At 49.7% G+C, this 56423-nt stretch carries 61 protein-coding genes, 1 rRNA gene and 1 riboswitch (1 of these 63 running past the window's edge); of the genes, 51 read left to right on the top strand and 11 right to left on the bottom strand.

Going from position 1 to position 56423, the window contains the following annotated elements; translation table 11 throughout:
• Positions 1–572, top strand: partial view of a YcdB/YcdC domain-containing protein gene (locus tag ACOZB4_RS22725; RefSeq protein WP_379406692.1) — the 3' portion only. 1780 nt of this gene lie to the left of the window's left edge; 572 of the gene's 2352 nt are visible here — the last part of the coding sequence; the start codon falls outside the window, past its left edge; its stop codon occupies positions 570–572.
• 107 nt (positions 573–679) lie between these two features.
• Positions 680–1822: a transglutaminase domain-containing protein gene (locus ACOZB4_RS22720; RefSeq protein ID WP_379406693.1), complete on the top strand. Its 1143-nt coding sequence runs from the start codon at positions 680–682 to the stop codon at positions 1820–1822.
• A gap of 75 nt (positions 1823–1897) precedes the next feature.
• Here the strand turns inward: ACOZB4_RS22720 and ACOZB4_RS22715 are convergent, their stop codons facing one another.
• Together ACOZB4_RS22715 and ACOZB4_RS22710 are read right to left on the bottom strand one after the other, a co-directional pair.
• Positions 1898–3289: an amino acid permease gene (locus tag ACOZB4_RS22715; protein ID WP_256720774.1), complete on the bottom strand. Its 1392-nt coding sequence runs from the start codon at positions 3287–3289 to the stop codon at positions 1898–1900.
• A 171-nt stretch (positions 3290–3460) separates the two neighbouring features.
• Positions 3461–3640, bottom strand: a riboswitch (Lysine riboswitch).
• 118 nt (positions 3641–3758) lie between these two features.
• On the bottom strand, positions 3759–4889 hold the full coding sequence (locus ACOZB4_RS22710; RefSeq protein ID WP_379406694.1) for a virulence factor: 1131 nt from the start codon (positions 4887–4889) through the stop codon (positions 3759–3761).
• Between the two features lie 360 nt (positions 4890–5249).
• Here ACOZB4_RS22710 and ACOZB4_RS22705 point away from each other — a divergent pair, with 360 nt between their 5' ends.
• The 5 genes from ACOZB4_RS22705 to ACOZB4_RS22685 all read left to right on the top strand — a co-directional run bounded on the left by ACOZB4_RS22705 (position 5250) and on the right by ACOZB4_RS22685 (position 10831).
• Entirely contained in the window at positions 5250–6602 is a 1353-nt protein-coding gene (locus ACOZB4_RS22705; protein ID WP_379406695.1) for a cytochrome ubiquinol oxidase subunit I, read from the top strand.
• Entirely contained in the window at positions 6599–7630 is a 1032-nt protein-coding gene (locus ACOZB4_RS22700) for a cytochrome d ubiquinol oxidase subunit II (RefSeq protein WP_076325412.1), read from the top strand. The genes ACOZB4_RS22705 and ACOZB4_RS22700 overlap by 4 nt, the downstream gene beginning before the upstream one ends.
• Before the next feature lie 5 nt (positions 7631–7635).
• Positions 7636–7737 carry a cytochrome bd oxidase small subunit CydS gene (gene cydS, locus ACOZB4_RS22695; protein WP_422759654.1) on the top strand — a complete coding sequence of 34 codons (102 nt, stop codon included), beginning with the start codon at positions 7636–7638 and terminating at the stop codon, positions 7735–7737.
• Positions 7738–7863: 126 nt separating this feature from the next.
• Positions 7864–8895 carry an MBL fold metallo-hydrolase gene (locus ACOZB4_RS22690; RefSeq protein WP_339268097.1) on the top strand — a complete coding sequence of 344 codons (1032 nt, stop codon included), beginning with the start codon at positions 7864–7866 and terminating at the stop codon, positions 8893–8895.
• A 310-nt stretch (positions 8896–9205) separates the two neighbouring features.
• Entirely contained in the window at positions 9206–10831 is a 1626-nt protein-coding gene (locus ACOZB4_RS22685) for an ABC-F family ATP-binding cassette domain-containing protein (protein WP_379406696.1), read from the top strand.
• Positions 10832–10955: 124 nt separating this feature from the next.
• Here ACOZB4_RS22685 and ACOZB4_RS22680 read toward each other — a convergent pair whose 3' ends face one another.
• Positions 10956–11147 (bottom strand): hypothetical protein, encoded by a 192-nt coding sequence (locus ACOZB4_RS22680; RefSeq protein WP_076325415.1) that lies wholly within the window; start codon positions 11145–11147, stop codon positions 10956–10958.
• Between the two features lie 226 nt (positions 11148–11373).
• On the opposite strand from ACOZB4_RS22680, the gene ACOZB4_RS22675 reads away from it, so the two are divergent.
• The gene (locus ACOZB4_RS22675) at positions 11374–12249 is read left to right on the top strand and encodes a cation diffusion facilitator family transporter (protein ID WP_379406697.1); all 876 of its coding nucleotides are present in this window, start codon (positions 11374–11376) and stop codon (positions 12247–12249) included.
• A 108-nt stretch (positions 12250–12357) separates the two neighbouring features.
• Here the strand turns inward: ACOZB4_RS22675 and ACOZB4_RS22670 are convergent, their stop codons facing one another.
• Entirely contained in the window at positions 12358–12723 is a 366-nt protein-coding gene (locus ACOZB4_RS22670) for a hypothetical protein (protein ID WP_076325417.1), read from the bottom strand.
• A gap of 202 nt (positions 12724–12925) precedes the next feature.
• On the opposite strand from ACOZB4_RS22670, the gene ACOZB4_RS22665 reads away from it, so the two are divergent.
• The 3 genes from ACOZB4_RS22665 (at position 12926) to ACOZB4_RS22655 (ending at position 15764) form a co-directional block, all read left to right on the top strand.
• Complete coding sequence (locus tag ACOZB4_RS22665; protein ID WP_076325418.1) at positions 12926–13504, top strand: hypothetical protein; 579 nt, start codon at positions 12926–12928, stop codon at positions 13502–13504.
• 252 nt (positions 13505–13756) lie between these two features.
• A complete protein-coding gene (locus ACOZB4_RS22660) occupies positions 13757–14206 on the top strand; it encodes a MarR family transcriptional regulator (protein WP_379406698.1) in 450 nt (149 codons plus the stop codon).
• Positions 14207–14258: 52 nt separating this feature from the next.
• Positions 14259–15764 carry a DHA2 family efflux MFS transporter permease subunit gene (locus ACOZB4_RS22655; RefSeq protein ID WP_379406699.1) on the top strand — a complete coding sequence of 502 codons (1506 nt, stop codon included), beginning with the start codon at positions 14259–14261 and terminating at the stop codon, positions 15762–15764.
• Positions 15765–15892: 128 nt separating this feature from the next.
• Here ACOZB4_RS22655 and ACOZB4_RS22650 read toward each other — a convergent pair whose 3' ends face one another.
• Entirely contained in the window at positions 15893–16057 is a 165-nt protein-coding gene (locus tag ACOZB4_RS22650; RefSeq protein ID WP_006212708.1) for a DUF1328 domain-containing protein, read from the bottom strand.
• 275 nt (positions 16058–16332) lie between these two features.
• Here ACOZB4_RS22650 and ACOZB4_RS22645 point away from each other — a divergent pair, with 275 nt between their 5' ends.
• From ACOZB4_RS22645 to ACOZB4_RS22595, 11 genes are all read left to right on the top strand, one after another.
• On the top strand, positions 16333–16854 hold the full coding sequence (locus ACOZB4_RS22645; protein ID WP_379406700.1) for a DUF948 domain-containing protein: 522 nt from the start codon (positions 16333–16335) through the stop codon (positions 16852–16854).
• Between the two features lie 57 nt (positions 16855–16911).
• Positions 16912–17445: a hypothetical protein gene (locus ACOZB4_RS22640; protein WP_339268085.1), complete on the top strand. Its 534-nt coding sequence runs from the start codon at positions 16912–16914 to the stop codon at positions 17443–17445.
• 85 nt (positions 17446–17530) lie between these two features.
• Positions 17531–17872, top strand: coding sequence for a general stress protein (locus ACOZB4_RS22635; RefSeq protein WP_194544592.1), 342 nt, complete (start codon positions 17531–17533; stop codon positions 17870–17872).
• Positions 17873–18103: 231 nt separating this feature from the next.
• Positions 18104–19279 (top strand): PP2C family protein-serine/threonine phosphatase, encoded by a 1176-nt coding sequence (locus ACOZB4_RS22630; RefSeq protein ID WP_076325424.1) that lies wholly within the window; start codon positions 18104–18106, stop codon positions 19277–19279.
• Entirely contained in the window at positions 19276–22935 is a 3660-nt protein-coding gene (locus tag ACOZB4_RS22625; RefSeq protein WP_379406701.1) for a response regulator, read from the top strand. Before ACOZB4_RS22630 ends, ACOZB4_RS22625 begins: the two co-directional genes overlap by 4 nt.
• A gap of 78 nt (positions 22936–23013) precedes the next feature.
• Positions 23014–23868 carry a CheR family methyltransferase gene (locus tag ACOZB4_RS22620; RefSeq protein WP_379406702.1) on the top strand — a complete coding sequence of 285 codons (855 nt, stop codon included), beginning with the start codon at positions 23014–23016 and terminating at the stop codon, positions 23866–23868.
• 20 nt (positions 23869–23888) lie between these two features.
• Positions 23889–25568, top strand: coding sequence for a response regulator (locus ACOZB4_RS22615; protein ID WP_379406703.1), 1680 nt, complete (start codon positions 23889–23891; stop codon positions 25566–25568).
• Positions 25569–25679: 111 nt separating this feature from the next.
• Positions 25680–26003, top strand: a complete 324-nt coding sequence (locus tag ACOZB4_RS22610; protein WP_009594079.1) for an STAS domain-containing protein — start codon at positions 25680–25682, stop codon at positions 26001–26003.
• 32 nt (positions 26004–26035) lie between these two features.
• Positions 26036–26485, top strand: a complete 450-nt coding sequence (gene rsbW / locus ACOZB4_RS22605; protein ID WP_076325428.1) for an anti-sigma B factor RsbW — start codon at positions 26036–26038, stop codon at positions 26483–26485.
• Positions 26482–27252, top strand: coding sequence for a sigma-70 family RNA polymerase sigma factor (locus tag ACOZB4_RS22600; protein ID WP_213647760.1), 771 nt, complete (start codon positions 26482–26484; stop codon positions 27250–27252). Before rsbW ends, ACOZB4_RS22600 begins: the two co-directional genes overlap by 4 nt.
• A 120-nt stretch (positions 27253–27372) precedes the next feature.
• On the top strand, positions 27373–28350 hold the full coding sequence (locus tag ACOZB4_RS22595) for a magnesium transporter CorA family protein (protein WP_379406704.1): 978 nt from the start codon (positions 27373–27375) through the stop codon (positions 28348–28350).
• Between the two features lie 87 nt (positions 28351–28437).
• Here the strand turns inward: ACOZB4_RS22595 and ACOZB4_RS22590 are convergent, their stop codons facing one another.
• The 3 genes from ACOZB4_RS22590 to ACOZB4_RS22580 form a co-directional block, all read right to left on the bottom strand.
• Positions 28438–28869, bottom strand: coding sequence for a DUF5665 domain-containing protein (locus ACOZB4_RS22590; RefSeq protein WP_379406705.1), 432 nt, complete (start codon positions 28867–28869; stop codon positions 28438–28440).
• Positions 28870–29003: 134 nt separating this feature from the next.
• Complete coding sequence (locus tag ACOZB4_RS22585) at positions 29004–29414, bottom strand: YtxH domain-containing protein (protein ID WP_076325431.1); 411 nt, start codon at positions 29412–29414, stop codon at positions 29004–29006.
• Positions 29415–29461: 47 nt separating this feature from the next.
• Positions 29462–29719, bottom strand: a complete 258-nt coding sequence (locus tag ACOZB4_RS22580) for a GlsB/YeaQ/YmgE family stress response membrane protein (RefSeq protein WP_006212694.1) — start codon at positions 29717–29719, stop codon at positions 29462–29464.
• Between the two features lie 282 nt (positions 29720–30001).
• Between ACOZB4_RS22580 and ACOZB4_RS22575 the strand changes: the two genes are divergently transcribed.
• Together ACOZB4_RS22575 and ACOZB4_RS22570 are read left to right on the top strand one after the other, a co-directional pair.
• The gene (locus tag ACOZB4_RS22575) at positions 30002–31006 is read left to right on the top strand and encodes an asparaginase (RefSeq protein WP_379406706.1); all 1005 of its coding nucleotides are present in this window, start codon (positions 30002–30004) and stop codon (positions 31004–31006) included.
• 65 nt (positions 31007–31071) lie between these two features.
• Positions 31072–31791 carry a pirin family protein gene (locus tag ACOZB4_RS22570; RefSeq protein WP_339268072.1) on the top strand — a complete coding sequence of 240 codons (720 nt, stop codon included), beginning with the start codon at positions 31072–31074 and terminating at the stop codon, positions 31789–31791.
• Between the two features lie 112 nt (positions 31792–31903).
• On the opposite strand, the gene ACOZB4_RS22565 is transcribed toward ACOZB4_RS22570, so the two are convergent.
• The gene (locus ACOZB4_RS22565) at positions 31904–32131 is read right to left on the bottom strand and encodes a DUF1128 domain-containing protein (protein WP_339268070.1); all 228 of its coding nucleotides are present in this window, start codon (positions 32129–32131) and stop codon (positions 31904–31906) included.
• Positions 32132–32313: 182 nt separating this feature from the next.
• Between ACOZB4_RS22565 and yyaC the strand changes: the two genes are divergently transcribed.
• The 5 genes from yyaC (at position 32314) to ACOZB4_RS22540 (ending at position 38494) form a co-directional block, all read left to right on the top strand.
• Positions 32314–32853, top strand: a complete 540-nt coding sequence (yyaC, locus tag ACOZB4_RS22560; protein WP_339268069.1) for a spore protease YyaC — start codon at positions 32314–32316, stop codon at positions 32851–32853.
• A 108-nt stretch (positions 32854–32961) separates the two neighbouring features.
• Positions 32962–33753: an alpha/beta fold hydrolase gene (locus tag ACOZB4_RS22555; protein WP_379406707.1), complete on the top strand. Its 792-nt coding sequence runs from the start codon at positions 32962–32964 to the stop codon at positions 33751–33753.
• Positions 33754–34008: 255 nt separating this feature from the next.
• Entirely contained in the window at positions 34009–34692 is a 684-nt protein-coding gene (locus ACOZB4_RS22550) for a DUF6483 family protein (protein WP_379406708.1), read from the top strand.
• 36 nt (positions 34693–34728) lie between these two features.
• Positions 34729–35904 (top strand): class I SAM-dependent methyltransferase, encoded by a 1176-nt coding sequence (locus ACOZB4_RS22545; RefSeq protein WP_379406709.1) that lies wholly within the window; start codon positions 34729–34731, stop codon positions 35902–35904.
• Positions 35905–36304: 400 nt separating this feature from the next.
• Positions 36305–38494 (top strand): O-antigen ligase family protein, encoded by a 2190-nt coding sequence (locus ACOZB4_RS22540; protein WP_422759652.1) that lies wholly within the window; start codon positions 36305–36307, stop codon positions 38492–38494.
• Positions 38495–38552: 58 nt separating this feature from the next.
• Here the strand turns inward: ACOZB4_RS22540 and ACOZB4_RS22535 are convergent, their stop codons facing one another.
• Positions 38553–38867, bottom strand: a complete 315-nt coding sequence (locus tag ACOZB4_RS22535) for a hypothetical protein (RefSeq protein WP_379416780.1) — start codon at positions 38865–38867, stop codon at positions 38553–38555.
• Positions 38868–39018: 151 nt separating this feature from the next.
• Between ACOZB4_RS22535 and ACOZB4_RS22530 the strand changes: the two genes are divergently transcribed.
• From ACOZB4_RS22530 to ACOZB4_RS22435, 20 genes are all read left to right on the top strand, one after another.
• Positions 39019–39630, top strand: a complete 612-nt coding sequence (locus ACOZB4_RS22530) for a DedA family protein (protein WP_379416778.1) — start codon at positions 39019–39021, stop codon at positions 39628–39630.
• A 3-nt stretch (positions 39631–39633) separates the two neighbouring features.
• Positions 39634–40200, top strand: coding sequence for a thioredoxin family protein (locus ACOZB4_RS22525; protein WP_379416776.1), 567 nt, complete (start codon positions 39634–39636; stop codon positions 40198–40200).
• Between the two features lie 2 nt (positions 40201–40202).
• On the top strand, positions 40203–40841 hold the full coding sequence (locus tag ACOZB4_RS22520; protein WP_379416774.1) for an MBL fold metallo-hydrolase: 639 nt from the start codon (positions 40203–40205) through the stop codon (positions 40839–40841).
• 178 nt (positions 40842–41019) lie between these two features.
• Positions 41020–41211: a hypothetical protein gene (locus ACOZB4_RS22515; RefSeq protein WP_076325442.1), complete on the top strand. Its 192-nt coding sequence runs from the start codon at positions 41020–41022 to the stop codon at positions 41209–41211.
• Positions 41212–41458: 247 nt separating this feature from the next.
• The gene (gene sigY, locus ACOZB4_RS22510; RefSeq protein ID WP_076325443.1) at positions 41459–42004 is read left to right on the top strand and encodes an RNA polymerase sigma factor SigY; all 546 of its coding nucleotides are present in this window, start codon (positions 41459–41461) and stop codon (positions 42002–42004) included.
• Positions 41985–42323, top strand: coding sequence for a YxlC family protein (locus tag ACOZB4_RS22505; RefSeq protein ID WP_379416769.1), 339 nt, complete (start codon positions 41985–41987; stop codon positions 42321–42323). Before sigY ends, ACOZB4_RS22505 begins: the two co-directional genes overlap by 20 nt.
• Positions 42323–42532 carry a hypothetical protein gene (locus tag ACOZB4_RS22500; RefSeq protein ID WP_076325445.1) on the top strand — a complete coding sequence of 70 codons (210 nt, stop codon included), beginning with the start codon at positions 42323–42325 and terminating at the stop codon, positions 42530–42532. The genes ACOZB4_RS22505 and ACOZB4_RS22500 overlap by 1 nt, the downstream gene beginning before the upstream one ends.
• 45 nt (positions 42533–42577) lie before the next feature.
• On the top strand, positions 42578–42772 hold the full coding sequence (locus ACOZB4_RS22495; RefSeq protein WP_076325446.1) for a PLDc N-terminal domain-containing protein: 195 nt from the start codon (positions 42578–42580) through the stop codon (positions 42770–42772).
• A complete protein-coding gene (locus ACOZB4_RS22490; RefSeq protein WP_379416765.1) occupies positions 42769–43692 on the top strand; it encodes an ATP-binding cassette domain-containing protein in 924 nt (307 codons plus the stop codon). Before ACOZB4_RS22495 ends, ACOZB4_RS22490 begins: the two co-directional genes overlap by 4 nt.
• Positions 43689–44465: an ABC transporter permease gene (locus ACOZB4_RS22485; RefSeq protein ID WP_379416762.1), complete on the top strand. Its 777-nt coding sequence runs from the start codon at positions 43689–43691 to the stop codon at positions 44463–44465. The genes ACOZB4_RS22490 and ACOZB4_RS22485 overlap by 4 nt, the downstream gene beginning before the upstream one ends.
• A gap of 214 nt (positions 44466–44679) precedes the next feature.
• The gene (locus ACOZB4_RS22480) at positions 44680–45060 is read left to right on the top strand and encodes an ATPase (protein ID WP_071219588.1); all 381 of its coding nucleotides are present in this window, start codon (positions 44680–44682) and stop codon (positions 45058–45060) included.
• 173 nt (positions 45061–45233) lie between these two features.
• The gene (gatC, locus tag ACOZB4_RS22475) at positions 45234–45521 is read left to right on the top strand and encodes an Asp-tRNA(Asn)/Glu-tRNA(Gln) amidotransferase subunit GatC (RefSeq protein WP_071219587.1); all 288 of its coding nucleotides are present in this window, start codon (positions 45234–45236) and stop codon (positions 45519–45521) included.
• Between the two features lie 20 nt (positions 45522–45541).
• Entirely contained in the window at positions 45542–46999 is a 1458-nt protein-coding gene (gene gatA, locus ACOZB4_RS22470; RefSeq protein WP_076325449.1) for an Asp-tRNA(Asn)/Glu-tRNA(Gln) amidotransferase subunit GatA, read from the top strand.
• Between the two features lie 30 nt (positions 47000–47029).
• Positions 47030–48469: an Asp-tRNA(Asn)/Glu-tRNA(Gln) amidotransferase subunit GatB gene (gene gatB, locus ACOZB4_RS22465; protein WP_379416759.1), complete on the top strand. Its 1440-nt coding sequence runs from the start codon at positions 47030–47032 to the stop codon at positions 48467–48469.
• A 116-nt stretch (positions 48470–48585) separates the two neighbouring features.
• Complete coding sequence (locus tag ACOZB4_RS22460; protein WP_379416757.1) at positions 48586–49044, top strand: GNAT family N-acetyltransferase; 459 nt, start codon at positions 48586–48588, stop codon at positions 49042–49044.
• Positions 49045–49093: 49 nt separating this feature from the next.
• Entirely contained in the window at positions 49094–49807 is a 714-nt protein-coding gene (locus tag ACOZB4_RS22455) for an MgtC/SapB family protein (RefSeq protein ID WP_379416755.1), read from the top strand.
• A 195-nt stretch (positions 49808–50002) separates the two neighbouring features.
• Positions 50003–50611, top strand: a complete 609-nt coding sequence (locus ACOZB4_RS22450) for a hypothetical protein (RefSeq protein ID WP_076325453.1) — start codon at positions 50003–50005, stop codon at positions 50609–50611.
• A 49-nt stretch (positions 50612–50660) separates the two neighbouring features.
• Positions 50661–51980 carry a DUF4097 family beta strand repeat-containing protein gene (locus ACOZB4_RS22445; RefSeq protein ID WP_379416751.1) on the top strand — a complete coding sequence of 440 codons (1320 nt, stop codon included), beginning with the start codon at positions 50661–50663 and terminating at the stop codon, positions 51978–51980.
• A gap of 87 nt (positions 51981–52067) precedes the next feature.
• Positions 52068–52487: a peroxide-responsive transcriptional repressor PerR gene (gene perR / locus ACOZB4_RS22440; RefSeq protein WP_071219580.1), complete on the top strand. Its 420-nt coding sequence runs from the start codon at positions 52068–52070 to the stop codon at positions 52485–52487.
• A 116-nt stretch (positions 52488–52603) separates the two neighbouring features.
• On the top strand, positions 52604–54319 hold the full coding sequence (locus ACOZB4_RS22435; RefSeq protein ID WP_379416748.1) for a glycosyl hydrolase family 18 protein: 1716 nt from the start codon (positions 52604–52606) through the stop codon (positions 54317–54319).
• 127 nt (positions 54320–54446) lie between these two features.
• Here ACOZB4_RS22435 and ACOZB4_RS22430 read toward each other — a convergent pair whose 3' ends face one another.
• Positions 54447–54812, bottom strand: a complete 366-nt coding sequence (locus ACOZB4_RS22430; protein ID WP_076325456.1) for a YgzB family protein — start codon at positions 54810–54812, stop codon at positions 54447–54449.
• Positions 54813–54999: 187 nt separating this feature from the next.
• On the opposite strand from ACOZB4_RS22430, the gene ACOZB4_RS22425 reads away from it, so the two are divergent.
• Together ACOZB4_RS22425 and ACOZB4_RS22420 are read left to right on the top strand one after the other, a co-directional pair.
• Positions 55000–55878, top strand: coding sequence for a nucleotidyltransferase-like protein (locus ACOZB4_RS22425; RefSeq protein WP_339268039.1), 879 nt, complete (start codon positions 55000–55002; stop codon positions 55876–55878).
• Positions 55879–56347: 469 nt separating this feature from the next.
• A 16S ribosomal RNA gene (locus ACOZB4_RS22420) occupies positions 56348–56423 on the top strand; the annotation flags it as partial.

Here is a 56423-nt window from a genome sequence, read left to right as displayed (position 1 = left end):
CGGGGCATTATGCGGAAGCGGCTCTTAAGGAGCTGGTGAAATATCGGGTGCTGGTTCCGGACAAGGACGGAAAGGTATACCCGGATCGCCAGATTTCCCTTGGCGAATGGTATCAGCTGGTGGCGGCTTCGGTAAGCCCGTCCTATGAGCAGCTGTATGGAAGACCTACAATGGATCCATACGCAGGCTTACAGCCGGACCATCCGTATTACCAGGCCATTCAGGTGCTGATCGGGCAGAACTGGATCCCTTATGATCCGGACAGCCCGCTGCAGCTGGACCACAAACTGACAAGGGATGAACTGGCAAGCTCGCTGACCCGCATCCTGAATTATGAGAAGCTGTCCAAAGCCTTTATCCTTCCAACTGACGTCCAAGGGATATCGGATGCCGACGCCATCACTAACAAAGGAGCAGCCCTGATTGCTCTCAAGCTGGGTCTTCTGCCTGCAGTTGATGGCAAGTTCTTGCCGGAGCGTGAGGTGACGCGTGCAGAGGCTGCAGAGGTTCTGGTTCGCATGTCGAAGCTCGCGGGACGTAGCGATTCCTTCCTGTCCTCATTTTATTGGTAGTATTTGAGATTCGTGCCCGGTCGACAAAACTAGAACCCTTAAGCCCTGATGTTATGTGTTACAATAATGGTGCATACGGATGAGGAAGATGAAGGGCGGGTGTACCGATGAAACGAAGCCGAGGAACAATCGTTAAATTACTGTTCATAGGGTCTTTGGCGGTAACCGTTGCAGCAGTACCTGAACCAGCTAATCTCAGTGATGTCTATGCCACCTCCAACAAAGCGGTCGTGAAGTCGGTCAATGGGATTCAGCAGAAACTGCTGACAGCGATGAGCGACAGGCAATCGACGGTGCGATTTGTTTACCAGGGGGAGACCCAATCGCTGAAATCGCAGCTTAAAGATGCACTTGATCAGGCAATGGCCAGTGATCCCTATATTCATTACACTATTGCTAGTTATAGCTACGACTATCGTGGGACATCCAGTTCCGCCAATGTCACGGTTCGGTTGAGTTATCGCGAGACTGCGGAGCAGACGAACTATGTGAACCAGAATGCCGACAGCATTTTGAAGCAGATCATCAAGCCGGGCATGAATGATCATGAGAAGGTGAAAGCCATCCACGATTGGGTTGTCCGGAACTTGAAATACGATACCTCGCTTACGAAATATACGGCCTATGACGGGCTCTATACCGGAAGCACAGTATGCCAGGGCTATTCCCTGTTAACGCATAAACTGCTCAAGGAAGCCGGAATCCAGAACAAAATTGTGGAGGGCACGGCTTATGCCTCCGATAATCCGAAGGGCCAGCTCCATGCCTGGAATCTGGTCCTTCTGGACGGCAAATGGTACCATCTGGACACGACGTGGAACGATCCCGTGCCGGATCGCGACAACGAGGTATCCTATACGTACTACCTCCGGACGGATGAACAGATGGGCCGTGACCATACCTGGGTCAAATCCTATCCGAAGGCGAGCACCCTTTACCGCAACACGCTGTCAGGGCTTGCCGTAAAGGATCGTTCGAGAGCAGGAGTATACGAACAATTGAAACGGGATCTGGAATATCAGCTCTATGATGCCCGTTCCATCGTCAGCTCCTATACACAGCTCCAACCATTGGTTAAAGCTGCAAAGGCTGAAGGCAGCCAGAAGCTGGTGTTCCGGTTTGACGGCAGCGAGCGAGAGCTTGTGAATGTGCTCCAGCAATTGCAGATGAAGAGCAATCTCGGCTCCATCAAATACTATCACCATGCGTTTGAGAACACCGATGATCTGAGAGTGCAGATTATTTGGTAATATGTCCGCATCAAAAAAAACAGCTTCCGTTCCCAAGTATGGGAGGGAAGCTGCTTTTGGTATGTCTGATCTATATTATTTGACGTTCGTGCTTAAATCGCACTCGTCCAATGGCACGACGCGGCTCTTCTTAATCAAGCGGTAGCCGAACCAGATGGAGAGGAACAACGGAATGCTGACATAAGTGGCAATGATCGTTAACCAATCGATCTCCCCGCTGAAATTGCCTTGACCGATAATGGCTACAAGACAGAGCAGGAAGGCGAAGATGGGACCGAAGGGGAACCAGCGTGCACGGAACGGCAGCTCCTTCAGGTCTTTACCTTGGGCGACATAGGCTTTGCGGAAGCGGTAATGACTTACGGCGATGGCCAGCCAGTTAATGAATCCGCACATCCCGGAGGCATTCAGGAGCCACACGTACACCACGCCATCGCCGAAGAAGGAGGCCAGGAAGGCCAGCATACCTACGGCAGAGGTTACGATTAGAGCCGCAACCGGTACGCCGCGGCTGTTCAGGCGGCTCAGCCATCTTGGAGCCATTCCTTGTTTCGCCATGGCATACAGGACACGGGTTGAAGCATACATTCCCGAGTTGCCTGCCGACAGCACGGAACTTAGAATAACGGCATTCATGACGGATGCGGCAAAGGCAAGCCCGGCCTTCTCAAACACCAGCGTGAAAGGGCTGACTCCGATATTATCGACCCCGGATTGAAGCAAGCTCGGGTGGGTGTAAGGGATCAGCATGCCGATGACAAAAATAGCGAAAATATAGAAGATCAGGATGCGCCAGAACACCTGACGGATGGCTTTAGGGACATGTTTTCTCGGATTTTCGCTCTCGCCGGCTGCGACCCCGATCAGCTCGGTTCCCTGGAAGGAGAAGCCGGCAGCCATGAACACGCCGACCAGCGCGAAGAACCCGCCGTGTACCGGCCCATCGCCTAGGTTAAAGGTGCTGAATCCAACGGCTTCACCGCCAAGAATACCGAATATCATCATGACACCGATGATGAGGAAGATAATGACGGTTGCCACCTTAATGATAGCAAACCAATATTCCGATTCGCCGTATCCTTTGGCGGATAGAACGTTTAAGCCGAACATAATCGCCAGAAATAGAAGACTCCACAGAAATGACGGGCTGTCCGGGAACCAAAATTTAATAATAACCGTGGCCGCCGCGAGCTCGGCCGCGATGGTAACAGCCCAGTTGTACCAGAAGTTCCAGCCGACGGCAAATCCGAAGGCAGGGCTGACAAACCGGGAGGCGTAGGTGCTGAACGAGCCGGAATCCGGAAGATACGTAGCGAGCTCGCCCAGGCTGGTCATCAGAAAGTAAACCATGAGGCCAACCGCGGCGTAGGCGATAAGCGCTCCGCCTGGGCCGGCAGAGGCGATGGCCGTTCCGCTCGCCAGAAACAGGCCGGTACCGATCGATCCGCCAAGGGCGATCATTGTCATATGACGGGCTTTAAAGCTCTGCTTCAGCGAAGCAGCTGGTGCTTTTTTGCGATTCAAGATCGAACACTCCTTCTATACATTAAGAAATGATATTTAAAATATACCCTGTTGAAACAAAAAGACCGCAGGTATTATACCTGCGGTCTTTATCCGTATCCGCACCATACCCTCCATGAAGATAGCTCAACACGGGGAAATCCCCGTGACAGTTCCGTCTCTTTCGACAACGGCCCCAGCACAGAATACAAGAGTATACCCTGCACTTCGGCATTCATGCCTTTCACTATGCTTCACCGGCTTCTCTTCGCCTCGGCACAACTACTGATCATGTCTGCAACCTCTACCTCATCTTGGAATGATGAGGCTATCTATTTATTCAATTCTAACAAGAGAGTCCTAGTATAAATCACATTCCATGTTAGAGGCAATGGTTAAATTTTACGGTATGAAGGTGGTCCTGTTGATACGATTACGATTGATTCCGTTTGGCCATTTGCTGCCAGACGGTTCCGGCAGCTTCTTCGCCGGATTCGATGCGTTCCAGTGCCATTCGTGCCTGCAGACTAACCTCGAATTCCGGATCGTTGGCGGCTTCCTCCAGGGCGGAGCGGGCTTCCTCGGTACCCACTTCATACAGGAAACGGGCCGCACGCCAGCGTACGATTTTGCTGCTGTCTTTGAGCGACTCGATCATGACCGGGGTAGCGGCAGCATCGCCGATATCGGACAGCGTATCGCCTGCGGTACGGCGAACAGCCGGTGTTTCGTCGCGCATGGCTTCATATAGGAGCTCCATCGCTTCAGGGGTGCGAAGATCGCCCAAGTAGACGACGACCAGCCGACGGATCTGCATCTTTGGATCCCGAAGCGCTTGGCGGAGAAGCGGAATATGCTTCTCAGATGGCTCCAGTGCATCCAGTGCGGCATAACGGACGCGCCAGTCCTCATTCTGCAGAGCGGCTTCGGTTTCCTCGTCAGTCAGCTTCCGGCGCTGCTCGACGAATTCCTCGTCGCTGGCACCGTGGGCAATCGCCTGGGCAACGACCTTATCGAGGCGCTCCTGCGGGAAGGCAGCTTCAAGCTCCTGCTCTACGTCACGTGCGATGCCTTCCAGTTGGCCGTAGCGAACGCCGTACTCCTTGAGCTTGCGTTCTTTGATGAGCGTCGTGGTTCCCACCGCGGCTACCGCTTTGGCGAAGCGCTCCGACAGACCGATGCGTTCTTCCTGATTCCCGCTTTTGACACGAATTTGCATTGGAATATTCCGGAAGTACTGCACGAATACTTGAGCCTCTCCAAAAGCGATACCATCCGCACCTTCTTGGAGTCCGGCCGCAAGGCCCTCCTGACCGAATATTTCCTGAACGGCGCCCAGAATGGAAGGCCAATCGGCATTACCTTTACGGTCGAGCGCGATGAAATCAAGGGTATGAAAGACGCTCTTTACGCCTGGGATGTGGAGCAGCTGCCTAATCCAGGGGGGAGCCGACCGTTCGTTGTCCAGTGTATATGTTCTGCGAATCCCGGACTCTAGTGTTTCGTCAAGGTGAAGCATCATGGAGTTCGGGCTCGGGGTTGGTTCAATAAATGTAATTTTCATGGTATGATCTCGCCTCCTTATCCTCTTATTGTACCTCTTTTCCATGCAGGAAAAAACATCATGGCAAGGATTCAAACAAAATAAGCAGACTTTGGATAAAAAGAGGGAAGGTTTGTAAAACTGATAATGATTGGATATATGCCATTTGTGTGTTTCAAGAGAATGACGCGTGGAAGGGCCGCGCCCTTGCAGAAGGGCTGGAATACTTAAAGGAGGCTAGGCTGACGGATGCACAGGAAGCAGGAGCGAAAGCTTGCGATTCTATGCTTTATTGTTGCGGCCATAATGCTATACGGCGCCGTGAAAGGGTATCTGCGCTATATGAAATATTTTGGATAAAGAAACTGAGGAGTGAACCTGATGTCTTCACTGGACCCCGTACTGATGAGCCGGATCCTGACCGGTTTGACCCTGTTTGTACATATTGTTCTGGCAACCATCGGCGTTGGGATTCCGATTATGCTGGCCCTGGCGGAATGGAGGGGGATTCGGACAGGGGACAACCATTATACGTTGCTCGCCAGGCGCTGGGCGCGGGGATTCGTGATTACGGTGGCCGTCGGCGTTGTGACAGGTACTGCCATCGGCTTGCAGCTTAGCTTGTTATGGCCCACCTTTATGCGTGTAGCCGGTAAAGCCATTGCGCTGCCGCTGTTTATGGAAACCTTTGCTTTTTTTGTGGAGGCGATTTTTCTTGGCATTTATCTCTATACATGGGATCGATTCAAAAATAAATGGACCCATTTGCTGCTGCTTATTCCCGTGGCGATCGGCTCCTCCGCGTCAGCATTCTTTATCACGAGCATGAATGCTTTTATGAATCAGCCCCAGGGCTTCGAACTGGTAGATGGGGTATTTACGAATGTGAATCCGTTTGTGGCTATGTTCAATCCGGCAACGCCGACCAAGGTGAGCCATGTGCTGGCATCAGCGTATACGACCAGTGCGGCTGCGCTGGCCAGCATAGCCGCTTTCAGTTTATTGCGGGGAAGCAGGCACATCTACTTTAAGAAAGCGCTGAAGCTTACTGTCGTGTCCACCTTTGTTTTTGCAGTGGCTACCGTGATGATCGGAGATTTCTCTGGCAAATTTCTGGCTAAATACCAGCCCGAGAAGCTGGCGGCGGCCGAGTGGCATTTTGAGACGATGACACAAGCCCCGCTCATTTACGGCGGCTTTCTGGATCAGAATAACGAGATTAAGTATGCATTGAAGATTCCCTATGCGTTAAGCATATTAGCGGGAAACAGCCCCAGCACGGAAGTCGTTGGCCTGAATGAATTTCCGGAGAATGAGAGACCGCCGATGTCAGTGCATTATTTTTTCGATTTGAAGGTGACCAGCGGCGCCGTGATCGTTCTGATTCCGCTTCTGTATATGTTCCGCAAGAAACTTCCTGGCAAAAGGCCTTATCCAAAATGGCTGCTGCTCAGTATATTGGCTTTGGGGCCTCTTTCGATGTCAGCCATATGGCTGGGCTGGTTCCTTGCCGAGATCGGAAGGCAGCCGTGGATTGTGCGGGGATACATGAAGGTATCGGATGCGGCAACCACTTCATCAAGCGTCGGCTGGATGCTGGTGCTGTTTATTATCCTGTATCTGGTGCTATCCGTATCCGCGATCCGCGTGCTGAGCCAATTGTTCCGGAATAAAAGCGCCGAAGAGGAAATCCGGCTGCTGGGACTCGAAATCGAAGGGGGAGACCGCAAATGAGCTATGCAATGGTAGCAATAACCGTGCTGTGGACATTTCTGTTTGGCTATTTGCTGGTGGCCTCGATTGATTTCGGTGCCGGATTTTTCAGCTATTACAGCGTGCTCACTGGACACGAGAACAAGATTCATAACATCATCCAGCGGTATTTATCTCCCGTCTGGGAAGTTACCAACGTATTCCTGATCTTTTTTGTGGTCGGGCTTGTCGGATTCTTTCCGGATGCTGCGTATTATTATGGCACCGCTCTGCTTGTGCCGGGCAGCTTGGCCCTTGTGCTGCTGGCGATCCGCGGCGCTTACTACGCCTATCACACGTATGGCAGCCAGACTGGGAACAATATCGTGTATATGGGGCTCTACGGGGCAACGGGGCTTCTCATCCCGGCCGCATTGTCAACGATATTGGCCATCTCGGAAGGTGGCATTATCTATATGGACAACGGGAAGGTGGAGCTTCATTGGTATACGTTTTTCACGAACCCGTACACGTGGTCGGTCATCCTGCTTGCACTTGTGAGCGTTCTGTACATCTCGGCGATGTTCCTGTCTTATTACGCGCAGCGTGCGGGGGATGAGGTAGCGTTCGGCGTGGTCCGGGGCTATGCACTGGGGTGGAGCGGACCGACGATCCTGGCTTCGGTTTTCGCGTTTTTCCAGATCAACCATCAGAACCCGGTGCATTTTGGGCAGATGCTGGATATCGCATGGATGTTTATCGCCTCGTTTATCTGCTTTGTCATTGCGGTGTATCTTGTATGGAAACGAATCCGGCTCGGCATCGCTTTTATCATGGTTATGCTCCAATTTGCCTTTGCCTGGTATGGGTATGGACGCTCGCATCTGCCATATGTTCTCTATGATTACATCCATATTCATGAGAGTATTACCAACGATACGATGGCGATCGCTTTGATTACCGCATTTATCCTGGGTTTCTGCGTATTGGTTCCTTCCCTGATCCTGCTGATGCGATTGTTTCTGTTCGATGCGAACTACATTCGTGGAAAATCCGCGAAGAAGGGGTGAGGCAAGTGGAGGACTTCGCCATTTTCATAGCACCGCTGCTCACCGTACTGGCTGCTGTAGCCTTTATGGCGATCTATGTCGTCAAGTATAAAGATCCATCGGATTGATTCTGACAAAGGCAAATACGGGTTGTTTCGCCACGAATCATTCGGTGTAAAAAGAACAACATACGCAAAGTTGAGCGGAGAGGTCAATACGGGGTAAAATACAGGGTAATGGAAGGAGGAGGCTGCATGCCAAAAATTCGCTATAACAATATCGATAACGTCAGCACGGATAAAACACTTAAACAATTCAAGCAGTGGCGCGACGAACGTCGTCAGAAGAAGAAGGATTATTCCTACTGTATTCCGAACCTGACGCCGGATCTTCAGTATTTGCATAGCAACCGGCACGAAACCTCCGTTACCTGGATCGGGCACGCTACGTTCTTCATCCAATATGAAGGCTTGAATATCGTGACTGATCCCGTATGGGCGCGGAGAATGGGGTTTAATAAGCGCCTTGGAGAACCTGGACTTCCCATTCATGAGATCCCCCCGATTGATGTCATTTTGATCTCGCATTCCCATTATGACCATATGCATGTTGCCTCGATCCGCAAGCTGTACCGTGCGGACACCACGATCATCGTACCCGTTGGTCTGCGTCGCAAAATGATCAACAAAGGCTTTCGCCGCGTGATCGAACTGCAGTGGTGGGAATCTGCAACCATTAAGGGCGTTAAATTCTCCTTCGTGCCGACACAGCATTGGACTCGGCGTACGCCGTTTGATACGAATACATCCCATTGGGGAGGATTCGTGATGGAGCCCGTGCTGCAGGATGCGAAGAGGGATTCGGGTTCTTCCGATGAATCGCTATGCTATAACGAACCTGTCGCGGAGGATGGCACCCGCCTGCTTCCGCCGAATTTGTATTTTGCCGGAGACAGCGGTTATTTCGAGGGCTTTAAGCTGATCGGAGAACGCTTTAACATTCACCTTGCTCTGATGCCGATCGGGGCATATGAGCCGGAATGGTTCATGACGTCACAGCACGTTAATCCGGAAGAGGCGCTGCAGGCGTTCCAGGACGTGAAGGCCGAGACGATGATTCCGATGCATTATGGCACTTTCAAGCTGGCAGACGATACGGCCAGAGAAGCGCTGGATAGGATGGAAGCGGAACGCGAGCGGCTGGGGATCGCCAAGGAGCGTATTTGCGTATTAAAGTACGGAGAAACCTTCAAGGTTCAGCCTGAGCGGAGAAGCGTGACATCGTAACTGAAACGTACAAACGATTCTGATCAAGCAAATGCATAATACGGAAAGATTCATACACCATAGACTAGCAAAAGAAGGCCCGGAAGGTTTTTTATAACCTCTCGGGCCCATTTTCAGTTGGACTTTTTCTATTAAACTAGAAAAAGTAGTTTTTGATCGACGGCGTCCTGTCCTGTGCGCTTGAGAAAAGGGTGCAAGCAGGAGGTTATATTTGTTTAAAACCGTTTTATATCGTCCAGAAGCTTCGATAACCGTCGTACTTATGCTATAATGTGCTGAAACCAATAGTGATAAAGGATGGTAATGCTTAATGATCAGTACAAGCGGCGTAACGCTCCGCTATGGCAAACGAGCACTATTTGAAGATGTCAATATAAAATTCACCCCGGGCAACTGCTACGGCCTCATCGGCGCCAACGGGGCGGGTAAGTCTACATTTCTGAAAATCCTCTCTGGTGAGATTGAACCGAACCAAGGCGAGGTTCATATGACACCGAATGAACGGATGGCGGTTCTGAAGCAGAACCACTATGAATACGACCAGTATCCAGTCCTGGAGACGGTTATTATGGGTCATGCCCGGCTGTATAACATCATGAAAGAGAAAGATGCGCTGTATGCGAAAGCCGATTTCTCTGAAGCAGACGGCATGCGTGCGGGTGAGCTGGAAGGCGAATTCGCAGAGCTGAACGGATGGGATGCAGAGCCGGATGCGGCAGCGCTCCTGATCGGTCTCGGCATTCCACGTGAGCTGCACGATAAGAAAATGTCGGAGCTGAGCGGTAATGAGAAGGTACGCGTTCTCTTGGCGCAAGCATTGTTTGGCCGTCCGCATAACCTGCTGCTGGATGAGCCTACCAACCACTTGGACCTGGAATCGATTCAGTGGCTCGAGAACTTCCTTATGGATTATGAAGGCACCGTTATCGTGGTATCCCATGACCGTCACTTCCTGAACAAGGTGTGTACGCATATTGCGGATATCGACTTCGGTAAAATCCAACTGTATGTCGGCAACTATGATTTCTGGTATGAATCCAGTAAGTTGGCGCTTGAACTTCAACGGGATGCCAACAAGAAGAAGGAAGAGAAGATCAAGGAATTGCAGGCATTTATTCAACGCTTCTCGGCGAATGCTTCCAAATCGAAGCAGGCGACTTCCCGTAAGAAACAGCTCGATAAAATTACGCTGGAGGATCTTCGTCCTTCGAACCGTAAATATCCGTTTCTTCATTTCAAGCCTGAACGCGAGGCGGGCAAGCAGTTGCTTACGGTTGATGGCATCACCAAATCGATGGATGGGGAAAGGGTTCTGGATAATGTCAGCTTTGTTGTAAACAAAGGCGACAAAATCGCATTTGTTGGACCGAACGGTATGCCGAAAACGACGCTGTTCCAGGTCATTACAGGAGAAACCGAAGCGGATGCCGGTGAATACAGCTGGGGTGTAACAACCACCCAGGCGTATTTCCCGAAAGACAACTCTGCTTATTTTGACGGTGTTGATATCAACCTTGTGGAATGGCTGCGCCAATATTCCAAGGATCAAGATGAGACTTTCTTGCGCGGATTCCTTGGCCGCATGCTGTTCTCGGGTGAGGAAGCGTTGAAGAAAGCAAGCGTATTGTCCGGGGGCGAGAAGGTTCGCTGTATGCTGGCCAAAATGATGCTGAACGGCGCGAATGTGCTCATCTTCGATGAGCCGACGAACCACTTGGATCTTGAATCCATCACGGCACTCAACAATGGTCTGATCGATTTCGACGGAACGATTCTGTTCACCTCGCATGACCATCAGTTCATTCAGACGATTGCCAACCGAATTATCGAGATTACGCCAAATGGCATTATCGACCGCAGCATGAGTTATGATGAGTATCTTGAGAGTGAAGAGATCAAGGGACTTCGCGAAAGCATGTACCCGGTTGAAGTTTAAGAAATAAGATACGACGGCGAAGATGATGGCGCGAGCTTTCATCTTGCACGATCCATTAAAAAATGCTGCACCTTCCAAGTATGGGAGGTGCAGCATTTTTTGCGTTATGCACGGACGGGCTCTTCTACGAACCGCCGGTACGACGACGCTGGTTGTTTGGTTTTTTATTGTTTTGGCTTTTCATTTTTTGCGCTGAACCGGCCTGGAATTGTCCGGGCTTGTTCGCGGATGAGTTTTGCTGTTTCTTTTGTTCCAGCTTTTGCCGGATTGCATCAGCCAAATTCACTTTACGTGACTCATTATTATTCTCGGGCATAGTATCACCCTCCTCTTTGTGTTCGCCTGTCCTCATTTTATTCGTTTTTAAATCGCCCGGCAAGGGTAACAATGATTAATACCATTTTCTACGCTCATGGTTCTTTGACCGAAAGCAATTATGTTTCTCTAGACCCACACGAATGACCTTTGCTAGGATTAAATATGGATAATGATGGATATCGCTTGAGGCCTGCAAAAGGGCAAGCAAAGGAGAGACGTATAAAGTGAATAACGCCTATGAAAACATCAAACAAGGGGAACGCGGGGCTTGGATCAGTATTGCAGCCTACCTCGTGTTGTCATCATTTAAAATATTCTGTGGATACTTATTTGCATCCAGTGCTTTGCTTGCTGACGGTTTCAACAACCTGACGGATATTGTGGCATCACTCGCCGTATTGATCGGACTGCGAATTTCCCAGAAACCGCCGGATTCCGATCATGCGTATGGGCATTTAAGGGCGGAGACGATTGCGGCTCTGGTTGCTTCATTTATCATGGCGGTCGTGGGTATCCAAGTGCTGGTTGAAGCCGTTCGTTCATTTTTTGAAGGCTCTAAGGAAATACCAAATTTATGGTCTGCCGGCGTGGCCGGCATCTGTGCCGTTGCCATGCTTGGCGTATACCGGTACAATCGGAACCTCGCACGGCGCATCGATAACCAGGCACTCATGGCAGCGGCCAAGGATAATTTATCGGATGCACTTGTCAGTGTGGGGGCAGCTGTTGGTATTATCGGCGCTCAATTCGGCCTGCCCTGGCTGGATACCCTAGCTGCGGTAGCGGTTGGTGTCATTATTTGCAAAACGGCTTGGGAAATATTCAGAGATTGCACCTATAGTCTAACGGACGGTTTTGATGAAAACCGTTTGTCGGACTTGCGCAGTACGATTGCCCGTACGCCCGGTGTCGAGGGGATTAAGGACATGAAGGCCCGAATTCACGGCAATCATGTGCTGGTGGATGTTGTCATCGAGGTTAACCCGGATATCAGTGTTCTGGAGGGTCATCAGATCAGTGACCGGATCGAAGAACAGATGGAGAAGATTCACAATATTATGAGTGTCCACATTCATGTGGAGCCTAAGGGATCTTCCTAGGGGGCACCGAAGAGGTACGTATACAAATGGCAGGCCAAGATTGTCTTGACCTGCCATTTAACCTGCTAGGATACATGAAGGATCATGAAGTCCGGCAGTCATACACGATTACGCTACATAAATCCAAGCTTTACCGAGCCATGTATAAACTTCAACCCATTCCCCGCCAAGCACGACACCCGTTCGATTACCGGTTGTGTCGATTTTTTGCGAAGCCAAGGCACCAAGCTTTTCGCCGTTTGGAGCGTTATAGAAGTAGGTTCTTTCCGCAATCTCGATCATAGGTGTAGGCACCAATACGACTTCTTCCGGTTTTATAATAGGCTCTGTCGTCGAGATGGGAGCCGGACCTGAAGTTTCAGTTACCGTCCCCGAAGTTTCGGATACCGTCCCGTTAATCGGGTCTGCGCTTGCTACGGCGGTCAGGGACAGGGTGAGTGCTAGGGCTGCAGTAATGCTTAGTGTTTTTTTCATGGAATAATTCCTCCTTGGGACCGAAGTATGATTTAACACATTATTTTAACACATTATCGTAATAACCACGATTTGGATGTTTTGAACCAAGAAAGTTGGGTACATTTCTCAAATCGTGACAAGTTTCATGGATTCCTATATACTTTGGAGATGGGAAAAGCCTTGTTACTGCAGGAATATCCTATGAGAGGAGGGACTTTGAATGGTACGTCGAAAAAAAAGAGCCGGACGTTTCCTGCTGGGTATATTTGTCCTTCTGCTTGTGATTATCGGTGCGTTGGTCTGGTTTGTTTATCCTACGCAATCTCTTGATATGCGATATCGTTCCGTTGATTTTAAGGACAAGTTGATGACTATGGTATCAAATCGGGATACCCGCATGCTCCTGAGCACAGAAGAAGTCGGGGAACTCAGCAAGAAGAACATGGTCAAATATATGAGCACCCATGACCTGGGCGTAGATATTACAGGCGCCGATTTCATGATGAATGGCACCACAATGACAGCCCGTATGAACGGGCAATGGGGGATCCTTCCCTTTGGCGCTGTGCTGCGCTTTCAAATGTCGGCTGAGGGAAGCCATCTTCACCTGATACATGAATCGACGACGATTCGGGGAGTTGAGATCCCTTTGAATATGTTCCGCCTGGACCCGATTCAAATTTCGCTCAAGGACTATTTACCGGATCTGGTAACTGTGAAAAATGTGAAGTTTCTGTCTGATGGCTTGGAATTGAACTTCACCATGGATTGGATGTCCATTCCGTCGCTATTTAAGTAAAGCAAGGGAATCGGCTAAAGACTCAGACAAGGGAAGAATGTCTGGGTCTTTTTTTTGTGTTTTCAAGAGATGTCATTATTTTCAGAAAAAAACTATGAAGAAAATACATATGTAAACATTGACACTATAATCATCCGCCACTATAATCAATAAATGTTTAGAAATAAATGTTTTAGTACTAAAGTATATAGAGGCGAAGATGGCTGTCTCTGTTGAAGGAGTGCTGGACCTTTTAAGGGAGTGTAAAAATACATGTCCATGCGGAATGAAATTCTGGAGTTGGAGATGCTATTTAAGAAGATGGTTCGGACTGTGCATCATGAATGGCAGAAGGAGGGGTTTCCTAAACTAGGCAGAACCCAGTATACCGCCTTGGAGATGCTTCATGAACAGGGAGCTTTGAGATTGTCGGATTTGGCCGATTCCATTCATGTGACATGCGGAGCGGTTACAGGCATATCCGATAAATTAATCGGAGGCGGGTTCGCGCGCCGAATAAGGGATACAGCCGACCGAAGAGTCATCCATCTGGAGATTACGCCGCTTGGGCGGGAACTGATCGAACAGCTGGCCAATAAACGTGCCGAGTTGAGCGATTTGTTATACGGTTTTCTAACGGACGAAGAGGTTAAGCAGTTGAGTGTCCTATATCGCAAAATTTTGACGAATGTTGAGCACATCCAAGGTCAGATGTCCACATAGAACAAACAAGCTATATATATGATTTTACTTAGAAAGAGAGTGAAGGCTGCACATGAGTACCCATACCGTTGTTCGCCCCGGCGAGCCTGTTAAGAAAGGCCCAATCATTGCTGCACTTATGATTGGCGCTTTCGTCGCCATTCTTAACCAGACATTGATGAATGTTGCTCTGCCGAGCATCATGGAAAATTTGAGCATCAAACCGACAGTAGCCCAGTGGCTGACCACAGGCTTTATGCTGGTGAACGGGGTCTTGATCCCCGTTACCGCTTATCTGATCGCGCGTTTCTCGACAAGGCAGCTGTTCATCAGTGCGATGACGCTGTTTACGATTGGCACCTTGCTGTGTGCCATCAGCCCCAATTTTGCGTTCCTGCTTACCGGACGCCTCGTTCAGGCTGCGGGTGCAGGTATTTTGATGCCGCTTATGACCGTTGTATTTCTGAATATTTTCCCTGTTGAGAATCGCGGCAAGGCGATGGGGATGATGGGGATCGCCATGATATTTGCTCCTGCAATCGGACCTACGCTTTCCGGATATATTGTGGAGCACTATGATTGGCGTGTGCTGTTCTACATGATTCTGCCTTTCTCGATCATTGCTACATTAATCGGAGTTTTCTTCCTGAAAAACGTTACCGAGGTCAGCCGGCCGAAGCTGGATATGATCGCGATCATTTTGTCCACCTTGGGCTTTGGCGGTTTGCTGTACGGCTTCAGTGATGCCGGGAATGACGGTTGGTCCAGCACGCCGGTTGTTACGACCCTAGCGGTCGGGGCGATCGCCCTCATCCTGTTTGTATGGCGGGAGATGAAGACCGACAATCCGATGCTGGAATTCCGGATATTCAAATACAACATGTTTACGTTAACGACCCTAATCAATGTCATTGTCACGATGGCAATGTATGCCGGCATGATCCTTCTGCCCATTTATCTGCAGCAGATCCGTGGATTCACGCCGGTGGAATCAGGACTTCTCATGCTTCCCGGCGCTATTCTGATGGGGATCATGTCACCGATTACGGGCGCGATCTTCGATAAGGTTGGCGCAAGATGGCTGGCTGTTATCGGTCTGGCGATTACGGTCATTACGACGTGGGAGTTTAGTAATTTGACCGAAACAATGTCTTACAACCACATCATGATCATCTATACGGCCCGCATGTTCGGGATGTCGATGCTTATGATGCCGATCCAGACGGCCGGACTAAATCAACTGCCGCGGAGCTTGAACGCCCACGGTACGGCCATGTCGAATACACTCCGCATGGTTTCCGGCTCGATCGGAACGGCGATTCTTGTTACCGTAATGTCCACCCAGGCCGAGAGCAAAGGGGAAGCCCTGATGCAATCGGGACTATTTGATCCGAAGAATCAGGCCGACCTGCTCAAGCTGGGTAACGAAGCAACCATTTACGGCATTAATTATGCCTTTGTTATTGCCACATGGATCAGCGTCGCTTCCTTGATCTTGGCTTTCTTTATTAAGAAGACGAGACCGGCGGAAGAGCCAAAGATTTCAGGAAATCAGGAGGTTGCAGGAACGAACGTGTAACCCGATCCGATTTTGCTCAGCGCATAACGCATAAAAAGGGTGTCCAATCCGTTTATCAAACGGAGGACACCCTTTTTTTCATTTCCAAATGTGTATATTCAATGCATGGGCTTTAGTATGCGACAGCGTCACATACTTCGTCTGCGTCCGGTGAAGAGAGAGATCACAAACAGGACAACGAAGATGAAGAACAGCACCTTCGCGATACTGGCTGCAGCCTCAACGATGCCGAAGAAGCCAAAGATCCCTGCAATCAGTGCAACAACTAGAAAAATTACGGACCATTTTAACATCCTATTCACCCTGCTTTCTTTATCGATTTTATTGGATATAGCAAGCAGTCTCATGAGGCTTCAAGAAGCGGCATATACCCAATTTGAAGCTCGGTAGGGAGCTATCGGCTGTTGCCACAGCGCCCTTCGTAGTGTTCTTTAACCGGGGCGGCAGAGGATGAAACAAGCTGCAGAACAATGGCAGGAATGGCAATCGTCCCTTTGTTTCGTGAGCTGGGGGATAGGGTAACTATTGCGTATCCGAAACCAACATACTTGAAAGTGAGGGACAACGTATGCTAACCCAAATCAGTGTTGCCATTATTGCTGTGGCATTTGCCGTTCTGGTTTTCTTTTTAATCAAGACATTAAAGGCTGCGACACAATCGCTCGAAAAGGTAACAGAAACACTCCAGGATGTCCAAAAGACGGTGGACGAATTGACTTATGAAGTGAAGCAGACCATTCGAAATACGAACGATATTACGGTGGATGTTCAGCATAAGATGAGACAGATCGATCCGGTACTGGATACCGTCAAGAATCTGGGAGAAGCTTTAAGCGAAGTCACCTATGCGGTGAAGCAGGTATCCTCCGGCATGGTTAGCCGCTTTAAGCAATCCCGGATGGAACAAAAGAAAGAGCATCCTGCCCGTACGGAAGTGCCTTTGACGGCTCAGGATCGTACATTCCAGTCCTATGATGCGGTGTACCAGCATACGGAAGAAGAAGAAAAGTCACGCGGCCGGAATTGGTTAGCCTACGTGGATACAGCGGTTGGTCTGTGGAACAGCTTTCGTCGTCAAAAAGCCAGATAAATGTAAAAAAGCCAAGCCCGGGTATAGCTCTGCAAGCTGAAGAAAGGAGGAGGTCGCATGTGGAATGTCGCACTGTTGATGGTAGGGCTCTTGATTTACTCCGGAGGTGGAGGTGCTGTGGCAGAGCCGCAGCCTTCTGCCGGGATGTCGCCACCGCCTATTATTCATGCCGCATCGGATGTTGGACAAGCACAGACCAGCGACAACTCTACGGAGAGCTATCGAACTTTAAACGGGATTTCGTTAACGGATAACAAGCGCGATGTCATTCGCAAGCTGGGAGCACCGGCTCAAATTGAGCATGAGGAGCTGACCGGAATGACCAAGCTGGATTACAAAGATTTGGAGGTTGGGGTTCGCAACGGCTACACGGAATATGTTCATGTGAAGCCCTCTGCCGCATCCTTTCAGGTTGAAGACCAGCGTATAGGTATGACAACCAATCAAATTCGGGCATCTCTGGGTAAGCCGTATTTTAAAGCGGAGGACGGGGATGTGTACCTTGAGGACCATCATGCACTTAAGGTGTTTATTGACCGGAACTCTGGTGAAATTACAGGAATTGATTTGTTTTTCGATTATAGCCAGTAAATTTGTTTCAACCTTAAGAAATCAGGTTAATAACAAATGGACTACAACCTACTGAGGTTTTACACTATTAGGGGAGGTTTTCACAATGGAATTTACCAATACGAAGTCATATGCCAAAGTCGTTGAGAACGGTACGCAAGCGGTTCAGGAGGTTCAGAACCTGCGCCAGTCCGGTTACGATCAGGATCGGATTTATGTATTGGCTCATGATTCGGACAAGACAAGCCGGATCGTGGATGCATCCGATGCCAACAACGTAGGCATCAAGGAAGAAGGCGTGTTTGATGCCTTTGCGAATTTATTCCGATCCCGCGGCGATGAGCTCCGCGCCAAAATCGTATCGCTTGGCTTCACGGAGGCCGAGGCTGGATTCTATGAGAAACAGCTGGATCTAGGCAAAGTACTCGTCATCGCTAAAAAAGATTAATGACATAACATCGACGGTATGCGTTATAGGACTTAAAACATAGATAAGGAATGAGACCTTGGACGTCTCATTCCTTATCTATGTTTTAAAAGAATGTTCCATAAACCTTATAAAGGTGGAATATTCAAGATACAGAGCCTTTTTCTATGGCAATTGATCAGAAGGTTATTATAGTATAATAGTAGGAAAAGGATTTCTATCGTATAATCCGTAACGTTAAGGGAGAGGGCAATGAGAATATTAATCGTAGATGACAATCCGACTAACGTCATTATTATTCGAGAAATCTTAAAAAAGGAAAACTATCAGAATACTTTATCTGCATCTTCAGCCCTGGAAATGCTGGAACATCTGGGGATTGGCGATCGCAGCCGTGAGCTGCATCCCCGGAGAGCGGATATCGATTTGATTCTGCTCGATATGATGATGCCCGAGATGGATGGAATTGAAGCTTGCCGTATTGTACAGCAATATGAGCATTTGAAAGATATACCGATCATTATGGTCACTGCCGTCGGGGATTCCAAGAAGCTGGCGGAAGCGCTGGATGCCGGAGCCGTCGATTATGTGACGAAGCCGATCAACAAGGTGGAGCTTATGGCACGGATTCGTCTGGCGCTCCGGTTGAAGCATGAGAAAGACTGGCATATTGAGAGGGAACAGCGGGTCCAAGCTGAATTGAAGCTTGCGGCCATGGTTCAGAATGCCGTTTTGAGCTCACCAATTGAAGATGATCAGCTTGAGATTCATGCTTTATACCAGCCCTCAGCGGAGCTGGCGGGGGATTTGTATGCATGGTACCCGCTTGGCGAAGGCCGTTATGGCGTGATTCTGCTGGATATGATGGGACACGGGATTACTTCGTCCCTATTTTGCATGTTCATCGCTTCGGTTTTGAAGGACACGGTGACAACTTATGTCGAACCGGAGAAGGTGGTTCAGGAATTGAACCGCAGGTTCAATCAGTTAAACCTCGGCGAACAGCTGATACAGTACTATTTTACAGCGATCTATCTTGTTGTAGACACCCGTTTGAAGCGGGTGGACTATGTCAACGCAGGCCATCCACCGGCTCTTTTCTTTCAGGAAAGCGGGGATGTGATGACCTTGGATCAAGGCTGCTGCCCAGTGGGGTTATTCGACCGGATCGAAGACATGGAGCCTAGAAGCTTTCAGTATGAAGGCGAAGGACACTTGGTTATGTATACGGATGGCCTGCTTGAGCTGGTAGAGGGTGGTCATGACGAGAAGCTGGATTATTTGAAGGAACATTTGGGCGGCCCTCATCATTGGCGAGAAGATGAAATGAAGGAGCAATATTTTGTGGATGATCCATCCCAGGAGCGAGAGGACGATAAATGCCTGGTTTGGATATCTCTTAAAAAAGGAGAGGAAACCAATCAATGAAGCTTAGGAGCAAGTTAGTCATTGGTTTTACGACTTTACTGGCGCTCATGCTGGTTCTGACCTTGATTGGTTATGACCGAATCACTTATATGAAAGACCAGATGGATCAGGTCTATCAGGAGCGCTATCAAAAGGTACGAAACTCCAGCGCAATGCGCGGAGAGGTCAACGATATGGCGCGTGAGCTTACGAATATGATACTGAGTAATGACCAGTCCACGTACGCTGTGTCCGAACAGGAACTGGAAACGATGACAACACAAACTCAGGCGTATTTTAAAGCGATCAAGGAAAGTGCAAATACCGCCGAAGAGCAGCAATTGTTAGTCCGGATTGATCGTGCGGTGAATCAATATATCGTTTATCAAAACAAGACATTGGAACTATTGGCAAAGAGCAATGCAACAGAGGCCAATCTGCTACGCAGCTCGACTGGACAAGCTGTCCAGGAAGAGATGCTGACGAGTTTGAACGAGCTTAGCAGTTATGAGAACCAGAAGATCAATGATGAAATAACAGCAGCAAAAGCGGCATATGACCGCTCTGTCCAAATGTTCATCTATATCATGGCTGGCGGATTGTTAATCGGAATGCTGGTCATTCTATGGATTCTTCCAAGCATTACCCGGGGCATCAACGTGGTCTCCATGATGCTGAAGAGCTTTGGCGAAGGCAGATTGAAGGCGATCCGTCGTATTAAAGTTACGTCCAAGGATGAGTTTGGCGATGTGGCTCGGGTATTTAAAGACCTGTCGGAAGACATTATTGAGAAGCAGCGTATCGAGGAAACCTATCTCCAGGCGCAGCGTGATCAGTCTTGGCTGAACTCGAATATGGCCAGAGTCACGGAGCTGCTGGAGGGGATTAATTCCTTAGAGGAAGTCGGTCAGCGGTTCATCAGTGAGTTCACGCCAATTTTGGGTGCGCATTATGGAGCTATCTATATCCGTCAAGAAGACAAACATCCGAATAAGTTGGAGATGAAGGGCTCCTACGCTCATGAAGGCGGCGAAGAACCGAAGATTTCTTTCATGATCGGGGAAGGGCTTGTTGGTCAAGTTGCATTCGACAAGAAACCGATCGTACTGAAAAGCGCCCCGGAAGATTACATGAAGGTGGAATCGGCATGGGGATCATCGAAGCCGGTATCCGTCATGATCTATCCGATTCTGTTTGAAAATGAAGTGATGGGTGTTATGGAGTTGGCAGCCTTTGAGGAAACAACCTCACTACAGCAGCAGCTGATATCTCAGCTGAGTCAATCTCTTGGCATCATTCTGAACAATATTACAGGCCGTCTGCGGGTGGAGCAACTGCTGCGCGAATCGCAGGCCATGACCGAGGAACTTCAGGTTCAATCGGAAGAGCTGCAGACCCAGCAAGAAGAGCTTCGCCGTACGAACGAAAATCTGGAGGAGCAAACCAATGCTCTCAAGCGTTCCGAGGACTTGCTGCAGCGCCAGCAGGAAGAGTTGGAGCATTACAATACCGAGCTTGTTGCCAAGACGCGTGCGCTTGAGGAACAGGTGCAGGAAGTGGAAGAGAAGAACGATGAAATCGAGAAGGCGAGAATGCAGCTTGAGCAGCAAGCGAAGCAGCTTTCGATTACAACCAAATATAAGTCGGAGTTCATGGCCAATATGTCCCACGAACTACGGACCCCGCTTAACAGCCTGCTGATATTATCACAGCTGTTGTCGGAGAATAAGGATGGAAATCTGAGCAATAAGCAGATTGAATATGCACAGACTATTTATATGTCGGGCTCCGATCTGCTGAAAATGATTGATGAGATTCTCGATTTGTCCAAAGTGGATGCAGGGAAAATGGAGATCAATTATGAGGATGTTCAGCTTCCGGATATTGAAGCCTTCGTGGAGCAGAATTTTGCCGCCGTTGCATCCCGCAAGCATATTGACCTGGGTGTGCACATTGGTGCAGATATTCCGCAGAGCATTGTCACGGACAGTCATCGTGTGAAGCAAATTCTTCGTAATTTGTTGTCGAACGCCTTCAAATTTACCAATAGCGGCTCTGTCGAGCTGCATATGGAGAAGGCCGACAAGGAGAAACTTCCGCTTTACTTGAATGCCGAAGCGGATTATGTGGCCTTTGCTGTCAGAGATACCGGTATCGGTATCCCGGCTGATAAAACGGACCTAATCTTTGAAGCCTTCCAGCAGGTAGACGGCACAACCAGCCGTAAATACGGGGGAACCGGGCTTGGTTTATCCATCAGCCGCGAGCTTTCCCGTCTACTGGGCGGAGGCATTCTGGTTGAATCGGAAGAAGGCAAGGGAAGCTGCTTCACACTCTTCCTGCCAGCTAATCCTCCGGATTTGGTAGAAGGTACACAGCAAGCAGCCGCAGCAATTGAGGCACCACCGGAGCGTAATCTGATCGTGCCGAAGGCAAAGATGATTACGAAAGAGGCTCAGCCATCCGTACAGGTGGATGACGATCGCAACCAGCTTGGACCGACAGATAAAGTGCTGCTTATCATTGAGGATGACGTGAAGTTTGCCAGAATTCTTATGGATATGGCCAGAGGACGCGGCTTTAAGGCGTTGGTTGCATTGCAGGGGGATATCGGTCTGGAGATGGCCAAGTCGTACAAACCGGATGCCATCATCCTGGATATCCAGCTTCCGGTTATTGATGGCTGGTCTGTCATGGGCGAGCTGAAGAGCTCTGCGGTTACGCGCCACATTCCAGTGCATGTCATTTCGGTCGTGGATGAAGTGAAACAAGGATTAATGATGGGAGCGATCGCTTACTTGAAGAAGCCGTCATCCAGAGAAGCGTTGGAGGGCGCGTTTACGCATATCGAATCCTATACGGAAAAATCGATGAAGCATCTGCTGATTGTCGAGGATGATGACATTCAGCGGAATTCCATTATTGAATTGATTGGTCATGACGATGTATCGATTACGGCGGCATCCACAGGCGCCGAAGCGCTCACTGAGCTGCACAAACAGCACTATGATTGTATGGTGCTTGATCTGATGCTGACGGACATGACAGGTTTTGAGCTGCTAGATCAGATCCGCGACGATGAGAACCTGGTGGATCTGCCGATTATTATTTATACAGGCAAGGACCTTGATTCGAAGGAAGAGATGCAGTTACGCAAATATGCGGAGTCGATCATCATTAAAGACGTAAAATCGCCAGAGCGGCTTTTGGATGAAACAACACTGTTCCTCCATCGGGTCGAGGCTGATTTGCCGGAAGATAAGCGTAAAATCCTGCAGAAACTGCACAACAAGGAAGAGCTGTTTGAAGGTAAGAAGATTCTGCTGGTGGACGATGATATCCGCAACGTGTTTGCTCTCTCCAGCGTGCTGGAGGGATACCATATGGAAGTTACCTTCGCTGAGAACGGTCGGGAAGCAATCGAGCTGCTTCAGGAACATCCGGATTATGATCTGGTGTTAATGGATATGATGATGCCGGAGATGGACGGTTATGAAGCGATGCGACGTTTACGCGAAATGCCGGAATTCGAGAAACTGCCGATTATTGCCCTGACAGCCAAAGCCATGAAAGAGGATCGCGCGAAATGTATTGAAGCGGGAGCCTCCGATTATATGAAGAAGCCGATACAAACGGAGCAACTTCTTTCGCTTATGAGGGTTTGGTTGTATTCGTAAGCTGCTTTTGTGGGTAAAGTACAAGTAGCAAATAAACACGGGGAAAGCGGTGCAAGCGTAATGTCATCTAGTGACCATATGGAATCAGAACAACTGTTGTTAACAGAGGAAAGCGAACGTGAGCTGGAACAGATCGAGATTGAGCTTCTTTTGGAAGGAATTCATCGATTCTATGGTTACGACTTTCGCAATTACGCTATTCCCTCATTGAGGCGGAGAATCTGGCATCATGTTCATGCCGAGGGCGTATCCACAATCTCAGCCCTTCAGGATAAAGTACTTCACGACCGTTCTTGTTTTGAACGGCTCATATATAATCTATCAATTCCGGTTACGGAAATGTTCAGGGACCCGAAACTATTCCTGACATTCAGGCAGTCGGTAGTTCCATTGCTTCGTACGTATCCTTATATACGGATTTGGCATGCCGGCTGTTCGACTGGAGAAGAAGTGTATTCCATGGCTATTTTGCTTCATGAAGAGGGACTGTATGAGAAATCCCGGATTTATGCGACAGACATGAATTCACGTTCTCTCCAGCAGGCCAAGGAAGGCGTATTCGACATCAAACGCATGAAGCAATACACCAAGAATTATATGGAGGCGGGCGGTACCCGCTCGTTCTCCGAATACTATACAGCGAAGTACAATTCGGTTATTTTCCAACCATTTTTGAAGAAAAACATAATATTTGCCGAGCATAATTTGGCAACAGACCGTTCCTTTAACGAGTTTAATGTGATCTTTTGCCGGAATGTCATGATTTATTTTAATGATCAGCTGCGGGATCACGTACATGGATTATTTCACGAGAGTCTAAGCCATTTTGGTATTCTCGTACTGGGTTCTAAAGAGTCCATTCACTTTACGAATTATAGTGAAGCTTATGAGACGCTGGACCGGGTGGAGAAAATATACCGGAAGATTAAATAGAAGTTTTGTAGGAGGATCTCATGGGGTTTCACGAACCGATTCATATTCTGTTGGTAGATGACCGCCCTGAAAACTTACTTGCACTCGAAGCTGTTCTGGACAGCGAACAATACACGCTCATCAAAGCTACTTCAGGGGAAGAGGCTTTGCGATATCTCTTGAAGTATGATTTTGCCGTGATTGTTCTTGATGTACAAATGCCCGGCATGGACGGTATCGAAACAGCAAGGCTGATCAAGGCGAGAGACAAGACAAAGGATATTCCGATTATATTCATTTCCGCGAACAGCAAGGATGCGGAGCATCTTTTTGCAGGATACTCCGCGGGGGCGATCGACTATATGGTTAAACCCTTTATCCCTCAAATCTTAAAGTCCAAGATCGAGGGTTTTGTCGATATGTACCGGACCAATAACAGGCTGAAAATTCAGTCCATGCAGTTGCACCAGAAGACCCAGGAGCTTGAAAAGATTAATCAGGAACTTGTGCTGGCCAAGGAAGAAGCGGAGATTGCCGCCAAAGCAAAAACGGAATTTCTGGCGATGATGAGTCACGAGATCCGCACGCCGATGAATGGCGTCATCGGGATGATTGATTTGCTGATGGACAGCGACCTCCAGGATGAACAGCGGGAATACGCAACGATTATCCGCAACAGCGCGGATGCCTTGGTTAACATCATTAATGACATTCTGGATTTTTCCAAGATGGAATCAGGCAAAATGGAGCTCGAGGAATATCCGTTCGATCTCAAGTCCTGCGTTCAGGAAGTGTTTGGTTTGTTCTCTGGAGAAGCCTCCAAGAAGAATCTGGAGCTTACGTATTACATCGAGGATCAGATTCCTGCGATCATATTCGGGGATATGGGACGCCTTCGTCAAGTGTTGGTGAATCTGGTATCCAATGCCGTGAAGTTTACGAATGAGGGCGGCGTGTATTTGGTTGTTTCGCTTGCCCAAGCTGAAGAGAACCGGTTAACCCTTGAATTCACAGTGAAGGATACGGGGATCGGAATCTCATCCAAGAAACTTGATCGGTTATTCAAGCCGTTCTCTCAATTGGATTCCTCGATGACAAGGCGCTATGGTGGAACAGGACTTGGGCTTGCGATCTGTAAATCGCTCGTACAGATGATGGGCGGAGAGATCGCGGTTGAGTCCATAGAAGGCAAGGGAGCCACCTTCGTATTTACGATCTGCGTTCATACGCATGAGGAAGAGTATCATCGACTCCGGGAAGAGGAGCGTTCGGCAAGATATCGTGTGCATGGGGAGAGGCAACCAAACATCCTGATTGTGGACGATCATCCAATTAATCGAAAACTGATGGAAAGCATGCTGGGAAAGATGGGGATGAAAGCGGATATGGCGGAGGACGGCAGGCAGGCGGTTGATATGGTTGCCGGTCCTAAAGTCTACGACATGATCTTCATGGATTTGCAGATGCCGGTTATGGATGGTCTGGAAGCAGCGCGTCTGATCCGCCAGATGAAACCGGAGGCTGAGCCTCCCGTTCTGGTTGCGATGACGGCTAATGTGATGGACGGGATTCAGAAGCGCTGCTTTGACGCGGGCATGAATGAATATATCAGCAAGCCGGTCAAAATCAGCTGTGTGAAGCATCTGATATCCCGGTATGTACCGGTAGGACCGGAAGGATGGGATATCAGCCCAAGCCCTGTTCGCATCATCAACGGTTAGCGCAGCAATCGGTTTCCATATATTAGCGTGTCTACAACCCTCTTAACCTGTTTCAACAAGCGAGATAACGGGTTATGTAAAGGGAAAACAAATGATTGGGAGAGAGTGTCTATGAATACAAAAACGAATGATAAGTTCAATGCTAAGACCCAAATGAACGAGGGCGTATGCACGGTATTTTTGAGCGGTGAACTTGATCTGTCCGTCGCTCCGGATTTTCGGTTAGTCATGGAGCCTCTTGTCGGCAATTCCGAAGTAGACTTGATCGTCAACATGAAGGACATGACATATATTGATAGCACGGGTATTGGTATTCTTCTGTCGATACTGAAAGCAAGACATGGCATGGAAGCACGCTTTGCAGTCGAGGAAGTTCCGCCGCAAATTCAAAAGCTGTTCGATATGACGGGTATTGCGAAGTTCTTTCAGTCGTAAGAAGAATTCCCAATAGGAAAGGATCGAAAAGAATGAATTCAGATGTACAAAGAGTAACGCTTAATTTGCCTGCCAGTGCTGAATATGTGGATATTGTAAGACTGAATCTGTACGGGATAGCTTCCAAGATGGGCTTTTCCTATGAAGAGATCGAAGATATGAAGGTCGCGGTGTCCGAGGCCTGTAATAACTCGGTCTTGTATGCTTATAGTCAGGAAGGCGGAATGGTAGAGGTTTTATTTCAAGTGACCAGCGATTCGCTATCCATTACGGTCAGAGACGAAGGGGAGAGTTTCGACAGTGTGGGAGCGGTTGGCAACCGTACACTTCATGATAAAGATCTCAGCGAGGTCCAAATCGGAGGACTAGGCTTCTACCTGATGGAGGCGCTTATGGATGAGGTAAGCGTGACAAACCAGGCTGGAAAGGGAACCGAGGTTACGCTGACAAAGCGGCTCGCAAGAAGCGAGGAGCCGGTATGAGTGATAAGGTGACTCCCCAAGAGTCCAGAGATGAAGCCGTTCATTTAATTGAACAGTATCAGCAAACGAAGGATAACGATATCGCGACGGTGCTGATTAAGAAATATGAACCGATGGTTAAAATGGCGGCAGGCAAGATTGCCCGAAATCGGCCCGACCTGTATGAGGATTTGTATCAGGTTGGTCAAATGGCATTAATTCGCCTTCTCCAGCAATATGACATCAGCCTGGGGATTCCGTTTGAGCCCTATGCCATGAAGAGCATGATCGGGCATATGAAAAACTTCCTCCGCGATAAATCATGGTACATTCAAGTACCAAGACGAATCAAGGAGAAGGGTGCCTTGGTTCAGCAAGCGATTGATGAATTGATGGTGAAGCTGGAGAGATCTCCCGATGTAAATGAGATCGCATCCTACCTGGATCTTTCCGTTGAGGAAACGGTTGAAGTGCTAGCCGGACGTGAATGCTATCATTATGTATCATTGGATTCCCCTTTATCTCAGGAAGAAACCGGAGCGACGCTTGGAGAGCTAATCAGTTCGGATGTAAATGATTTTGATTCCGTTGAGAAGCGCATGGATCTTCAGCAGGCGATGAGCCAGTTGAAGGAGCAAGAGCAGAAGGTGCTATTGCTGGCATTTCAGGAGGGACAGTCCCAGAGAGCGATCGCTCAGAGGTTAGGCGTGTCGCAAATGAGTGTCTCGCGTATCCAGAAGCGGGCAACGGAAAAACTGAAGCAGATCATGTCCAATTCTTCTTACTGATATGGACAAGCCTCGTAGAAACAGACGTATAGCAACATAAGGCACGCTTCCTCCATTACAGGAAAGCGTGCCTTTTTGGAACCTACGATTCGTATTTATAGAAGGGAGTGGCAGGGAAACATGCTGGGGCCGGATAGGATGGAAGGTCAGGATATTTATACTATTGCAGGGGGATGGAAGTGGTACGACGTTCGAACGGATGACTGGCAATCCTCCTGGATCGGTGAACTTCGGACGCGCTATCCTTATACAGCCGAATGGTTTGATCTGGCATCGACGTTAAAGGAACGAAACTACTTATCCGTCCGATTCAAGGATGGGGTGGAGCCGGTCATTATGGGAACCATGCTTTACAAGGTTACGGATGATGCCGATCATTACAAGTCGGAACAGTTCTATTTTTATACAGACCACCAAGTGCTGATCACCATCAATTTGGATGAGCATACCCGAAGCGTGATGGCTAAGTCCGATAGAGCTTCCATGCTTCATCAATGCCAAAAGCCTGTCGACGGCATGTTTGTGCTGGCTCGGGCCATTCTGCATTATTACCATGCGGGAATGGACCAATTCGAGCATAACCTGCGTCTTGTTGAAAGCGATATGCGTACGCGTAACCGAAGGTCCTTAATGGACAGTATTCTGTCGTCCCGGTTTGAGCTGTTGGAGTGGAGTAATCTGTTTATTCCTTTTCAGGAGCTGATCGCCGCAGCAAAGGAAGGGTATCATGGCGAGCTGGATAGCAGCCGCTCGTTTCAACAGCTCCTTCATCGAGTGGAACGAATGGAAAAGCTGATTCATCATTATGAGCGCGAAATCGATACGCTGGTATCGATAGACGATGCAATCTCTGCGTTCCGTGGGAATGAAATTATGAAGACCCTGACGATTTTTACGGTCGTGCTCACACCGGCAACCGTGGTCGGAGCCATATGGGGTATGAACTTTGAGAATTTGCCCGCCATTAAGACGTTCTGGGGATTTACGGCAATCAGCGGCTTCACCCTGCTGTGGACCGGGGGGATGTATCTTTGGATGCGTGCGAAGGGATGGACGGGCGACCTGCTTCAAGTGAAGTCCAGCAACAAAAACCTTTAAGACACGAAGGATATGCATGAATGGCAGCAAGAATGATCACAACGCCCGGTGACCCCTAAAGGCACCGGGCGTGTTCATGCGTTAACACTAGGATCTGGATTGATCAATATATCCTTGCAAATCCGAGATGAAATCCCCGATCATCGGTACGTTGACAAAGAAGCTGAGAATGTAACCCAGAAGACCCAGCACGAGTGCCGTGCCAAGCGTTAAGCCTAGCCCCCGGGATAGTCCGGCTGTGAGGTTGGCGATGATGCGTTTCTTGGGATTCATGTAATGATCGATCATGTCCCTCATTTCGGATTTCTCCAGCGTGGTGGCAATTTTGTCCAGACGCGTGTTCAGTTTCTTTACCTCGTGCCGCAGTTCGAAGGGATGTTCCTGGACATCATCCGTCTCCCGGGAGCGCGTTTCTTTACTTGTTTCGGATTCCCTTCGTGGCTCCTCGCGTCGTGTCGAACGATTGCCGCTCCGGGTCGAGAAGCTGGAGCCGCTATGATATGGGTTCGCTTTACTCATGAGTTATCCCCGCTTTCTAGGCAAATGCGCCGTTTCATTTCAATTATCAATCCATATGATGCTTATAGGCTGACTGTCACGATCTGGCACAAAAATAGCCAGCTGTGTCAGCTGGCTATTCGTGACCTCACGAATTAAACATTCGTTGTCGATTTTATTTCACGGCTGACATCGGAAGAAGTGTCCATCGCTTGATCCTTTACGTCTTTGGAAGCATTAGAAACCTCGCTGGACACGTCCGCCGATGCTTCCTTGACGCTGGACATAATGCTTTGGCGGCCTTCATTCACGGTGGCCATCACATCGGAGGCTTTGGTGCCCACGGTTTTGGCCAGTTCAGAAGCTTTATCGCCTACGGTATAAGCAACTTCCTTGGTTTTATCCGTAACCATGCTCAGTTTCTCGGACAAATCCCCGCGCAGTTCGCGGCCTGGCTTTGGAGCGAACAACAGAGCTGCTGCCGCTCCGACCAAGGCACCGATAAAAGCACCTTTGAAGAATGTGGAACCGCTTTGTACTGGATGTTCTTGTTCTGTGTGATTCATAACTTTCACTCCTTTTAGTTAATATAAAAAGAATATAGACACGAGAATCAGGCTGTACGTCTAAATAGCTTGGCAACAAGACCGAGCAAGAATACGAAGATAGCTGTACCGATGATAGCGGGCACAATGGCAAATCCGCCAATGACAGGTCCCCATGCTCCGAAGAGCCATGGTCCAAGCCATGCGCCCACGAAACCAGCGATCATGGATCCGATAATTCCGCCCGGCATTTCATGACCAACCAGTGCATCCCCGATAATCCCGATGATGATTGCCATTACGATGCTGATGATGATTCCCCACATACGATCGCCTCCTTTTTAAAGAGCAATGTTTTTCGAGTGGGCTTGCTTATCTCGTAATTAAACCTAAGGGCACATCGTGAAACAGGACAGCGTGAAACGGGAGATAAAATGGAGTGTCCTTCCCCTGCGGAATTTAGCCTGCTGTTATTTGCAGATTTTTGTACTATACTGAATACAGATTTGCAATAATCCTCGAATAAGCGAGGAATATAGGTACCACACATGAAGAGGTTTCTAAGGCGGGAATACGGTCACAGACGGTTATAGAAGGAGTTATTCAACATGGACACTGTATTAGTGAATGAATATCGGGCGGACATATTAGAGTGCGTCCACAATGGACATATATGTATTGTTAATGAACAAGGAAGCGTTCAGGCTTACACGGGAGATCCGGAATATGTCGCATTTACGCGCTCTTCGGCCAAGCCGATGCAGGCGATCCCCTCCATCCGCGGCGGGCTTGCTGACCATTATGGACTGACGGATAAGGAAATCGCGATCATGACGGCCTCGCATCGGGCGGAGCCGGCTCACATAGAAGTGCTGGAAGGCTTTGCCCGCAAGGTGAATATTAGCGAAGATCACATGGTTTGCGCGTCCAGCTGGCCGCTGGATGAGGAAAATAAAGAAGCTCTTCTGCGAGAGCGGAGAGACAAGCGTAAATGGTACCATAATTGCTCCGGCAAGCATTATGGCATGCTGGCCTATTGCCAGATGGCAGGATATCCGCTGACGGGATATGATCAGCCGGAACATCCGCTGCAGCAGGAGATCCTTCAGACGGTTTCCGATTTGGCCGGACTGGCTCCCTCTGATATCCGGTTGGGAACCGATGGTTGCGGCCTACCGGTATTTGCCATGCCGCTTCGTGCTCTGGCTACAGCCTATATGAAGCTCGCATCCCCGGAACTTATTGAGCATGAGCCAACACAAAGGGCGGTCATCCGAATTACGGAGGCCATGCATGCATCTCCCTATATGGTGGCGGGAAATCACAAGGTGGACACCCTTCTTTTGGAAGATGATAATATTGTGGCCAAGGGAGGCTTTAAAGGTGTGTACTGCTTGGGTCTGAAGAAGGAGCGCCTAGGCATTTCGTTCAAGATTGCAGATGGCTCTGAAGAAGAATGGGGCTGGGTAGCGGAGTCCATATTGGAGCAAATCGGGTATAACAACAAAACAACCATCGATCGCCTGAAAGCCGCGTATCCCAAGGACTTATACAACGATGAAGGCCTTAAAGTAGGCAGGGTGGAAACCGCATTTAGGCTGACTCATACGTAAGCATGTCTGATTAGACCGGAAACCGCCGGGGTATTGATTAGTAAAAACGGCGGAGGTGACCGGCCATGATTAAAATCATGACGGCAGCGGAACGACATACGACCCATAAAGACGGGATTCATAGTGAATTCAGCTTTTCCTTTGGTGATTATACAGACCCACATAACGAGCATTTTGGAAGCTTGCTTGCACATAATGAATATGTGCTTAAACCGATGGAAGGTTTTGATCGAAGATTTCATCATGACTTGGTCATTGTCCATTTGGTGCTGGAAGGCACGTTAACGTATGAAGATGATACAGGGAAAGAAATGGAGCTGACGCCGGGTTCGATTCATGTCGTGAATACAGGCTCCGGCGTGTACCATGCAGAGAAGAATGCCTCATCTTCCGAGGACGTACGCTATCTGGAAATGTGGTTTCTACCTCCGGAGCCGAACCTTGAGACCAGTCATCATCAAGGCGATTTTACAAAAGAACAGCAATTGAACCAGGTGCTTCCGATTATGGGGCCGGGTCACGGGGAACGCAGCTTGCCCGAGTCGCTGGATGTTGTAATGTACAGTACCATACTGGAGACAGGACAAGAACTGACGTACAGCCTGGCCGAAGGTCGGAGAATGCATTTGTATGTGATTAGCGGTCAAGTCGAAATATCATCGGAAGACGGCATGTTTGATATTACAGCGGGTGACGCGGCCAGGATACAGCGCCGTCATGAGCTGACATTCCGAGGGAACTCAAGTGAGGGGAACTCAGAAGTGGTGATGATTGATATGCCGTAGAGAAGGACAGAAAGCCCCCGGAACTTTGCTTAAATTAGCGAAGTTCCGGGGGCTTTTAGCTATACAAGGGCTCTTCTTTTTGATCTTTTCAAGCTTTTCGGGCAATGATGTTCTACTGGTTCCCGCGCAACTGCCCGAGCTCCGAGACAACAGCTTCCACTTCCGATATACTAAGGTTTTGCTTATTTATGACCATGTCGTACAAATCATAAATGTCATCATATTGGTTAACCGAGAAGGCGGAGGCTTGCATAGCAGCTCCTGTAGCCATCCGAAGCTTGGTTTTAATCTGTTCAATCATATACTCGACATTGGCTTGGGATTTTTCACTCAAATCCATGGATTAACACCATCCTCTCATAGGCGGATTTACGATTTTCGTCCCTGTATTGTACCATGTTACCGTGTGGCTCGACCAATGTTTTTGCCATCGGAGACAGAGATAGGTTAAAATCAGGAAAAAAAGGTTTTTTAGGCTGCGGGACAAGGTTTCAAGCGATGTAATCAAGGAGGAGGGCCGTCATGAGCGAACAAGCCGGCAAGACGCCAGGCGTACAGGCTGTAAAAGCTAAAATGTCGGGGCATGAACTGACGGATTTTTTTCGGTCGATTTCGCAGCGGCATTCGCTGGACAGCATTGTATTTTTATGTATAGGCACCGACCGTTCAACAGGAGATGCACTCGGACCGCTTACAGGAAGCCGGCTCATGGAATACGGTTTTCCGCATGTGATCGGGACGCTGCCTGATCCGTGCGACGCTTTTAATCTTGAGTCAAGGCTTCAAGGTTTGCCTGAGGATAAGGCGATTATTGCCATTGATGCATGCTTGGGACAAGCCTCGTCAGTCGGATATTTCTTTACATGCGAGGGTCCACTGACGCCTGCCCAGTCCGTCGGCGGGAGGCTTCCGGCAGTGGGAGATTACAGCGTGGCAGCGGTTGTGAATGTCCATGGACCGAAACCGTATTGGACTCTTCAAGTGACGTCCCTATACCAAGTCATGGGGATGGCGGAGCAGATAGCGAAGCAAGCCGCTATAGCCTTTGGCCTTAGGCCGTAAGACACGGCGTTTCAGCCGGGGGTGTTTTTGTTTAATAATAGATCATTCTTTATAAAATAATGGGTGTCTGTCACATGGCATCCGCTGAATAGAAAGAAGGGTATCGCTATGGAAAAAGTACAATGCAACGGCAGCACGATTTGTTATGTTGATCAGGGACAAGGTGAGCCAGTCATTCTGCTTCACGGTTTCTGCGGAAGCTCCGCCTACTGGGAACAGGTCCTGCCATTTCTTCAAGGCTTCAGAGTCATTGTACCGGATCTCCGTGGTCACGGGCGGTCTGATGCACCGATGGGATCGTATACCATTGAACAGATGGCAGACGATGTGCTGCTGTTGATGGATGAGCTCGACATCCCGAAGGCAGCATTACTCGGTCATTCCCTCGGAGGATACATCACGCTCTCCTTCGCCCAGCGTTACGCTTCTCGTTTGAACGCCTTCGGCCTGATTCATTCTACAGGCTACCCGGATTCGGACGAAGCGAAGGAGAAGCGGGTGAAGGCGGTCAGCACCATCCAAGGGGAGGGCATTACGGCTTTTGTTGACGGATTGGTGCCCGGCTTATTCGCTCCGGATACGAAGGATACCAAGCCGGAATGTATTCAGCGGGCGAAGGAGATAGGTTATCTAACGCCACCTCAGGGAGCGATCGGAGCGGCGCTGGCGATGCGTGAGCGTCCGGACCGACGCGATGTGCTCTCAGCGTCCATTCTGCCTATTCTGCTGGTAGCCGGGGAGAAAGACGGATTGATTCCGGCAGAGCGTACCTTTACGACAGATCATGACAACGTGACCCCAATCATAATCGAGGGCGCAGGACATATGAGTATGATGGAGACGCCGGAGAAGCTCGGCGAAGTCATCACTTCTTTCTTGGGACGGCTTGAGTATGAATAAACGCATGAGAGTCTTTCGATAGTTTATAATGAACGGATACCCCCTTGCGGGATATCCGTTTTATTTTTGTGCCCAGCGTACTCTCCGTCGTTGCTTGTCCGGCCGTTGAAATAGAGCCGAGAATGGGGGGGAGGGCCTGCTACTGGAATTCTGGCCCCGGATAGCCTACAATTTAATCGTGATCCGGTTGGGATCTGGACCCGGCAAGATCAGAATACGCTGCATTTGTCATGGATGCAGGTTGGGGGTGGGCGAATGTTTCGCAGGGATTATCTCGTGCGGCTAATTGAGGATATGACACAGATGATTGCCAAGGTGTTTTCGCTGAAGCAGGAGCGCAAGCACACAGAAGCCCTATGGGAGCTGGATGAGCTCTTCAAACGGCAGTTCCGGTTGAATTCGGATCTGCTTCGCTCATTGTCCGCTGCCGATATTGAACAGTTATTTCGGAGTCATGGTTATTTGGAAGCGGACAAGCTGCAAAGCGCCGTCAGGCTTATGGAAGAGGAAGCATCCCTGCTGCTTGACCTGGAGCGTGAAGAAGAGGCTGTTATGCTCTATACCAAGGTTTTTCAGCTATATTTGAAGTCAGCCCTGCAAGGAGCGGATCTCAAACTGATCGGGTTGACGGAACGGATCGGTATGGTGAGAGAACGTTTAAGGTCATACGCATTGCCTGAGACGGCGATGCGGGATTACTATGCATATACGGAGCAGCAGGGGATGTACGCGGAAGCGGAGAACACCCTTTACCAACTGCTGGATAACGGCAAGATGGAATATGGTGAAGCCGTACAGTTCTATCAAAGATTGCAGCTGAAGCTGCCCGAGGATTTGGCGAAGGGCGGGCTTCCGCTGGAGGAAGTCCACGAAGGAATGGATGAGCTTAACCGTCGTTTTCCACATACAGCGGTAAACGGTGACAAGTCGTTTACCTAAGCGGGATTAACCAGTCTATCACATAAAGAAAGCGAGATGTGCCTTTTGGATGCATTAAGAAAATTGATTCATAACATCATGGAAGAAGGCTCGTTGATCACGGCTACGCTAAGCCAGCTTCGCAAGCGGGAAGGCATGACTTACAGCAAAGTAACGGTTAAGCCTGTAGAGCTCAAGAATAAGCTGCACTACCAGTTCGCCTATTATTCCGGAACCAAAGTCACCCATCAGAACGTGCCAGCGGATGAGGCGGAGTCGGTGCTGGTTGACATGTTCGAGAATGTATTCCGGCAAGCGATGATGTATACGCCGGAAGCGGATTATCAGGTACTGATCTCGAAGAAATACAAGGTTTCGATTCTGACTAAATCCGCCTCCAAGACCAAGACGGATTTGTCTCATAATCGGAAAAAGACGTACATCCTTGAAGAGGGAGAGCCCGTTCCGTTTCTGGTGGAGCTCGGCATCATGAGTGAGGACGGCAAAGTATTTGCTCGCCGGTACGATAAGTTCAAACAGATCAACCGGTTTTTGGAGATGGTTGAGGATGTGCTTCCCCACCTGCCGGAGGACCGTCCACTGACGATCGTTGATTTTGGCTGCGGCAAATCCTATCTGACCTTCGCTTTATATCACTATTTGGCGGTAACCGCGCACAGAAAGCTGAATATTGTCGGATTGGATCTCAAGGCGGATGTCATCGAACACTGCAGTATGCTGGCGAAAAAACTGAACTACACCCAGTTGCAGTTTCTTGTCGGTGACATTGCGGAATATGACGAGCTGGAGCAGGTGGATATGGTGGTCACGCTGCATGCATGTGATACAGCAACAGATGCTGCGCTGGAAAAAGCGGTCCGTTGGGGTGCTTCGGTTATTCTGTCGGTGCCTTGCTGCCAGCATGAGCTGTTCTCTCAAGTCCAAAGCCCTGTTATGGAGCCGCTGCTGTCCCACGGTATTCTGAAGGAACGATTCTCAGCGCTTGCCACGGACGCCATTCGAGCCAAGCTCCTCGATCTGATGGGCTACAAGACGCAGCTGCTGGAGTTTATTGATATGGAACATACACCGAAAAACATATTGATCCGTGCGGTTAGCGGTTCTGCCGGAGATCGGGATAAGCTGTGGCAGGAATATACCGCGTTCCGCGATTTTTTAAGCGCCTCGCCATATCTTGAGCGGGCGTGCAAGGACTTGCTGCCGGATACGTAAAATCACATCATGTTGATCCCGGAAAAGCGATGAAAGTGCAACTGCACTTTCATCGCTTTTTTTAGAGATCAGAACGTATAAACTTCGAAGCTTGGACTTCCAGATATCTTTACCCCGATTGCCGGTGATTCCGATTCTGCGGGGGAACATCTAAGCGTGGCCTTTTCTTCTGAGAATGTACGTCAAAAATAGACGCTTTTTTCTTCTGATGGCATTCGAAGCCTTAATCTAGGGGATCAAGTGGCCTTATAGCCCGATGAGATCACAGACGCTGCTTCAAAGAATAACGTCGTAAGTCCTTGTCCACAATGGCTAATAGCTGGTTTGGCCAGAAGGACGGATGCCGTGTAAGGAGCAGCCGAGGTTGAATGGTTATGCATGGGAACGGGGGCGTTGGTTCATGGCAAGGAAGACCCTACATCGTAATTGCGGGATGATGCTGATTGCACTTGTCTTGGTGGCAGGTATCCGGAGCGGAATGTTTTTTGATGGAGATATCTATGGGGTCGGAGCCGGTTTTGGAGTGCTTCTGCTGCTTATGATGGGAACTAAACGGCATGGTGGAATCCAAGGTCAGGAGATTCATGGCATTGGCATGATGCCTGGATTGGTTAATTTGGATAAAGGTTTGCGAGTGGTGCTTGGGTGCATCTGCGGAATGATTCTCATGTATGTGCTTCATGCAATCGGGCGACCACTCTCTCTGGAAGGCACGATGAAAGAGATCATCCTGTGGGGAAGCTACGGCTCCTTTGCAGCTGTCGCCTGGCGTATATGCCGTGCAGGTGATGGCTTACGTATGATGCAGGCGGGTTGGCATCTGATGGGTGCTGTGCTGTGCGGCAGTGCTTTGCTTGCCGTATATGGGCTTTTGGAGCTGCCGTATGGGATCTATCATACGGCGGATGCGGACATCAGCGCGACGGGCGCGAGGCTTGGTGGCCTGCTTCAGTACCCGAACACGTTTGGGGCCGTGATAGCCGCCTTCCTGCTGGAGCGGCTGTTCGCGCTGCCGTCCGTCCTGCGGACCCGGACGGGCACGCTCCGCGCAGCGGCTGCCCTGCTGCCGCTGCTGCCCTACACCGCCGCGCTGCTCCTGACGGAGTCGCGCGGCGCCTGGCTCGCGGCCGCACTCGCGTGCGCGGCCGGATTCGCCCAGGAGCGGCGTGCCTTCGCGCCGCTCCTGGTGGCTGCCGCCGCGCCATTGGCGAGCGCGGCGCTGCTGTACCGCCAGCTGGCTGAAGCCAAGCTGGCGCCAGCCGTGCTGCCCGGCCTGCTATGGCTGGCCGGGCTTTGGGCCGGCGGCGTCCTCGCCGGCCTGCTGCTGTGCCGCTGGCGGCACAGCAGGGGCCCGTGGCGGCGGTATGCCGCGCCAGGAGCCCTGGGGGCTGCGGCGCTGCTGGCTGCCGCAGCCGGAGCAGTGATCCTGCATCAGGTGCAGGATCGGACTCTGGGCGGCGCGGCAACGCTGAGCGCGCGCCGCCTTATGTACAGCGACGCATGGCAGCTGGCCCGGTCGTCGCTGTGGCTGGGACGGGGAGGGGAGACGTGGCGGCAATCCTACCTTGCCATTCAGTCCCAGCCCTACGTGGGTGCCGAGGTGCACAGCGGATATATGGATATCCTGCTGAATGCGGGCCTGATCGGGCTGCTGCTTGTCCTTGTTCTGGTTAGCTTTATCGTTGCGGGGCTCATTGCTGTGAACTCCCGACTCATGCCCGCTGCTTTCGTGCTGATCGGACACGCGGCGGTGGACTTTGACTGGAGCTTTGGGCTGGTATGGCTGCTGCTGTTGTGGCTTACAGTAATGGGCTTCGCTGCGGCCTCTTCTGGTCGGGAAGTGCAGAATGGACCTATCGCGGCTCAAAGACGCAAACCCTTCAAAATAGGGAAGAAGCTGCTAGCCGTTTATGAAGGGAACCGGGGAAATCGGCCGTTGCTGCCATTGCTCAGGGTTACAGCGATCGTTCTGCTCGTATGCTGGGTTCTTCTCGCTGCCGCGCTGGGCATCAGCGAGGTCAAAGAGCGATGGGCCGCATCGGAACCGCCCGGACGGCAGATCGCGCTCCTCCAATCCTCGTTAAGGTGGAACCTTGCCAACACGGAGGCGGCACTGAGCCTGGCGGATTGGCTTCCCCCAAGCCAGCGAATCCCGCTGCTGAAGCGAAGTTTGGTGTATGCACCGAATCACCCGGGGCTGAGCTGGAAGCTGACAGAGGCTTACTCGCTCAGAGGTGAATCGGAAGAGGCGGCAGCCTGGTATATAGCAGCGATCGATCGGGATCGGTTCAATGATGTCAAACAAACCCGAGCCGTGCTGAAGCTGGCTGCCCTCGCAGATTGGCACCGGACGGGAGGAGATCCCGCCAGATCGGTTGAAGCGGCCCGGGCCGGTATGGATATCCTGATGCGCTATCGTGCCCTTGCGGCCGATCTTCGTGAGATGGATGATCATCGAAATGACCGGGAATTCGATCTGTCTATGCTTGCAGCGCGGCAGGCCAACCGTTTGGAAAAAATGCTGAATGGGGAACACGAAAAGCATGCGGCAAGGCAGCCCATGAAAGCAGATATCTCGGCCCGACGCTAGCGCGAATCATGCCGTACTGTCCATTTCACAGCAGGTAACGAAACAAGGAAGAGCAGCGTTATCCGCCGAAGGCATCCCGGAAGGCCGAGGCCAACTGACGTTCAGGAACCTCCCACAGCCCGGCCAGTTCGCCGCAGACTTCCTTTTCCCACCAGTCGCACAAAAGTTTCTTGTTGCTGTGGTTTTCGTGGATCCAGATCAAATTACCGATAACCTTCCGGTAATACAATTCTTCACCTTGCTTCAAGGTTTCCGGTGAAAGGTACAGCTTGAGACGTTTGGTCGTGCGGTATAATTCTTTGCTGCAGGCCCGCCGTATCCCGCGCGGGGAGGGGGGCTTGCTGCCCGGTTGTTTGGCATGGGGAGAATGCATGCGTGACTCACTCCTTTGCTTCACCATATGTCCCGAAACGGGCGAAAGTCACTGTGCCGTCTATAATTGGGCGCAGTAGAAGGCATGTCCCGGGCTGTGTTAGAATAGGCTAGTACTAGAAATCAACGCAGGAGGAAAGCGGGGGACAAGCGTGGAATTCTTTTACGAGGCTGTAGCCCGGTTGTTTGAATGGATACAGCAGCTGGGTTATTTCGGAATCATGCTCGGATTAATGGTGGAGGTCATCCCAAGCGAGATCGTACTCGCCTATGGCGGTTATCTGGTGTCTTTGGGTGAGGTTCATTTTCTCGGAGCCATGCTCTTCGGTACCGCTGGCGGCGTGCTCGCACAGTTGTTTATTTATTGGATCGGCCGTTATGGAGGCAGGCCCTTCTTAGAGAAGTACGGGAAGTACATATTGATTAAGAAGAAGCATATCGATTACGCCGAGGAGTGGTTTAGCAAGTACGGCACTGGCGTTATATTTACGGCACGGTTTGTACCGGTGGTACGGCATGCGATTTCCATACCAGCAGGCATATCCAAGATGCATGTGGGAAGGTTTACGCTGCTGACCACACTAGCTGTTATTCCATGGACGGCATTATTCTTATACCTCGGATTGCTTCTGGGTGATCAATGGGAGCATATTGACGAAAAAGCAGGGCCATACGTGCAGGAAATTCTGCTGGGGGCATTGGCCGTCATGATTCTTTATTTTTTGATAAAATGGATAAAATCTTCGAAGGCGAGGTCGAAATAACGAATGAGCATGAATATGGCAAATCATTTGGGGACAGGCATATCTCCACAGCAATTTATGGACGGCATGCAGAAGAACCAGGAGACGTTCAAGGCAGGATATGAACAGTTTGTCTGGGAGAATGAAGAGGATAAAGAGTTCTTCGAAAGTCTGAATTTCCGGGATGACCTGCGGGTCCTCATTCTGGCAGCGGATTGGTGCGGTGATGTTGCACGCAATATGCCTGTCGTATTCCGGGCGATGGAGTCTGCCGGGATTGAGACCGAAGTGCTGATTATGGAAGAGAATCTGGATGTCATGGATCAGTTCTTGACCATGGGTGGTCGTTCCATTCCGGTTGTTATCATTTCAGATACCGGAGGGCATGTTCTCGGTACATGGGGACCACGCCCGGCGCATGTGCAGAAGTTTATGATTGAGTTTAAGCAGAACAATCCGGATCGTGAAGCACCGGACTATCAGGACAACCTTGCGGTCACACGACAAAGCATTATTCAAGCCTACGGGGAAGGGTATGAGTTTCACGCTGCAATCATTAAGGAATTGCGTGAACTTATGTCAGGGTTCTAATCATGACACTTCATATTGAGACTTTTAATTTAGGACCGCTTCAGACGAATGCGTATTTACTGACAGGGCCTGTAGAAGGCAAAGCAGTCATCATCGACCCTGGCATGAACCCGGGGCCGCTGCTGAAGCGAATAGCCGATTTGGAAATTGAAGCGATCCTGCTGACCCATGCGCATTTTGATCATATGGCCGGTGTCGAGGAAATCCGTAAGCTAAAGGGTTGTCCTGTTTACCTGCACACCCTGGAGAGTGAATGGCTGTCCAACCCGAAGCTTAACGGCTCGATGATGTGGCCACAGGTAACGGAACCGCTGTCCACCGAGCCGGCTGAGTACGATTTGGCGGACGGACTTGAGCTGCAGCTGATCGGACATACCTTCAGCGTCTTTCATACACCGGGCCATTCACCGGGAAGTGTGAGCTTCAAATGTGGAAATGATCTGTTTTCCGGCGATGTGCTGTTCCGTCTAGGCGTTGGGCGAACGGATCTTCCTGGAGGTCGTGAACGTGATTTGATTGATTCCATTCAAAATACGCTGTACAGCTTCCCGGATGAAGTCGTTGTGTACTCCGGCCATGGTCCCCGGACAACCATTGGCTATGAAAAACAGCGGAATCCTTACGTCCCTGCCAGCCGATAAGATAGCTTCCGACATAAATCGGGAATTTTTGTCTGGACAAACATAGACAACATTGATACAATACGGTTAATTAAATGTTACCCTTGCGAAGCACGCAGACTGTGGAATTTATCCCGGTTTGCGTTCTTTTATTTTATGGGGAGTTTTTTGGCATGGACGTAATTAGGGGGAAGCGCCAGTGAGGAAAGATCATCTATCGCTGTTGAACGGAAGGGCTACAAGAGGCGAAGCGATTGATCGACAATCGGAGTCCCGCCGGCAGACCCAGACGGAAATATCCTCGGTTGTCTGGGACAGGCTGGTGAAGGATGAAGGGATAGCGCAGCAGCCATGGCATCATCGGCTGCAGGTTATAAGATTTAATCAATAGATCGTCATACGAACATGACACCCTCATCATGAAGTGAATGTGTTCTTTCTATTGGGGAGGGCGGCCGGTTATTTACCGGCTGCTTTTTTTTGATTTTTTTTACAGATATCGATGAATTTCTTGCCGACATGATTGAATTTAAATAAATGATAGCATTCGGTATACGATAAATATAAATATCCATTTGAACGATTAGCTGTCGGTAATCGTATTACGGTGGAATGCGAAAGAAGGTGATGATTTCATCATGATCCCTGATGAAGAGGGTTTGATACGACAAGCGCAATTAGGAGATGCAGCGGCTATGGCGCTATTATTCAAGCAGCATTATTCCTTTCTTTATAAATATTTGCTTAAGGTGACGATGGACCCGATGGTTGCAGAAGATACTGCACAGGATACCATTGTTCGATGCATGGAGAATATGAACCGTTACAACGGAACGTCATCTTTTTCCTCATGGATGATAACCATTGCTACTCGATTGTTCATCGATAGTACCCGGCGAAGGAAGCGGGAGAAGAAATGGCTGGAGCAGGAGGCGCTTCAGTCGGCAAGGCGGATGCGCTGGCAGATGGAGCGGCGGGGAGAAGATTGGACAGACATGCTGGATGGATTATCGCGCTTATCCGAAGATCACCGGATTGCCATATTGCTGAAGCATTATTACGGTTACAGCTATGATGAAATCGGAACCATGCTTGGCATTCCCGAGGGAACGGTAAAATCACGAACAGCCTACGGTATCAAGCAGCTGCGAAAGGAGATGGGTGATGATGGTCAAAGGGCCTGAGCATGAGGATGATGCTTGGATTGAAGGATTGACTCAAGAGTTGAAAAGAGTAGATGAATTGTTTGAGGACGCGCCGTCGCCCTCTCTGGAAGGAATGCACAAGTTGGCCGTTCATACCTTGGAGCGGCGCCGGCGCCGGATGAAATACGAGTTGATACTCTTTCTTCTGATTGCACTCTTTATCGTTGGTGGCGGATTGATGGCTGCCTTGGCGGCGCCGATGATCCTACTGTTTATTCACGGGTTCGGCATGGTTGCCGGGATTTCCGTTCTTGTATTTTCCAAGAGTCTGAGATCTGCCGGAAAGAAGGGAATCTGATGAATGAAGTTAACGAGAGCCCGCTGGGAGTGATCATCCTTGCCGTTGTGCTTGTGCTGATCCAAGGGACATGGCTTTTCCTGGATGCCAGGAAACGGGGGCTCGGCAAGATGGCCTGGTTCTGGGGGATATGGGGGTCTACGACAATGCCGCTGCCGCTGCTTTTTTACTGGATTTTTGTCATTCGTAAAGACGAAGACGACCACTAGTCTTAAGTTCTTACATTATATATGGAAAATTAGGGGGGATTAAGAATGGATATGATTTGGGGATTGATCTGGCCGATTCTTGCACTGCAAGCCATTCTCGCGGTAACGGGGCTGATATCTTTGTTTCGTGCAGAGCCAGCAAGCATACGTGGGCCGAGATGGATGTGGGTGCTCATTATACTGCTGGGCAACCTGATTGGCAGCGTTGCTTATTTCGTTGCGGGGAGGCGAGAAGTTTGATAGAGAAACTTTTAAGCATTCATGAATTGACCAAAAGCATAGGAAGCATCACGCCGGTCAAGGGCATCTCATTTGAATTGCAGCGTGGAAGCTGCACCGCCCTGCTTGGTCCTAATGGTGCCGGCAAAACAACCACACTGCGGATGTTGGCTGGATTAATTCCTCCAACCCGGGGAGAGATCCGATACGGATCGGCCGATACGCAAACGAGCGGTTGGCGTAACCGTATTGGTTACTTGCCTCAGTACCCGAAGTTTTATAGCTGGATGTCGGGCATCGAGTACTTGTTTTTCAGCGCCAAGCTGTCGGGATTATCCGGACGAGAGGCTAGTAAGCGAAGTCGGGAAGTCATCGAAATGGTAGGCCTGCAGCAGGCGGCTAAACGCCGAATATCCGGTTACTCCGGCGGAATGAAGCAGCGGCTTGGAATTGCTCAGGCACTTGTGCATGAGCCCGAGCTGATTATGCTGGACGAGCCGGTATCGGCGCTTGATCCGATCGGACGCCGTGAGGTGATGGACCTTTTGGATCGCTTGCGCGGGGAAGTCACCGTTCTGTTCTCTACCCATGTGCTTCACGATGCGGAGGAAATTTGCGATGACATGGTACTGATGGTAGACGGGGAAATTGCGGAGAAAGGCGCCCTTAGTGAACTTCGCACGAAATACCGCCAGCCGGTCCTATCGATTGAGGTTGAACCGGGGGAGCGGGAGGTTGCTTGGCTCGACAGTCTTGCGAGCCGTCCTTATGTGCATGAGATCGAGCTCGGCAAACGAGGCGCCAAGCTGATGGTGACGGATATGGATGTTGCGCGTGCTGCGTTAATCAAGGAGCTTGCCGATGACGGAATCGAGCTGCTTCGTTTTGAAGCGGGCACGTCTTCGCTCGAGGATATGTTTATGAAGGTGGTGGGCTCATGAAGCCGTTCTGGATTTATTATCAAAAAGAAATGCTCGAGGCAGGTCGGACCTATAAATGGATTTGGGTCCCCGCGGTCTTTCTGCTTCTTGGCATTATGCAGCCGGTATCCACTTATTATTTGCCGGAGATTCTTACCATGGCCGGGGAGTTGCCCCCGGAGGCAGCGGCATTATTTACTGTCCCGTCCGCTGAGAGCGTGATGGCATCAACCTTGAGCCAATTCAGCACCATCGGCCTGCTGGTGCTTGTGCTGGCCGGAATGAACACGGTAGCAGGGGAGCGGGCCACCGGCACGGCTGAGCTTGTTCTCGCCCGCTCGGTATCCACGATTCCCATGATGGCTGCCAAATGGGCCGCCTTGATGACGTTGCTGGTCGTTTCTTTTGCGCTTGGGCTTGGCGGTGCTGCTTATTACACGTATCAGCTCATCGGTCCTTTGGAATGGGGAGCGGTTACCAGCGGCGGAGGTTTATATGCGGTATGGCTGGCCTGGATTGTAACGCTTGTACTGCCGCTCGGCGCCTTCCTTCGCGGGCCAGCTGCGGCCTTCATCAGCTTGGCCGTTGCCGGCGTACTTTCGCTCTTATCCGGGCTGCTGCCCTCCCGCATTCAATGGAGCCCGGGCCGGTTAAGCAGCATGGCCGCGGAGCGAATTCTTGGCGCAGGGAGCAGCGCATGGTTACCGATACTCGTTGCCATGCTGATTATGGCGGTGTCGATTATCGTTGCCGCCAAGCTGCTCAGAAGGAGTCCATTATCCCCGCAATCCTAGTTTCCATGGGAGATTCAGGTTTTATCTGAATCACATGGACATCTCTATCTTTTTTTAGTAGACTATGAAGACAAGAAAAACGTCTATCGATGTACGTTATCAGAAGAGAGACCGTATTTAGCGGAAGTTTTTCTTGCGAGATAAGGATGATAAACCTCTGAAGTTTATATTTTCTTATCTCTTAAAAAAGGATAGACAACTCAGGAGGTAGACGATGCTGCGTTTAGGGGAAAAGATTACAATCGTTGCGGACGCCTTTGAGCAGAATCTTCCAATCGGTCAATACGGTTATATCATCGCTTATGACCGAAATCCGGACAATGCGTTCGATTACGTTATTCGGATTCCGAGCCTCAACCGTAATTTTTTTGTTCCGGCAGATGATGTAGAGCTGGAATCAATCGTGTTGAAGCAGGAAGCTGAGCGGGTCGAGCGGGAAGCGCTCATCGATTTCGCCCTGTCGACATATAATGAGAAGCTGTTTCATCAAGTGATGAACGGCGAGTTGGAAAGTGTTGAAGAGGAAGAAGAGACCAAGGAAGCAATATCCCAGGCGGATTTCATCAAACAAGTGAATCTTCGTGCTTGGATTTAGAAGAGTCGGCTGAGGCCGACTCTTTTTTGATGGAATGGAAAAGTGACTTCGAAGCAGCAAGCTTCAAGCTGTTTGGATTGAATCTTGCATGCTTCTACAATATAATGAGAAAAGTTGTCGTGACAGACTTTACCCCTTTAACTGGATAGGGGCATGAAGGAGGATGTAAAGCTATGAGCATTACCGATAAGGATGTTCAGCATGTAGCAAAGCTGGCCCGTTTGAATTTGACGCCTGAAGAAGAGCAGATGTTTACCGGCCAACTGAATGCGATTTTACAATATGCCGAGAAGTTAAATGAGTTGGATACAGAAGGCGTTGAGCCGACTACACACGTGCTTCATCTCAGCAATGTCATGAGAGAAGACGAAGTACGCGAGAGCTTGCCCATCGAGAAAGTGCTGCTTAACGCACCGGATGAAGAAGACGATCAAATTAAAGTACCTGCTGTTTTGGAATAGCCTGAAGGGAGGATACACACTTGAGTCTGTTTGATTATAAGTTAACGGAGATACATAATAAGCTGCAGAATAAGGAGCTTTCCGTAACCGATCTGGTTGACCAAGCTTTTACTCGTATTTCCGAACGTGAGGATCGGGTGAAGGCATTTATTACTTTGGACGAAGAAGGTGCTCGTTCATCCGCCAAGGCTTTGGATGAGAAGCTGGCTTCAGAGGGGACGCGCGGGCTGTTGTTCGGGCTTCCTGTCGGAATCAAGGATAATATCGTGACAGAAGGACTTCGCACTACATGCGCAAGTCAGTTTTTGTCCAATTTCACACCGGTTTATGATGCGACGGTTGTCGGTAAATTGCGTGCAGCGGATACGGTGACAATCGGTAAGCTGAACATGGATGAATTTGCAATGGGAGGCTCCAATGAGAACTCCAGCTTCTACCCGGTGCGTAACCCATGGGATTTAGATCGGGTGCCCGGTGGATCCAGCGGCGGCTCGGCTGCGGCTGTAGCTGCAGGTGAAGCATACTTTGCGCTGGGGTCGGATACAGGCGGTTCCATCAGGCAGCCTGCCTCTTATTGCGGTGTCGTGGGACTGAAACCAACCTATGGCCTCGTATCCCGGTTCGGCCTTGTTGCCTTTGCATCATCGCTGGATCAGATCGGACCTTTGACGAAAAATGTGGAAGATTCCGCGTATGTCCTGCAAGCCATTGCCGGTTATGACCCCATGGATTCGACATCCGCCAAAGTGGACGTGCCCGACTATCTGAGCGCGTTATCCGGAGACGTTACGGGTCTTCGCATTGCCGTGCCTAAGGAATACCTGGGCGAGGGTGTTGACGCTGAAGTGAAGGAAACCGTCCTGAACGCACTGAAGGTGCTCGAAGCAATGGGCGCTACCTGGGACGAAGTTTCCCTGCCACATACCGACTATGCGGTAGCAACGTATTATTTGCTCGCTTCTTCGGAGGCTTCTTCGAACCTGGCCCGCTTTGACGGCGTACGCTATGGCGTTCGTTCCGACAATGCAGGCAGCCTGATCGACCTGTATCATGAGTCCCGCAGCCAAGGCTTCGGCGATGAGGTGAAACGCCGCATCATGCTGGGTACCTATGCGCTTAGCTCGGGCTATTACGATGCCTATTATTTGAAGGCACAAAAAGCCCGTACGCTCATCAAGCAGGACTTCGATAAAGTATTCGAGCAATATGATGTCATCATCGGACCGACAGCTCCGACTACGGCTTTTAAGCTGGGAGCTCAGGTGGATGATCCGCTGACGATGTATTTGAATGATATCCTGACGATTCCTGTCAGCTTGGCAGGTGTGCCGGCAGTGAGTGTTCCTTGCGGATTTGCGGACGGACTACCCGTTGGCATGCAAATTATCGGCAAAGCCTTTGATGAGTCGACCGTACTGCGCGTCGCGCATGCCTACGAGCAAAATACTGAACACCATAAACGGCGCCCTGAACTGTAAACCGGCGACAGAGAAGGAGGGAAACAATCGATGTCTACATCAAAATATGAAACGGTTATCGGATTGGAAGTGCACGTAGAGCTGCATACGAATTCCAAAATATTTTGCGGCTGCTCCACTGCGTTTGGAGCCCCGCCGAACACACATACATGTCCCATCTGTCTTGGCCATCCCGGCGTCCTGCCCGTATTAAATCGCCAGGCTGTGGAATATGCTATCAAGGCTGCGATGGCGCTGAATTGCACCATCGGCGATATCAGCAAATTTGACCGCAAGAACTATTTCTACCCGGATTCTCCGAAAGCCTACCAGATTTCCCAGTACGATCAGCCGATCGGTGAAAACGGCTGGATCGATATTGAGGTGGACGGAAAAACGAAGCGAATCGGGATTACCCGGCTTCATCTGGAGGAGGATGCCGGTAAACTCACACACGTGGATGGCGGATATGCATCGCTGGTTGACTTTAACCGCGTAGGCACGCCTCTTGTTGAGATCGTGTCCGAACCTGAGATCTCAACGCCGGAGGAAGCCAAGGCTTATCTGGAGAAAATACGTGCGATTATGCAATACTGCGACGTCTCCGACGTGAAGATGGAGGAAGGTTCGCTTCGCTGCGACGCCAACATCAGCCTTCGTCCATGGGGACAGGAAGAATTCGGCACCAAGGCCGAACTGAAGAATATGAACTCCTTCCGCGGCGTACAGCGCGGTTTGGAATATGAGCAGTACCGGCAAACGGAAATTCTTGATGAGGGCGGTGTGATCGTACAGGAAACCCGCCGCTGGGACGAAGCACAGGCGAAAACCTTCTCCATGCGCGGGAAGGAGCAGGCGCACGACTACCGTTATTTCCCGGACCCGGATCTGGTATCGGTGCATATTAGCGAGGAATGGAAAGAAGCGATTCGTGCGACGATTCCGGAGCTTCCGGATGCCCGTAAGGCACGTTATGCTTCGGAGTATGGATTGCCGGATTATGATGCTGCGGTCATCACGTCGTCCAAGCTGCTCGCCGACTTCTTCGAGGACAGCTTGAACTATACGAAGGATGCCAAATCCATATCGAACTGGATCATGGGAGATTTGCTGGGTTATTTGAACTCGAACAATCTGGAGCTGTCTGAAGTGAAGATCACGGGCCAAGGCCTGGGCGAGATGATCGGATTGATCGAGAAGGGAACCATCAGCAGCAAAATCGCCAAAACCGTCTTCAAAGAGATGCTGGAGAGTGGCAAGCTGCCTGCACAAATCGTTGAGGAGAAGGGCCTCGTCCAAATCAGCGATGAAGGTGCGATCAAGCGTATTGTCGAGCAGGTGGTTGCAAACAATCCGCAATCCGTAGAGGACTACAAGGCAGGTAAACAGAAAGCAATCGGCTTCCTGGTTGGCCAAGTGATGAAAGAAAGCAAGGGAAAAGCTAATCCTGCGCTGGCCAACAAACTGCTGGTTGAGGTGCTGAACGGATAATCAACGTTTATCCGTCATGTTCCCGGAATGTATTTAGATAAGGGAGCTTGCCCCGCATTAGGGGCAAGTTCCTTTTTAAGATATCAGAAATAATAACTTGGTTAGGGGATGAATATATGATAAGAGCATTATCTTTGGAGGATAGGGATACCGTCCAGCAGATATGGAGTCTGCAGCACATGGCGTACCCTTTGGAAGCTGAATTAATCGGATTTTCTGAAATCCCCCCACTGCAGGATACTTTTGATACGATCCGTACGAGCGGGGAAACTTTTTTTGGTTATATAAATGAAGAAGGCGACCTTATTGGAGCTATTGCGGTAGAGCCGGAACAGGAGCAGGTCACCATATCACGGATGATGGTCCATCCCGGTCATTTTCGCAAAGGGATCGCGGGGGCTTTAATTCGACATGTGTTGGAATCCTACAAGGAGGCGCCAATGTTCGTGGTCTCAACAGGGACGCGCAATACGCCTGCGGTAACGTTGTATGAGAAATTCGGGTTTGTAAAGAATCACGCTTTTGAGGTTGCTCCGGGCGTGGAATTGACCGAGTTCCATCTTCATATACAATGAATGATATAGCATAAGCGATTGAAGGCGACGTGAGGGGAGTATCGTTCTTTTGAATAATCCTTGGGTGATAGATAATGTATCCATTTTATTAAGATTGCTGCTGGCTATGCTGCTTGGCGGCTTGATCGGTTTTGAACGGGAACGTTCCAACCATGCTGCAGGATTGCGCACGCATATATTGGTATGCTTGGGTTCTACTCTTATTATGCTGTTATCCATTTACGGTTTTTCCGATTTTGTAGACGAGATTAACGTTCGGATTGACCCTGCGCGCTTGGCAACGGCCGTCATTACAGGGATTGGCTTCTTGGGTGCCGGTACCATTCTGTTTACGGGTAAATCCATTACCGGATTAACCACTGCTGCGTCCATCTGGGTTGTGGGAGCCGTGGGGTTGGCGGTCGGGGCTGGCTTTTATTTTGCCTCGATTGTATCGACCGTACTAATTCTTTTTAATCTGGTTGTCTTCAATAAGCTGGAGCAGCGTTACATCCGCGGCAGCAAACTACATCTCATCACTGTCCATGCAGCGAATACGCCGAATATTTTGGAGGACATATCCGCTGTTCTGGAGGAACAAGAATTCGTGATTAAGAAGCTTATCGTTAACGAACGAAGCAGTGTGGCATACGGGGAGCTGCAGCCTGCGGTATTAGGGCTCGAAATTTCGCTGCACGTCTTGACCGATCGCAAATTCGAACCGATGGAGATTACCCGGCAGTTGCGGGGAGTCGGTCATGTAACGATGGTAACGGCTGAATAGGATATGGAATGAACCATAACAAACGGCAACTGCTGAACCACCGGCGGTGCCGTTTTTTTGCGGGCTTGCCGGCCTTCTGTGGACGGTCTATCCAGTTTTTTGCCAGTTACTTCGGCTTCTCGTTGGGGTACTATCAAAGAAAAACATCGTAAAACAACGCCTGTCCCAGGATGTTTGGAAGGAGGCGAGAAGTTTATGAATCCAACACCAGAACCACAAACCGAAGTCAGCAAGAAGAAACGGCATCAGGTCCAGGTTAAGCGTCACCCGGGGCTGCAGCGAAAAAAGCGGAAGTTATATGCACTTCTATTAGCCGCTCTCATTCCGGGCCTGGGTCATTTATACCTCGGTATGTACCGCAAGGGGATCACATTTATTATGTTGCTGCTGCTGGATATATCGGCGCTTTTATATTTCTCTTCCATCGGTATGCAGATCAATGTACCGCTGCTTGTCGTCCTGGGTCTTCTGATTCCTGTAGGGTATTTCTATAACGTGTATGACGTGCTGCAGGCAGCAGAATATATTATTTCCCGGAAAAAACGTGGTGAGGTAGCCGCTGCTTCCGAGGACGGAAGAGGACGGAACCATCCGTTCCGGGGTGAACGGGGAATCGCTTTTGGCATCATGTTGGTTGTTACCGGGACCCTGCTTATTTTGTTTCATCAGAAACCGCCTTGGCTGCAGACAGGAATACGCGACTATGGTGCGGAAGCCTCTGCCATCATGCTGATCGTTATCGGGATATGGGCAGGCATCCGGGAAGCTCTCCGGCACCGAAGAGACAACGGCAAGTTCCTATAACGCACACAGTGTACGGTGATAGCTGCCCAACAGATGAGGGAGGAGACGGATGAAACATAAAATTAGAGTGGGACGATATACAGCCGCTTTGCTGCTTGTATGTACAGGCGTTTTATTGCTGCTGGACGAGTGGAGAGGCACGGATTATATATTTACGCTCCAGCGTTGGTGGCCGCTGTTATTTATCCTGCTCGGCGTTGAGTATTTAGTCAGGTACACGCTATCGCGTCTCTTAGGCAAAGGCAAAGAATTTCGGTTTCGGCCGGACATGAGGGGGATTTTGCTGGCAGTGGCTGTTACGGCCTCCGTATTCGTCATTTCCCAGCAGGAGCATTTTCTCCATCTCTGGAACCGGGTGAGCTTGAACTTGACGGCAGCGGGAGTGGATTACAGCGAAGCTGAAGATAACCGGTTCCAGAAGTCCACATTGGAGATTCCAGTGGAGCTTGAAACCGAGAAAGTCATCGTTGATCACTTAAACGGGGATATCTCCATCACACGGCAGGATGTCGACGATATCAAGGTGGAGACGGAAGTATGGGTCGATCATGAGCAGCCCGGTTTAGCTGAAGCGATCGCCGAGCAGTCGACGATCGAAGTGGGGGAAGGCAAGACGATCACGATTCGTTCCAAGGGGAAGGCCTATGGAGAATCGGGTAAGCGGCAGCCCCGTATGAACTTGAACATCGCGGTTCCGGATGATCGACGATTCAATTTTGAGATACGAACGATGAACGGAGCCATTACGTTAAACCGCGTGGAAGCGATTGAGAATATTTTGCTGGAGAGCGGTAATGGGCCTATTACGATGGATCGAATATACGGAAATGTTACGGGCAAGACCTTAAATGGCGAAATTACGGCGCGCGGCGTTACCGGTAATATTAAAATGTCCACTAATCGCGGGAATATGCTGGCCGTCGACATTACGGGCGAAACGGATTTAACCACACAAGTGGGAAATATGACGGTAAAGCGAACGACCGATCTTATCCGGGCTCAGACGAGAAACGGCAATATTCTGATCAGCGGGGCAGAGTCGCAATTAAACGCTGAATCTCTCAATGGTGGAGTGGCTATACGTTCATCCCGCATTGGTGGCGATTGGAATGTATACAGTGCGGTCGGCGAGATGAATCTTCACATTCCGCTCGAGGGCGATTACAAGCTAGAAGGGACGATTAGTTACGGCAGAATTCTGACGACGCTGCCCAATCTCCTGATCGAACAGAAAACCATCTCCGGTGAATCCGGTACAGGCGAACATTCTATTCGTATTGAGGGAAACAGTAATCTGAACATCTACCGAAGCTATCCGGAGCAGGAGGAAGGCCGGAACAGCGGGGGCTGGACGCCTCTGCCGGATTGACAACAATCCAAGAAACGCCGTACAATGAAGTCTAAGAACGGTATAGGTTTTGTAAAAACCAGTTAAACTTGAAGGCGGTGGGCAACCATGGGAACGTCCGTACAGCATGCGCTGGAACAACTGAAAACGACCGGTGTCCGCATCACGCCGCAACGTCATGCGATTTTAACGTATCTGGTGGAATCTATGGGCCATCCGACAGCGGATGATATTTATCGGGCTCTGGAGCCTAATTTTCCTAGTATGAGCGTAGCCACAGTATACAACAATTTAAAAATGTTTATTGAAGCCGGCATGGTGCGTGAGCTGACGTACGGGGACAACTCGAGTCGTTTTGACGCCAACGTATCGGATCATCATCATGTTATATGTCAGAGTTGCGGTAAAATCGAAGATTTCAGCTATCCGTCCCTTGAAGATGTTGGAATACAAGCTGAGAAAAGCACCGGGTTTGAAGTAAAGGGACTACGAATGGAGCTGTATGGGCTCTGCAAGTCCTGCCAATAGACGCCGGTTATTATAAATGAACGTGCGGAATGAACCATTCCACACGTTTTTATTTTTAAGGGCGTTATTCTGTATCAAGGGATTAGTCATGAGCAAGAGTGAAATGGGGGAGTAGGTTGGCAAGAAGAAGATATCGGGGAAAGAAGAGGCGTACGAGAGGAAGCTCTTTCTTTCTGGGGTTGTTGTTGATTGCGGCCGGGGTCTGGTGGGTTGTTACTACATTATTTCCGAACCAGACCTATACCGTGCCGGACTGGCGTGGAATGGACAAGCCGATTTTTGTTCAGGGGGAACTGAAGGAACAGCCTGCACGGGGCTCCGGGGAAGAGCTGCTGCTGCCGATAACGGTGATTCAGGAGAGCGTGGATGCCAACATCCGTTATGAGCAGAAAACGGAATCCGTCATTGTAACGACTTCGGAATCGGTATTCCGCATGAAGATGGACAGCACGAAGGGCGAGCTGAACGGCAAGGCGGTCACTATTCCCTACGCACCTAAGCTGATTGACGGCATTGCCTATGTTCCGATTAAGCCGCTCAAACAGCATTATGGTGTGGCCATTCACGAGGACAAGGCGACAGGCGCCATCATTCTGATGCGTGCGGGGGATTCGATTCAGCTTGCCGAGGCAGCACCCGGTAACCCTGAGGACACCGTGGCTCTACGCGAGAGCGGGGAGAAAAGGTCTCCGATAGTACTGGACATGCCAGCCGGTGAGCGGCTTCGCGTATGGCGTGAAGAAGAGGGATGGTTATTCGTCCAGGCGGATAACGGGTATACGGGATATGCTCTTAAAGAGCAGATTAAACTTGGGGACGTGAAGGAACTTCCGCTGCTTGCGCAGACTCCTTCGCGGGCAGAGCTGGAATGGAAGGATAAGTCAGTTAATCTGGCATGGGAAGCTGTTTATACCAAAAATCCCAGCACGGATCGCATTGGCGAACTGCCCGGTGTCAACGTGGTCAGTCCGACCTGGTTCAATATTGTGGATGGTGAGGGCACGGTCAAATCCAAAGCTGATAAGCAGTATGTAAGCTGGGCCCATAACAGGAACATGGAGGTATGGGGTCTGATGGACAACAGCTTCGATCCTGATATGACAACCGAGGCGCTGTCTACTTTTGATAGAAGATCACATATTATCAAGCAGATGCTGACTTATGCCAAGCAATATAAACTCGACGGAATCAATATCGACTTTGAAAATGTCCACACCAAGGATAAAGATCATGTCGTTCAGTTCGTGAGGGAAATGAAGCCGCTGGCCAAAGCCAGAGGGCTGATCGTTTCTATTGATGTTACGCCAAAATCGAACAGCGAGATGTGGTCGCTCTTTCTCGATCGGAAGCGACTCGGAGAGACGATTGATTACATGATGGTGATGGCTTATGACGAGCACTGGGCCGCGAGTCCGAAAGCGGGATCCGTATCTTCGCTGCCATGGGCCGAGCAGTCGGTAAGGCGAATCATGGAGGAGGACGCGGTACCGTCGTCCAAGCTGGTGTTGGGCATACCGTTATATACACGGGTGTGGACGGAAACAAGCGAAGCGGGAGAGACGAAGGTATCCTCGAAAGCGATTGGAATGGAGAAGCTGCAGACCCTGCTTAAGGAACAAAAAGTGAAAGGTACACTTGATGCCAGTACAGGGCAGAACTATGTTCAATTCACAGAGGGAGAATCCATCAAGAAAATATGGATGGAGGATGGCACTTCTCTGCAGTCCCGAGTGAATATGGCCAAAAAGCTGAAGCTCGGCGGCGTTGCTTCATGGAATCGAAGCTTTGCCATTCCGGAAACCTGGCATGTTCTGAAGACGATACATGATTAAGGATGAACAGAACTTATCTTCATATCATAATAAAGAACCCGGTTATCGCGAGGATAACCGGGTTCTTTGTGTTTAATCGTCTTACGAGTTGTGAATCCTATTGAATATGCAGGTTCTGCAAATCCCTTTAGGATTTGGTTTGCTGGGCTTCAAGCTCTTCTGCTGTGATGTTGGCCTGACCTGGATCCAGTGTCAAAATCGTATGGCAGAACATGCATCGGTCGGTTTTTCCCAACATCTTGGTCAATTTATTGCATTCCGGGCACTGAATTTGGACGGCACTCGTGGATAACATACCTGCCCAGAAGTAAATGCCGAGACTCCCCAGCATCATAATCAGGCCAAACACCAATCCGATTCCGGCAAATATTTTGCCTGCTTGGCCGAAGAATACGATTCCGGCTGTACCAAGCACCATAAGGCCCATACCCAGCATCGTCAGCAGCAATCCCCAAGTGCGGAAGGCGTTGATTTTTGCGTTCTTAAAGATCATGGCTCGAAAACTCCTGTCATTCAAATAGTTGTTTATGAAATAACGTGAACCGAGAAATGAAATCTTGTATTTTAGTTTATCGTCTTCATAAGATCTTATCTCCTAAAAGAAGGAACTTACATGGACATGTAGAATTACATTATAACTGAAATGGCTGAAATTCGCCAAGGAATGTATGGAGGGAAACGTGGAATTAACCAACTTTTCTTTTTATTATGGAAATACGGTTGATGAGGAAGCTGTAGGGGCGATAGCATACCGTAATTCGGACAAAAGGCAGCAAGGATTACTTGTTTATGATTTTGAGGTTAATATTGTTGTCGTGTATGACGGAACACCTGATGAGCCTCCCATCCAGCATTCTATTGTAGGCGGGGAACGCTGCCAGGTTATAAGTATCGGTTTGGACGGATTGCATCGGGAACTCCTGAGCGGCACATACAAAGTATTGATCAAATGCTTTCTAGAAGGAGATATCATAAAAGACGATCAAGATCGCCTGTCCAATCTGCGCCGTGATTTCCTTAGGTTTGCTGAACCGTTCCGGGAGCAAAAATTGTTTATTGGTTTTGCCCACTTTCTACAAAAGTATATGGATGCCAAGATGCACTTGAAGGAAGAGCGGGTTCTGGATGCTTACCATACTCTATTAGAAGGTCTACATCATTGGGGGCAGCTGGAGCTGATCGAGCGGGGGATTCATCCAGAGTCGGCTGTTTGGGAGCAGATTACAGGATTGAATACACCCGTCCGCAAATTATATGAAGAGCTTACGGTCAGTACGGAAACGCTCGGGCAACGAGTGGAGCTGGCCCTGCTGGCCTATGAATTCTCCATGATATCCAAGCTGGAGAGCTCAGCAGCACTGCTGCTCCGGGTTTTAAGAAGCCGGCGGAATCCCTGGACGATACAGGAGCTTATTCTCCACCCTGAGCTGGCACCTGTATGCAAAGAGCTGCCGATCGTGATGCGCAAGCTGGTGTATCAATCACTTGTGAAGGAAGTTCCGCTATGGAGAGGAATTCGATCTTATGGATCTGAAGCCATTCGGTACTACACCGACTAAGGAAGGACGCGAGTCCTTCTTTTTTTGTGCCGAAGCATTTGATATTACGGTTATAAAACAGCATCTAAGGAGACACAGTATCTAACGTTAGTGTAGAAAAAAGATGTTCTTAACCGTGCAAAGACGCCTTAGGACGTTTGTTAAAAGAAGCCTGAAAATAATTTGGCGAATTATGTTGACGAGCCACCTGTTTCTGTGATAAATTATAACTCGCCCCTTCGAAAGGGACTTTGATAATTCGGTTAAGAAAATGTCGAATTAAAAAGTTTTCAAAAAAAAGTTCTTGACGAAACGATGGGCACCATGATATATTATAAAGGTCGCCGCTGAAAATGAGTTTTCGGCGAAAGACAAAGAAGTTGATCTTTGAAAACTGAACAACGAGTGAGTAAAACGAACCACTTCGGTGGAACGTTGAAATAGAGAATGGAACAAATTCTCGTCAGTTAAGAAATGAGCAAGTCAAACTTTATTGGAGAGTTTGATCCTGGCTCAGGACGAACGCTGGCGGCGTGCCTAATACATGCAAGTCGAGCGAACTTGAT

The sequence above is a fragment of the Paenibacillus sp. NPDC058898 genome (assembly GCF_049316025.1).
Classification (GTDB): domain Bacteria; phylum Bacillota; class Bacilli; order Paenibacillales; family Paenibacillaceae; genus Paenibacillus_AQ.
The sequence above is the reverse complement of the archived record's forward strand: the minus strand, read 5'-3'. Positions and strand labels throughout refer to the sequence as shown.

What these genes read in the sequence shown, in the direction of transcription:
- perR (WP_071219580.1), top strand. Translation starts at nt 52,068, where the DNA reads ATGGGAACGTCCGTACAGCATGCGCTGGAACAACTGAAAACGACCGGT.
- ACOZB4_RS22600 (WP_213647760.1), top strand. Translation starts at nt 26,482, where the DNA reads ATGAGTGATAAGGTGACTCCCCAAGAGTCCAGAGATGAAGCCGTTCAT.
- ACOZB4_RS22715 (WP_256720774.1), bottom strand. Translation starts at nt 3,289, where the DNA reads ATGACAATGATCGCCCTTGGCGGATCGATCGGTACCGGCCTGTTTCTG.
- ACOZB4_RS22610 (WP_009594079.1), top strand. Translation starts at nt 25,680, where the DNA reads ATGAATACAAAAACGAATGATAAGTTCAATGCTAAGACCCAAATGAAC.
- ACOZB4_RS22575 (WP_379406706.1), top strand. Translation starts at nt 30,002, where the DNA reads ATGGACACTGTATTAGTGAATGAATATCGGGCGGACATATTAGAGTGC.
- ACOZB4_RS22540 (WP_422759652.1), top strand. Translation starts at nt 36,305, where the DNA reads ATGGCAAGGAAGACCCTACATCGTAATTGCGGGATGATGCTGATTGCA.
- ACOZB4_RS22480 (WP_071219588.1), top strand. Translation starts at nt 44,680, where the DNA reads ATGCTGCGTTTAGGGGAAAAGATTACAATCGTTGCGGACGCCTTTGAG.
- rsbW (WP_076325428.1), top strand. Translation starts at nt 26,036, where the DNA reads ATGAATTCAGATGTACAAAGAGTAACGCTTAATTTGCCTGCCAGTGCT.
- ACOZB4_RS22585 (WP_076325431.1), bottom strand. Translation starts at nt 29,414, where the DNA reads ATGAATCACACAGAACAAGAACATCCAGTACAAAGCGGTTCCACATTC.
- ACOZB4_RS22640 (WP_339268085.1), top strand. Translation starts at nt 16,912, where the DNA reads ATGTGGAATGTCGCACTGTTGATGGTAGGGCTCTTGATTTACTCCGGA.
- ACOZB4_RS22550 (WP_379406708.1), top strand. Translation starts at nt 34,009, where the DNA reads ATGTTTCGCAGGGATTATCTCGTGCGGCTAATTGAGGATATGACACAG.
- ACOZB4_RS22445 (WP_379416751.1), top strand. Translation starts at nt 50,661, where the DNA reads ATGAAACATAAAATTAGAGTGGGACGATATACAGCCGCTTTGCTGCTT.
- ACOZB4_RS22545 (WP_379406709.1), top strand. Translation starts at nt 34,729, where the DNA reads ATGTGCCTTTTGGATGCATTAAGAAAATTGATTCATAACATCATGGAA.
- ACOZB4_RS22660 (WP_379406698.1), top strand. Translation starts at nt 13,757, where the DNA reads ATGTCCATGCGGAATGAAATTCTGGAGTTGGAGATGCTATTTAAGAAG.
- ACOZB4_RS22700 (WP_076325412.1), top strand. Translation starts at nt 6,599, where the DNA reads ATGAGCTATGCAATGGTAGCAATAACCGTGCTGTGGACATTTCTGTTT.
- ACOZB4_RS22535 (WP_379416780.1), bottom strand. Translation starts at nt 38,867, where the DNA reads ATGCATTCTCCCCATGCCAAACAACCGGGCAGCAAGCCCCCCTCCCCG.
- ACOZB4_RS22615 (WP_379406703.1), top strand. Translation starts at nt 23,889, where the DNA reads ATGGGGTTTCACGAACCGATTCATATTCTGTTGGTAGATGACCGCCCT.
- ACOZB4_RS22720 (WP_379406693.1), top strand. Translation starts at nt 680, where the DNA reads ATGAAACGAAGCCGAGGAACAATCGTTAAATTACTGTTCATAGGGTCT.
- ACOZB4_RS22500 (WP_076325445.1), top strand. Translation starts at nt 42,323, where the DNA reads ATGAATGAAGTTAACGAGAGCCCGCTGGGAGTGATCATCCTTGCCGTT.
- ACOZB4_RS22625 (WP_379406701.1), top strand. Translation starts at nt 19,276, where the DNA reads ATGAAGCTTAGGAGCAAGTTAGTCATTGGTTTTACGACTTTACTGGCG.
- ACOZB4_RS22485 (WP_379416762.1), top strand. Translation starts at nt 43,689, where the DNA reads ATGAAGCCGTTCTGGATTTATTATCAAAAAGAAATGCTCGAGGCAGGT.
- ACOZB4_RS22690 (WP_339268097.1), top strand. Translation starts at nt 7,864, where the DNA reads ATGCCAAAAATTCGCTATAACAATATCGATAACGTCAGCACGGATAAA.
- ACOZB4_RS22630 (WP_076325424.1), top strand. Translation starts at nt 18,104, where the DNA reads ATGAGAATATTAATCGTAGATGACAATCCGACTAACGTCATTATTATT.
- ACOZB4_RS22450 (WP_076325453.1), top strand. Translation starts at nt 50,003, where the DNA reads ATGAATCCAACACCAGAACCACAAACCGAAGTCAGCAAGAAGAAACGG.
- ACOZB4_RS22505 (WP_379416769.1), top strand. Translation starts at nt 41,985, where the DNA reads ATGATGGTCAAAGGGCCTGAGCATGAGGATGATGCTTGGATTGAAGGA.
- ACOZB4_RS22430 (WP_076325456.1), bottom strand. Translation starts at nt 54,812, where the DNA reads ATGATCTTTAAGAACGCAAAAATCAACGCCTTCCGCACTTGGGGATTG.
- ACOZB4_RS22590 (WP_379406705.1), bottom strand. Translation starts at nt 28,869, where the DNA reads ATGAGTAAAGCGAACCCATATCATAGCGGCTCCAGCTTCTCGACCCGG.
- ACOZB4_RS22670 (WP_076325417.1), bottom strand. Translation starts at nt 12,723, where the DNA reads ATGAAAAAAACACTAAGCATTACTGCAGCCCTAGCACTCACCCTGTCC.
- ACOZB4_RS22565 (WP_339268070.1), bottom strand. Translation starts at nt 32,131, where the DNA reads ATGGATTTGAGTGAAAAATCCCAAGCCAATGTCGAGTATATGATTGAA.
- ACOZB4_RS22650 (WP_006212708.1), bottom strand. Translation starts at nt 16,057, where the DNA reads ATGTTAAAATGGTCCGTAATTTTTCTAGTTGTTGCACTGATTGCAGGG.
- ACOZB4_RS22665 (WP_076325418.1), top strand. Translation starts at nt 12,926, where the DNA reads ATGGTACGTCGAAAAAAAAGAGCCGGACGTTTCCTGCTGGGTATATTT.
- ACOZB4_RS22655 (WP_379406699.1), top strand. Translation starts at nt 14,259, where the DNA reads ATGAGTACCCATACCGTTGTTCGCCCCGGCGAGCCTGTTAAGAAAGGC.
- ACOZB4_RS22595 (WP_379406704.1), top strand. Translation starts at nt 27,373, where the DNA reads ATGCTGGGGCCGGATAGGATGGAAGGTCAGGATATTTATACTATTGCA.
- ACOZB4_RS22645 (WP_379406700.1), top strand. Translation starts at nt 16,333, where the DNA reads ATGCTAACCCAAATCAGTGTTGCCATTATTGCTGTGGCATTTGCCGTT.
- ACOZB4_RS22635 (WP_194544592.1), top strand. Translation starts at nt 17,531, where the DNA reads ATGGAATTTACCAATACGAAGTCATATGCCAAAGTCGTTGAGAACGGT.
- sigY (WP_076325443.1), top strand. Translation starts at nt 41,459, where the DNA reads ATGATCCCTGATGAAGAGGGTTTGATACGACAAGCGCAATTAGGAGAT.
- ACOZB4_RS22460 (WP_379416757.1), top strand. Translation starts at nt 48,586, where the DNA reads ATGATAAGAGCATTATCTTTGGAGGATAGGGATACCGTCCAGCAGATA.
- ACOZB4_RS22680 (WP_076325415.1), bottom strand. Translation starts at nt 11,147, where the DNA reads ATGCCCGAGAATAATAATGAGTCACGTAAAGTGAATTTGGCTGATGCA.
- ACOZB4_RS22685 (WP_379406696.1), top strand. Translation starts at nt 9,206, where the DNA reads ATGATCAGTACAAGCGGCGTAACGCTCCGCTATGGCAAACGAGCACTA.
- ACOZB4_RS22495 (WP_076325446.1), top strand. Translation starts at nt 42,578, where the DNA reads ATGGATATGATTTGGGGATTGATCTGGCCGATTCTTGCACTGCAAGCC.
- ACOZB4_RS22520 (WP_379416774.1), top strand. Translation starts at nt 40,203, where the DNA reads ATGACACTTCATATTGAGACTTTTAATTTAGGACCGCTTCAGACGAAT.
- ACOZB4_RS22570 (WP_339268072.1), top strand. Translation starts at nt 31,072, where the DNA reads ATGATTAAAATCATGACGGCAGCGGAACGACATACGACCCATAAAGAC.
- gatB (WP_379416759.1), top strand. Translation starts at nt 47,030, where the DNA reads ATGTCTACATCAAAATATGAAACGGTTATCGGATTGGAAGTGCACGTA.
- ACOZB4_RS22620 (WP_379406702.1), top strand. Translation starts at nt 23,014, where the DNA reads ATGGAATCAGAACAACTGTTGTTAACAGAGGAAAGCGAACGTGAGCTG.
- ACOZB4_RS22705 (WP_379406695.1), top strand. Translation starts at nt 5,250, where the DNA reads ATGTCTTCACTGGACCCCGTACTGATGAGCCGGATCCTGACCGGTTTG.
- ACOZB4_RS22580 (WP_006212694.1), bottom strand. Translation starts at nt 29,719, where the DNA reads ATGTGGGGAATCATCATCAGCATCGTAATGGCAATCATCATCGGGATT.
- gatC (WP_071219587.1), top strand. Translation starts at nt 45,234, where the DNA reads ATGAGCATTACCGATAAGGATGTTCAGCATGTAGCAAAGCTGGCCCGT.
- ACOZB4_RS22555 (WP_379406707.1), top strand. Translation starts at nt 32,962, where the DNA reads ATGGAAAAAGTACAATGCAACGGCAGCACGATTTGTTATGTTGATCAG.
- ACOZB4_RS22525 (WP_379416776.1), top strand. Translation starts at nt 39,634, where the DNA reads ATGAGCATGAATATGGCAAATCATTTGGGGACAGGCATATCTCCACAG.
- ACOZB4_RS22710 (WP_379406694.1), bottom strand. Translation starts at nt 4,889, where the DNA reads ATGAAAATTACATTTATTGAACCAACCCCGAGCCCGAACTCCATGATG.
- yyaC (WP_339268069.1), top strand. Translation starts at nt 32,314, where the DNA reads ATGAGCGAACAAGCCGGCAAGACGCCAGGCGTACAGGCTGTAAAAGCT.